This is a genomic window from Bacillus cereus group sp. BceL220, assembly GCF_051776965.1.
Classification (GTDB): domain Bacteria; phylum Bacillota; class Bacilli; order Bacillales; family Bacillaceae_G; genus Bacillus_A; species Bacillus_A cereus.
In genome coordinates, this window is record NZ_JBPWBC010000002.1 from 747,180 (window position 1) to 804,850 (window position 57,671).

Sequence of the window (57,671 nt, forward strand, 5' to 3'; positions counted from 1 at the left end):
CAGGTGACAGGTATTGTAAAACAAGTTGGAGGCTTCTTTGGTAAGTAATGTTGAAGGGTTGTCTATGAAAGTATTGTATATGAAATAAAGGACTAGACAAATTTCCTTGTAATAAATGGGTATATATAACAATCGGCTTTCTCTCTTTTCTCATACTGTAAAGTGTAATCAGATTTTTTTAACGAGAGAGGAGAGAAAAAACTATGCATCATTGTCATCCTTGTTTTGGAGGGCATAAGCCTGTAGGACCTATTTGTACAACTGCTCCTGTCGTTCATCCGACGAAACAATGCGTAACACACTCTTTTTCAACAACGGTGGTGCCACACATTTTCCCAACACATACAACACATGTACATCATCAACAAATTAAAAACCAAAACTTCTTCCCACAAACAAATTCAAATGTAAATGTTGTGGACCCAATCGACCCAGGATTCGGCGGTGGATGTGGACCGTGTGGTCATGGACATCATGGACATCATGGACATCACGTATCTCCATTTGGTCCAGGACCAAATGTATCTCCGTTTGGACCAAACGTATCACCATTCGGACCGAATATTGGACCAAACGTATCACCATTCGGTCCAAATATTGGACCAAACGTTGGTGGAATGTTTAAAAAGTAAATGATATGTTAGAACTAGCGAAATGCTAGTTCTTTTTTTGTAATTGGAGTGTTGATATGAAAGTTATTGCAGTAACAGGATATAAGCCATTTGAACTTGGAATATTTAAAAATGATCATCCAGGGGTGGAGTGTATAAAAAAGGCATTATATCGTAAATTAACCACTTTTGTAGAAGATGGTTTAGAGTGGGTTATAATAAGCGGCCAGTTAGGTGTAGAATTATGGGCTGCTGAAGTTGTTTTTGAAATTCAAGTAGAATATCCAGATTTAAAATTAGCGGTATTCACTCCGTTTTTAGAACAAGAAGAAAATTGGAAAGAAGATAATCGTGAATATTACGAATTTATTCTTTCTCAAGCAGACCATGTTGATAGTATCACGAAAAGGAAGTATGAAAGCCCAGAACAATTTAAATTAAAAAATCAATTTTTTATTGAAAAAAGTGATGCGCTTTTAGCGGTATATGATGAAGAAAAACCAGGAAGTCCCAAATATATTGTAGAAGCAGCAAAGAAAAAAGGGGAAATAGAAAATTATCACAGTTATTTCATTCTTTTTTCTGATTTACAAGATATAATAGAAGAGGAACAGTGGAATAATGCAGAGTAATATGTAATATAGTACTCGTATATATGATTGACAAAAAGCATTGTTTCTGAAAAAATTTAGTTAATGAAAGTTTTGGTAAAAATTTGAGGTGAAGAAAATGATTTCGGATAAAATTAAATTAACAGCGAAAGATATTTTAGAAAAAGAATTTAAAACAGGTATGAGAGGTTATCAGCAAGAAGAAGTAGACAAGTTTCTTGATATGATCATTAAAGACTATGAAGCTTTCCACAAAGAGTTTGAGCAATTAAAGCAACAAAATGCTCGTTTAAAGCGTGAATTAGAGGAACAAAAACTAGCAGTAACGCAAGTTCCACAACAACCTGTACAAACACCAGTTGCACAACCGGTTTATAACAACACGAATACGGATATTTTAAAACGCTTATCTAACTTAGAAAAAGCTGTATTTGGAAGTAAGTTATACGAATGATGTAAGGTGGGAAAAGGTTTAAGCGTTTTACATAGAAAAAAACGTTGCAAAATCTTTTTGTTTCCACTATACTAATGGATGTCATAACGTTTGGGTAATCGCTGCAACGCCAACGTTGTAGAGGAAAGTCCATGCTCGCACGGCCTGAGATGGCTGTAGTGTTCGTGCCTAGCCAATTCATAAGCTAGGGTATTCTGGCTGTAAGGCTGGTTTAACGGCAGGGAAAAAACCTAAGTCCTTTCGGATATGGTTTGACTACCTTTAAAGTGCCACAGTGACGAAGTCCTTGAAGAAATGATAGGAGTGGAACGAGGTAAACCCCACGAGCGAGAAACCCAAATAATGGTAGGGGAATCTTTTCCAAGGAAATGAACGACGGGAAAGGACAGGTTTTATAACCTGTAGATAGATGATTGCCACCGGAGTACGAGGCGTGGGCCGTTTGTAGTACAAAGGAACAGAACATGGCTTACAGAACGTTATGAACCAACTATGAAATAACTCAGCTCTCCTTTGTTAGAGGAGGGCTTTTTATTTGTATGAAGTTATAAAGTATGAGTTAAAATGGTAATGAGAAAATTTTTCGTAAAATGTAATGATTAATAGGACCAATTGCTATTAATTATTGTTTGAATATACATAAGAGGTGAATGCAAATGGGAAAAGTTACTTTAATTGCAACAGCGGCAATGGGTATTGAAGCGTTAGTTGCCCGAGAAGTTCGCGATCTTGGTTATGAATGTCAAGTAGAAAACAGCAAAGTAACATTTGAAGCAGATGAAAAGGCGATTTGTCGTACGAATTTATGGTTGCGTACTGCGGACCGTGTAAAAATTAAAGTTGGCGAATTTAAAGCAACAACATTTGATGAGCTATTTGAAAAAACGAAAGCATTAAACTGGGGAGATTATATTCCAGAGAATGGCGAATTCCCTGTTATCGGTAAATCTTTAAAATCTGAATTATTCAGTGTTTCGGATTGCCAACGTATCGTTAAAAAAGCTGTCGTTGAAAAATTAAAAACAACATATAAACGTACAACTTGGTTTGAAGAAGATGGTCCGTTATTCCGTATCGAGATTGCAATGCTCAAGGATATTGCAACATTAACAATTGATGCGAGTGGTGTTGGACTTCATAAACGTGGATACCGTATGGATCAAGGGGAAGCTCCGTTAAAAGAAACATTAGCTGCGTCTTTAATTAAATTAACAAACTGGAAGCCAGATCGTCCATTTGTTGATCCATTCTGTGGATCAGGTACAATTCCGATTGAAGCAGCATTAATTGGACAAAACATTGCACCAGGATTTAACCGTGGTTTCGCATCTGACGAGTGGGGCTGGGTAGGTAAACAAAACTGGCGTGAAGCTCGTCAAGAAGCTGAAGATTTAGCGAACTATGATCAACGCTTACAAATCATTGGATCAGATATTGATCATCGTATGATTCGAGTTGCTCAAGATAACGCAGAAGAAGTAGGCTTAAGCGATTTAATTACATTTAAACAAATGCAAGTAAAAGATTTCACAACAAAAGAGGATTATGGCTACGTTGTAACGAATCCTCCATACGGAGAACGTTTAAGTGAAAAAGCACTCGTTGAACAACTGTATAAAGAAATGGGACAAGTATTCCGCCCGTTAGATACATGGTCAGCGTATGTATTAACAAGCTACGAAGCATTTGAGAAGTGTTACGGAAAAGATGCGTCGAAGAAGCGTAAACTATTTAACGGATTTATCCGTACAGATTACTACCAATACTTCGGAAAACGTCCACCGCGTAATTCATAGTATAAAACTCCTCCAGCGCGCATATACTGGCTATTATGTAATGCGTAAAGGAGGAAGTGATATGGATAATTTCCAATTATCAATGATTCAAAAAGCTATTCACCGTACGTATGATGAGCTCGGAAAAGAAGTGGATAGTCAAGGTGCGATTGTAGATGAAATACAAAAAGCACAAGAAGAATATTTGTCAGCTCTTTCACATGAAACAGCGATTGATAAACGGTATTTAAAGTCATTAATATAGAAGAAAATTTTCCTTTTTCGAAAGGAAAATTTTTTTTCGTGAATTTCTATGTATTGCAACAGGGGAAAGCAAATGCATACATATGCGTAGCAGTTGCTATTATCTTTTTATAGAAAAACTTTTTGGTTGGAGGCTAAGGATGTTTACTGAGAAGAGATTACCATTTGAAGTAGGAAAACAAGATAATTTTTATGATAAGTTGAATGAGTGGATTGGAGATGTGTTTTACGACATCCTTCCGGAAAAAGGCTTTGAAGAGCGTGATGAACAAATTTTTATGGCGTTTCAGTTAGAACGCGCTTTCCAAGAAAAGAAAGTTATGTTCGCAGAAGCTGGTGTAGGAACAGGGAAAACAATTGTATATCTTCTATATGCAATTTGTTACGCGCGTTATACTGGGAAACCAGCTATTATTGCTTGTGCAGATGAAACGTTAATTGAGCAGCTTGTAAAAGAAGAAGGGGACATCGCTAAGTTATCTGAAGCATTAGGGCTATCTGTTGATGTAAGGCTTGCAAAATCAATGGATAATTATTTATGCTTACGTAAACTTGAAGATGTTATGAGTGGACGAGCTCCAGAAGTAATTGAAGACGTATATTACGAGTTACCACAGTTTGTATTCGATCATGGTACGATGCAAAACTTTACTCACTATGGTGACAGAAAAGAATTTCCACTTTTAAATGACGAAGAATGGTCAAAAGTAAATTGGGATTACTTCCAAGATTGCTTTACTTGTGATTCTCGTCATCGTTGTGGACAAACTCTTTCTCGTGAACATTATCGTAAAGCAGCAGATTTAATTATTTGTTCTCAAGATTTCTATATGGATCATATTTGGACGTACGATGCTCGTAAGCGTGAAGGACAAATTCCATTATTACCAGAAAGTAGCTGCGTTGTATTCGATGAAGGACATCTTGTAGAATATGCAGCTCAAAAAGCTTTAACATACCGTTTAAAGCAAACTATGATGGAGCAACTTTTAACGAGATTGCTACAAAACGATATTCGTGAGGAGTTTGCACATTTAGTAGAAGAAACAATTTGGCAAACAGAGCGATTCTTTGATGTGTTACAAGAAAACAAAAAAGAAATTGCCGGTTCTGATCGTTTAGAAATTACTGTGACAGAAAAAGTAACAGCTGAAGCGAAACGACTTTATGCAAAAATCGGTGAAGTTGGAGATGCATTAGTATTCGAAAGTGAAATGCATACAGTAAACACGTATGATTTAAATATTGTTGATGAGCATTTAGATGTATTAGAACATTCACTTCGTCTGTTCATGCACGAGAAAAATGTAATTACTTGGGGTGAAGAAGGTGATGGTGCCTTCACGTTAGTTATTATGCCGCGTGCAGTTGAAGAAGTATTACAAGAGAAAGTGTTCTCGAAGAAAATACCGTATATTTTCTCTTCTGCGACATTATCGAACAACGATTCATTCGCTTTCACAGCTAATAGCCTAGGGGTAAAAGATTACTTGTCATTCTCAGTTGCTTCACCGTTTGATTATGAAGAGCAAATGACAGTAAACTTACTATCGCATACGAAAGAAAATGAATGGGAAAGAAAGTGTCAATATACACTTGAAAATATTCAAAAAACAAATGGACGTACGCTTGTATTGTTCCGTACAACGCAAGAGCTTGCAGCGTTCAAAGAGTATGTAAGTAAAGAGCAAATGTCGGTTCCGTTCTTATATGAAGGCGATCAGGAAATTAGTCAGCTCGTTTCTCGTTTCCAAAATGAAGAAGAGACTGTACTTTGTGCGGTTCATTTATGGGAAGGTTTAGATATTCCTGGTTCATCATTATCGCACGTTATTATTTGGTCTTTACCATTCCCTCCAAACGATCCTGTGTTTGAAGCGAAACGTAAGCACGTAAATGATCCATTCTGGGATGTAGATGTACCATATATGATTTTACGACTTCGTCAAGGAATTGGGCGTTTAATTCGTACAAGTGAAGATAAAGGTGCTATATCAATCTTCTTATCTGATTCAGAAGATGAGAAAGTAGTTGCAGCTGTGAAAAATGTACTGCCAGTAGAAGGTAAAGAATTATAAGGAGAAAGCTTGGCGCTTGCCAAGCTTTTTTCTATTATAAAAGGAATTTATGTTTCCGTGTCGAATTAAGTTTGAGGTAGAAAAAGGAGGCTTTTATACGATGACAGTTGCTACATATGAAGTAGAAAAACAATTTTTAACATACGTGAAGAAGATACAAAATTACGGAGAAGCATTAAGTTTAATGTTTTGGGATTTAAGAACAGGTGCACCAAAAAAAGGTGTAGATCAGCGTTCAGAAGTAATTGGTATGCTTTCGTCAGAAGTGTTTGCTATGTCGACTTCAGATGAGATGGGAAACTATTTAACAGAACTTGAAGCTTTAATACGTGAAGATAAACTTTCTGAAACGACAAAGAAAATGGTTGAAGAGTGTCGGAAAGAATATGATAGAAATAAAAAAATTCCACAAGCTGAATATGAGGCTTATGTGAAATTAGAAGCGAAAGCAGAGAGTGTGTGGGAAGAAGCTCGCGAAAAATCTGATTTCGAAATGTTCCGCCCGTACTTAGAAAAAATTGTTGAATTTAAAAAGAAATTTATTACATATTGGGGTTATGAAACATATAAATACAATACATTATTAGACATGTATGAGCCAGGTATTACAGTAGAAGTTTTAGATCACGTATTTGGTCAACTTCGTGAGCGTATCGTGCCGCTTGTAAAAGAAATCTCTGAGTCTAAAAAAGGATTAAAAACAAGTGCTTTATCGGAACAGTTTTCAAAAGAAAAACAAAAGAACTTTACATTAGAACTATTAAAGCAATTGAATTATGACTTTGAAGCAGGTCGTCTTGATGAAACAGTACATCCTTTCGAAATTACATTAAATAGAGGGGATGTTCGTATTACGACACGCTATGATGAAAAAGATTTCCGTATGGCTGTATTTGGAACAATTCATGAATGTGGTCATGCAGTATATGAACAAAACATTGCAGAACAATTTGAAGGTACACCACTTTGCAGTGGTACATCTATGGGTATTCACGAATCACAATCATTATTCTTTGAGAACTTTATCGGCCGTAATAAATCATTCTGGAAGAAAAATTATGATTTATTAAAAGAGTATAGCGATGGTCAATTTGATGATATGTCAGTCGATGAGTTTTATGATGCAATTAACGAATCGAAGCCGTCATTCATTCGTATAGAAGCAGATGAGCTTACATACCCGCTTCATGTTATGGTGCGTTATGAATTAGAGAAAGAATTATTTGATGGTACATTACAAGTGAAGGACTTACCAGCAGCTTGGAATGATAAGATGGAAGCATATTTAGGAATTCGTCCGGAAAATGATGCGCAAGGTGTATTGCAAGATGTTCACTGGGCTGGTGGCTCATTTGGATACTTCCCATCTTATGCGCTTGGTTACATGTATGCAGCGCAATTTAAGCAAAGAATGTTAAAAGACATTCCGAACTTTGATGCATTATTAGAAGAAGGAAACGTAACACCGATTCGTGAATGGTTAACAGAACATATTCACCAATATGGTAAAACGAAAAAGCCGCTTGAAATTTTAGAAGATGTAACAGGTGAAGGCTTAAATGCAAACTACTTAGCCGATTATTTAGAAGCGAAATATAGAGCGATTTATGAGTTGTAAAAAAAGAGCTGCTTAATTGCAGCTCTTTTTATTAAAGGGGATGATAAAATGGGTTATACATATACAGTAATGAAGCAAGAAGAAGCGGAGGAAATTGCGTATAACTGGCATTATGAAGGGAAATATTCTTTTTATGATATAGAGGCAGATGAAGAAGATTTAGCTGAATTTTTACATGGTGAGAGTAGAGGAGATCATACATTTTCTGTGAAGCAAAATGGTATTCTCATTGGTTTTTTTACTGTTTGTAAAATGAATGATGGAACGGTTGATATAGGACTTGGAATGAGACCTGATATAACTGGCAATGGATTTGGTTTACAGTTCGTGAATGCTGGATTAGCTTTTAGCAAAGAAAAATACGGATGCAAATATATAACACTATCAGTAGCGACATTTAATGAGAGAGCGATAAAAGTGTATAAAAGGGCGGGATTTGAAGTGGTTGGAACGTTTATACAGAAAACAAATGGTAGTTGTTTTGAGTTTTTGAAAATGAACTACATATGTAAACGTGATTAAAAAACAGAGGGATCTTCTGTTTTTTTATTTTGATTTAGAAATATATGATACATATTTTTTTACTTGTTGTAATTGAGGGTTTTGAAATTTTGGTAAAGGATGTGTATGATAGAAGTTTAGTAGCGAATAGTAGGTTTAGCAAGGAAAGGTAGAGGTAGTATGATTACAATTAAAACAAAAAATGAAATAGATTTGATGCATGAATCTGGAAAATTACTTGCTTCATGTCATAAAGAAATTGCGAAAATGATAAAGCCAGGTATAACGACGCAAGAGATTAATACGTTTGTTGAAATGTATTTAAAAAAGCATGGTGCCACATCTGAACAGAAAGATTACAATGGTTATCCATATGCGATATGTGCATCTGTAAACGATGAAATGTGTCATGCGTTTCCGGCCGATGTTCCTTTAACTGAGGGTGATATTGTAACAATTGACATGGTAGTAAACTTAAATGGGGGTCTTTCAGATTCTGCTTGGACGTATAGAGTTGGAAAAGTTTCTGATGAAGCAGAAAAGTTGTTGCTAGTAGCTGAGAATGCTTTATATAAAGGGGGTGATCAGGCGGTAATCGGTAATCATGTAGGAGACATTGGCTATGCAATTGAAAGTTATGTAACAAATGAAGGTTTTTCTGTCGCAAGAGACTTTACGGGACATGGAATCGGTAAAGAGATTCATGAAGAACCAGCAATTTTTCATTTTGGGAAACAAGGACAAGGGCCTCAGTTACAAGAAGGAATGGTGATTACGATTGAGCCGATTGTCAATGTAGGTATGCGATATTCGAAAGTAGATTTAAATGGGTGGACTGCACGAACGATGGATGGGAAATTATCAGCTCAATATGAGCATACACTTGCGATTACAAAAGATGGGCCAATCATTTTAACGAAGTTGTAATTGGAAATGAAAGAGTTTACAAAACTCGAACGAAAATAGTAGTTTTTAAAAATTCGTACGTGTTTTTTCGATAAATGCTTTTCAAAGTATAAAAAGTGCGTTATAATCCTTCTATAAAATAAATAGTTAGCTACACTCATATAATCGCGGGGATATGGCCTGCAAGTTTCTACCGAAGTACCGTAAATACTTTGACTATGAGTGAGGACGAATATAATTGCTTGTTTGGCATTCTTTTTTGCGAAACTCCAAAAGCGCGTCTCTCACTTGTAACGAGTGGTGGCGGCTTTTGGAGTTTTTTTATTGCATAAGAGGGGGAACAAACATGAAAGTATTACAAGAAAAGATTTTGAATGAAGGAAAGGTTTTATCTGGTGACGTATTAAAGGTGGATGCATTTTTAAATCACCAAATTGATCCAGTACTTATGCAAGAAATCGGAAAAGAATTTGCTAAACGTTTTAAAGAAGAGAACATTACAAAAATCGTGACGATTGAATCTTCAGGCATTGCACCATCTGTTATGGCTGCATTAGAGCTTGGTGTAAAAGTAATCTTTGCAAGAAAACGTAAATCGTTAACGTTACAAGATAATATGTACGTTGCAAACGTATATTCATTTACAAAACAAGAAACAAATGAAATTTCATTATCTCGAAATCATATTGATGAAAATGATCGCGTGCTAATCATCGATGACTTTTTAGCAAACGGTCAGGCTGCTTTAGGTTTAATGAGTTTGGTAGAGCAAGCAGGAGCAAGTATTGCAGGAATTGGAATTGTTATTGAAAAAGCATTTCAAGATGGAGGAAAGAAGCTTCGTGAACAAGGCGTTCGTGTTGAATCACTAGCAGAAATTGCATCACTTGATAACGGCACAGTTACATTTGTACAGCAAGAAACTGTGGAGGTGAAATAAACGATGAAGCAGCATCCATTTAAAATTGCATCGCTTGGTATGCAACATATGCTTGCAATGTATGCTGGAGCAATTATCGTTCCGCTTATTGTGGGCGGTGGACTTGGTTTAAATCAAAAAGAATTAACATATTTAGTCTCAATTGATTTATTAATGTGCGGCGTTGCAACAATTTTACAAGCATTATCAAATCGCTTTTTCGGTATTGGACTTCCCGTTGTACTCGGTTGTACATTTACAGCCGTTGGACCGATGATTGCGATTGGAAAACAATACGGTGTGTCTTCTATTTATGGAGCAATTATTGCTGCTGGGTTATTCGTTGTTATTTTTGCGAAATTATTTGGAAAGCTTGTAAAACTATTTCCACCTGTTGTAACAGGATCTGTTGTTACTGTAATTGGAGTTACACTTGTTCCAGCAGCAATTAATGATATGGCTGGAGGAGTAGGAAGTAAGGATTTCGGTAGTCTTGAAAATTTAGCATTAGCATTTGGTGTGTTACTATTTATCATCATTATGTATCGTTTCTTTGATGGATTTATTCGTTCAATCTCTATTTTACTAGGTCTATTGTTCGGTACAATCGTTGCAGCGTTTATGGGGAAAGTAAGCTTGCAAGCGGTTGGAGAGGCTGATTGGTTCCATGGTATTCAACCATTTTACTTCGGTACACCAACATTTGAATTAACACCAGTTATTACGATGATTCTCGTCGCTTGTGTAGGGATTGTAGAAGCAACGGGTGTATACTTTGCATTATCTGATATTTGCAATAAAAAAATCGGTGAAAAAGAATTAACAAAGGGCTATCGAGCAGAAGGATTAGCGATGGTGTTAGGTGGTATTTTCAACGCGTTCCCATATACAACTTACTCTCAAAACGTAGGACTTGTTCAATTAACTGGAGTAAGAAATCGCGTTATTATTTATACTTGCGGTGGTATGTTAATCGTTCTTGGATTCATTCCTAAAATCGCAGCTATTACAACAATCATTCCGAAATCAGTACTTGGCGGTGCTATGCTCGCAATGTTCGGCATGGTAATGGCATATGGTATTAAAATGTTAAGTAGCGTTGATTTTGGCAAACAAGAAAACTTATTAATTGTTGCATGTTCTGTCGGAATTGGGCTTGGGGTTACAGTTGTTCCTACATTATTCTCACAACTTCCTGAAAACATTCGTATTTTAACAGATAACGGAATTGTACTTGGAAGTGCGTCAGCAGTACTTTTAAATATCGTATTTAATATGGTGCCGCAGCGTAAAGTGAAAGTAAAAGAAGAGCCGGTGTCTATGCAAAGTGCAGTAAGAGAAGCGTAAAAAAGCAAGGTCTCGTTATGAGACCTTGCTTTTCTTTTTAAGTGGCATCATTTTCCCGTAAGTACCAAGACGCCAAATGTACTCAAGTGGTCCGTATTGGTAATGTGAAAGCCACCAGCGGCTAATAAAGATTTGTAACGTGTAGAAACTAATGCAGAATAGTGGTCCAACCCATAGTGGAGCCAGATAATCATTTTTAAACAATAGCCCGAATACAAGTAATGTAACAATTGTATGCGAGATGTAATTTGTTAATGCCATTCGTCCAACGTATTGGAATGGACGTAATAACGTTTGCCATTTTTCTTTTTGTAATAAACGCATTAACGTGACAATGTAGAAGATGAACAATGTCTTTCCGCTTATCATCGTAATGCCCATAAGTGAAAATGGTGTGTATGGTTGATTGTTCATAAAGAAGTAAACCATAATAAACCACATCGGTAATGTTAAAATGAACATAATGATTTGCCATTTTTTAAGTTTTGGATCTAATTCCTTAGCACGGCGGAAAATGTCTTTTTTACCGGCATATAATCCGAGTAAAAACAATCCTAGTGTTTCAGGAAGCATAATAAGACTGTTACTTATTGCTTCAGAATAGAATGAATAGAATCTGTCTGTAATTTGTAAGCCCCAGTTTTCTAACGGCATAATGGCTATGGAAAGGCCTAGTTCATCTACCGGCACTAATAACATGACAAGAGAACCTAATAATGTGAACAATTGCATGAAACTTAATAGTACAATTGACCATATTAAAATAGTACGTGTCTTTCTTTTGTAAAATAAAAATAAGAAAAACCCGGTAATTGCATAAGTATGTAAAATGTCACCGTCCCATAAAAGAACGTAATGTAAGAACCCGAATAATAATAAGATAAGTAAGCGACGAACAAATAAAGTTTTTGGACGATCTGTCTTCGCTTCAGCACGAGTCATAAAAATATAAAAGCCTAGGCCAAATAAAAACGAAAAGATAGTATAAAACTTTGTTTGAATAAACATATCGTAGAATAGACGGATATAGCTGTCTAGCCCCTCATAAACTCCTGAAAGATCACGTGAGTCAACCCCGGCGATAACAGGCCAATTTACAAGAAAAATACCTAGTACAGCTATTCCTCTAATAATATCAATGGAGTGTATCCTCTCGCCTTGTGTGAGATTTTGTGTCATTTTTTTCCTCCTTGTTAAGTAATTCCCTTTTATTATACAAAATGTAAGATGGAGGGGATAGGGGATATTTCCATTTTTTTAAACTGTTAAGTTATGTAGGATGAGATATAATAAGAGTGCACAACAAGTTTTAACCTTTTTCAAAACAGGCAGTAAAGCTCCTTCTTATAAGGAGCTTTCTTTATGAAAAGTGTTGATAATGATTCTCTTTAATGATAAAATGTATTCAAAAGTGATAATCATTATCAAAAAAGGTTGGTGCATGAGTATGGTATATGCATTAGTAGCAGGTACAGTTGCTGTATATGCAGTTATTGCAAAGTATGTTTTAAATGGAGTAGGAACAGCAAAATGAGTGATATGACATAAAATCCCTTTCATTTGTAAAAAGAATGAAGGGGATTTTTTATTTTTAATGAGAATATGCTGAAAATTTAGTATGATAGTAAAGTGAAACTGTAATCAATGGGTAGGTGTAACTCTCACTGGTTATGAGCTCGCAATTAGCGGGGAAAAGTATATACATCTTGGATAAAGGGGAACAAGGGGATGACAAACATAGTACAGACAAACGGTATGAAAAAACTTGTTTGTTTTTATGAAGAGTGGCAAAAACACGGCGATGCAGAGAATAGCTTAAAGTTGTTTGAAGTAATTCAAAAATATAAACGAGAGCAGCTTATGATAGCGTTCTGCGGTCACTTCTCAGCAGGGAAATCAACGATGATGAATCATCTATATAAAGCGCAGTTGTTACCAACAAGTCCAATTCCGACAAGCGCTAACGTCGTTAAAATTGAAAAGGGATTTGATCGTGTTGTTGTAACGATTAAATCTGGAGAACAGTACGAATATGACGGTGCATATTCAGCAGAAGAATTAAAGCAAATTTGTAAAGATGGCGATGAGGTAATTGGTGTTCATATTTATCGGAATGATGCACCAATTCCTGAGGGTGTTATGTTAGTTGATACACCAGGGATTGACTCAACAGATGATGCCCATCAACTAGCGACAGAATCAACGCTACATCTAGCAGACGTAATTTTTTATATGATGGATTATAATCACGTCCAATCGGAAGTGAATTTGCAATTTGTTAAAGAATTGAAACAACGTAATAAAACGGTTTATCTCGTTGTAAATCAAATAGATAAACATAAAGAAAATGAATTATCATTTGAGGATTATAAAGATAGTGTGAAACAATCGTTCTCTAACTGGGATATTGAAGTAGATGGAGTTTATTATACGTCATTACGAATGATGAACCATCCACATAATGAAATTGGAAGTTTAGAAACATTAATTACTTCTATTATGAAAGAAAAAGAGCAGTATGCAAGAGAGGGAATGGAGCGAGAAACAGAATATTTAATGGGAGAACATTTCTCGTTTATTGTTTCTGAAAATGAAAAAGCTCTTTTGACATATGAGGAAGAGTTAGCATCACCGCTTTCGATTTCAGAAATAGTTGAAAAGAAAGAAGAGCTAACGGAAACTAAACATCGCGAGGCTAGTAAAGAATCTCATGTGAGAAACGAATTTATAAAAGGTTTACAAGCTATATTAGATAACGCGTATTTAATGCCATTTGAAATGAGAGAATTGGCAAATGCATATTTAGAAACGAAATTAACAAAGTTTAAAGTTGGTTTGCTATTTGCGAAAGGAAAGACGGAGCAAGAAAAACAAAGACGTGTAGAGGCGTTTTATTCTGCCCTTCAAAAGACTGTTGAAACGCAACTTGATTTTCATGTGAAAGAATTTATTGTAGCCTTCTTAAAAGAAGAAGGATTGTTCACGGAGGAAATTGGGAAAGACATATATGCTTTAGAAATTGCTTTTGGACCAGAAATGTTAGCTGAAGTCATGAAACAAGGTGCAGGTTTCACAGGTGATTACTTACTTCTTTATACAGCGGATGTAGCGAATGAACTGAAGAAACGTTATTTTACAAAAGCACAGCAAATTTTTGATAAAAGTGCAGTCGTTTTAAAGCAAAAAGTGAAGGAAGCAGTTGCTCGTATGGAAGAAGAGATTGAAAAATATACGATGTTGCAAACGGCAAAAGAGACGGAATTACAATACAGCAACAATTTAGAGACATATGAAAGTTATTTACAAAATGTTTGGCACGAGCGTGTTGCTACACCAGAAGGATTGCAAATAGAGGAGATATTGCAACGTGAAAAACAAATTGTTAGTGAGAAATTCACACTACAAGAGCAGGAAATGGTAAATGATAACGTAGCGGCTCATGAAGAAGAGATAAAAGGAACGGCAGCTTTAAATATTCAGCGTATATTAGAGAAAGTGAAGAAAGCTGAAATGATATTAGAGCCATTGCCAGCACTGAAACATGTACAGCAAGAGGTGATAGAAAAAAGGCGTCGTGTGGAAACGAAACAATTTACAGTAGCGTTATTCGGAGCTTTTAGTGCTGGGAAATCATCATTTGCCAATGCCTTACTTGGTGAGAAGGTACTTCCTGTATCACCAAATCCGACGACGGCAACGATTAATCAAATTTTGCCGGTTACAGAGGAAAAACCACACGGAACAGTAATGGTTCAATTTAAATCAAAGCAAGCTCTATTAGAAGATATGAAAGCTGTTTATAAGCTGTTTCATTATGAGATTACTACGTTAGATGAGGCGTTAGCACAAATTGATAAAGTTATGAAATATCCTTCACCGACTGGGAAGCAAAAAACAACATTTAGCTTTTTACGAGCGGTACAAAAAGGGTATGATGCAGTTTCTACTTATTTAGGAGAACAAGTACAAGTCACATTAGAAGAGTTCTCTGATTATGTAGCGAATGAAGAAAAATCATGCTTCGTTGAGTATATGGAGCTTTATTATGATTGTGCTTTAACAAGGCAGGGAGTAGCGCTTGTAGACACACCTGGAGCGGATTCTATTAATGCTCGCCATACGGATGTTGCATTCCAGTATATTAAAAATGCAGATGCTATTTTATTTGTAACATATTATAACCATGTATTCTCTCGTGCTGATCGTGAATTTTTAATTCAGCTTGGTCGTGTAAAGGATACTTTTGCCCTTGATAAAATGTTCTTCTTAATTAATGCGGCCGATTTAGCAGAGTCTGAAGAAGAACTTGAAATGGTAAAAGGTTATATCGCAGATCAGCTACTGCAATACGGTATTAGAAATCCGCGTTTATTTGCAATTTCAAGTTTATGTGCGCTTGAAGAGAAACAAGGAAAGAATGTTGAAAAAGAGAAGTATGGTATTTTACAAAACTCTGGAATTACTAAGTTTGAGGAATCATTTACGTCCTTTATGATGAGAGATTTAATGCTTGTTTCTGTGCATGCTCTATATGGTGCGTTGCAAGGGGCAGATCAGCTTTTAGTAAACATGATAAATGGTGCAAAGCAGGGAAATGAAGAGAAAGAGAAGCAAACGAAAAAATATGAAGCAGAGCGTGATCAACTACTTCATATTATTTCATCATATAGTGTACTTGCTGAAGAACAGGCGATGCAAAATGAAGTGAAAGAGTTGCTTTATTACGTGCAACAGCGTCTATTCCTACGCTATAACGATGTGTTTACTGAATTTATTAATCCGGCGTCACTTCGAACGGATGGAAATGTGAAAACACAATTGCAACAGTGTGTTATGGAATTAGTAGCATTTATTCAGCATGATTTATTACAAGAAATGCGTGCGACATCATTACGTCTTGAAAAATGGATAGACGAAGCGATGAAGCGTGCAAAGGACGAAATTGTAGTGAACTGTAAAGTAGAAAATCAATCAATTTCTATGAATGGAACAGTTGAGTATGAATATAAAGATATTACACATAAAGAACCGTTCCCTTCAGTTGAAATAAAAGATTTCAAAAAAGCACTGGCACATTTTAAAAATGAGAAAAGCTTTTTTGAAAAGAATGACAAAGCTTTTATGCAAGAAGACGCTAAATCTGTATTAGAACCGCTTGTATCAAACTATGTAGCCGATGAAAAAGATTTATTTGTCCATCATTATAAGCAAGAATGGGATATGAAGTGGAACTTATTCCAAAAAGTGATGCAACAAGATGTGATGAACTATTATGAAAGTATATTGTTTGCATTGGCTGAAACGATCGATGTATCTCTATATGAACAAAGTAAAGAACAATTGCACAATCAGTTAGTAGAGATTGAAAAAGAAATTTATGTTATATAGTCGTTATGAGAAAAAGATTCGTTCAATTTTCTTTTGCAGTACAGTATCTAAAGATTTGACAAATCCAGCAAATTCATCGGTAGAAATCATATGAGTAAGAACGAGTCGTCTGCCATCTGGTGTTTCACCGCATAAGACGAATGAAGAAAATTCGTATGTTTTATTTTCAACTACTAATTTTGGATAGGAATACGTGTCGCTTTTCTTCTTCTTTCCATCAATAGAGATGACGTTGCATTTTTTCTCATTGTTGTCCATGGTGAATCCCTCCTTTCTATTATTTATGGTAGACAAGGAGGGTTTAGAACAATAGAGATGGGGGGATTTTTTATGTCTTTTGTAATAGAACGTATTTTAAAAGAGGCTATACCGAAGTCTTTATTGCTACTTGCTGATCCAAGTGAACGGCAAATAGCTATATATGTACAAAGAGGGTTAACATACGTAGCAAAGCAAGGGGGCAGCATCATCGGTGTGTATGTTCTTTTGGAAACAAGGCCGAAGACGATGGAAATCATGAATATTGCGGTTGCAGAGCATTTGCAAGGAAAAGGGATTGGGAAGAAGCTATTAAGGCATGCCGTAGAAACTGCTAAAGGATATGGTATGTCAAAACTTGAAATTGGTACAGGCAATTCTAGTGTTTCACAACTTGCTTTATATCAAAAATGTGGATTTCGTATTTTTTCTATTGATTTTGATTACTTTTCGAAGCATTATGAAGAAGAGATTATTGAAAATGGCATTGTATGCCGTGATATGATTCGGCTTGCAATGGAATTGAATTAGAACGTATAACTTATTTAGGGGGAAGAGAAGATGGAAGTACATAAAGCAATTACAGCACATTCTCGTAAACAAAATGAAAGTGTAAAAGCATGTTTACAATTAGATGCGCAGCGTGAAGCAGCTATTGAAGCAGCCGTATCTCTTGCGTCAAATGGGAAAGAATTTTCGGTTGATGTCATTAATGTTGTAACAAAGCAAATTAATGATCTTGCAAAAAATGGTGTTACCTTGCAGCGTAAATATGTTACAGAAGAAATGGTTATGGAGTATGTAAGTCGTTTACAAGAGAAAGAAGGTCGTTAAAGATGATAGTTACAGTCGAATGGTTACGTGAGCATATAGAAGATGAGAACGTCCGTGTAATCGATTGTCGTTTTGATTTAGCGAATCCTAATTGGGGTAGAGAAAAGTATGAAGAAGAACATATTCCTCATGCGTTATATTTTGATTTGAATTTAGATTTATCAAGTCCTATAGCAGAACATGGTGGCCGCCATCCGTTGCCAAGCATTGAAGAGTTTGCGGACAAGCTTTCGGAGGTTGGTATTGATGAACATACGACAGTAATTGCGTATGACAGTCAAGCTGGTGCAAATGCTGCTCGTTTATGGTGGTTATGTAACTATATAGGACATGAGAAAGTATATATATTAGATGGTGGTTTCCCGGTTTGGAAAGAGAATGGACTACCGACAACAACGGAAATTCCTGTTGTTATACGAAAAACATTTAAAACAAACATACAAGATCATATGCTTGTATCGATGGAAACAGTAAGAGAGAATATCCAGGCAGGTGCAGATGTTACGTTAATTGATTCAAGAGAGCCAAAACGTTATGCTGGTGTAGAGGAACTTGTCGATCATAAAGCAGGACATATTCCGACAGCAGCAAACTATTTTTGGAAGGATGGAATGTTGCAATCAGGACAATTTAAGAATGAAGCTGAGCAACAAGAACGATTCCAAAATCTGTCGAAAGATAAGGAAACCATTGTATATTGTGGTTCTGGTGTTACGGCATGTCCAAATATCATTGCTTTAAAATTGGCTGGATTCCAAAATGTTAAATTGTATGCAGGTAGCTGGAGTGATTGGATTTCTTATCCAGAAAATCAAATTGCAAAAGAAGAAGATTAATCACTTGCATGCAAAAATAATTTGTATTAAAATAAGGTCACAAGCAAGAGATTGCTCGAAAAACTTTGTATTTTACACATTGGAAACAATGTGATAATATAACGACAAGTAAATAATACATCCTGCGGTGTACGTAACTTATTTATGTCTAAAACCGATGTTAGTTATACGGAAGCTCAATATTTAGCGACCATCATCAAGCCTTCCTTGTGGAGGAAGATGTACGGTAACTGTGAGGGCATCCACCTGCGAGTAGCGGGTTTTTGGACATTTACGAGGAGCGGCACGTGCGGGGGTCTTATTTCAACTAACCTTATATAAAATTCCTACGGTGTACGTAGCTTATGCATGTCTTAAACCAATAAGTTTAATATGGAAGTTCAATATTTAAATGTAGCTAACATGCCATCTTTTTAAGAAGGAAGTTACAAACATTTGTGAGAGCATCCACCTGTGAGAGCAGGTTTATGGACATCTAGAGAAAACGGCATATGTGGGGCTATATAAAAACCTTACGTTTTATACGTAAGGTTTTTTTGTTGCATAGATATATCAATATTATCTTGATTCACCTGTGAAGTTTCCGTAATAAATGTAGCACTTTCTGTCTTCATCAATCTCTCTTGAATCCAAGGAGAATTCCATAGACATGCCGTCTCGCTGAATATATATAATATCTGAATGAAGAGATGGTAAAATTTCTTCGTAGTTCCATACATCTTGACTATCTACTAAGCTTGAACTCGTTTCACTTAGTTCTCTAATTTCAAAACCGATGTGGGAGTATGTAGGGTCTGAAGGGTCATTGGCGAAAACTTCTTTTTGAATATAAATAACTGCTGTTCCGTCTGGATCAACCGAAGTTGCAGTAACAACATAAGTATTTTTCTCTTTAATAAAATATTCACAAGTCATGCGTGCGATAATTTCAGAATTAGAAATATTGGCGTAGTTCCATAAAGCAGGATACCCTTTCGTTTCATCATTAAGTCGATATTCTAAGCGCATTTAATCCCTCTTCTTCCTTTTTCTTCTACTTTATCATGCCATCCTATATAATAGGAATAGAATTTAAAAAGGGGAGTGCGAAGGTGACAAAAACGAAATGGCTAGTAGGTGGTGTCGTAACGTCTTTAATGACTGGCACTTTATTTGGTTGCGCACAAGATCTTCCCCCAAAACCGAATGATAATAGTTGTTCTGATTGGGATTGGGATGATGAACTTGGGGTATGGCAGTGTGATGATAGTAGTTCAGGTTATCGTGGGCATTATTTCTATGGTGGGCAATACTATCAAAATAAATCCACTTTTAAAAATTCATCGGCGTTTAAATCGTATCAATCGTCTGCTGAATTTAAAGGTGGAATTGGAAGCGGTTCAAAGGGAGGATTTGGGGGCTAAAATATGTCGCAATACATAAGGGATCGAAAAGAATTTTATTTAAAATATCCGAATTTTTGGTCGGATTTATATGAATGTGAGTATAGTTTGTTTCATGTTTTTTCTATAACAAATCAGACTTTGGACCAATTACACTTAGCGACTGAACGAATGGGGAAAATATTTTTTAAGACTGCTAGACTGCTGCGTAATTTAAGTGACGAACAGCTTCTAGATCTTGGCTTTCCATCCGCGAGTTTATCATTCATTAGAATGAAAGGGCTTTATCCTGAATCTGTAATTTCGCGATTTGATTTTGCTGTAACAGAGGATAATAAAATCAAAATGCTTGAGTTTAATAGTGATACACCAACTTTTATTGTGGAATGTTTTCAAATGAATGGGAAAGTATGTGAAAATCTAGGCTATGATAATCCAAACTCGGATCAAGAACGATTGCTATCTTCTGGTGTAACGAAAGCAGTAATGGAGGTGACAAAGGGATTAGATAATCCAAATGTTGTTTTTACAGCACATCATGAACATATCGAGGATTGGAATACCACTATGTATTTAAGTCAGCTATGCCATGTTGAAAATAAAGTAGTGCCAATGTCAGAACTTAGAATTACAAAGGATGCTCTAGTCGATAAAGATGGGGCGAAGATTGATGTTTTATATCGCCAAACATATCCGATAGAAGATTTAATTGAGGATCAAGATCCTGAAACAGGAGATTTGGTAGGTGTGGAACTGTTACAACTTGTAAAAGCCGGAAAGCTTTTTATAATAAATCCTTTGTCAGCATTTTTACTTCAGCCAAAATCAATTCAGTGTCTTATTTGGGGGTTAGCAGAAGAAGAGGTCTTTTATACAAATGAGGAACAACAGTGGATTAAAGAATATATGTTACCTACATATTTAGAACCAGATTTATTTTTAGGAAAAGGTTCTTTCGTTCAAAAACCTTCATTTGGGAGAGAAGGAGATACAATTACGATTCGCGATAAAGACGAAAATATTATGCTTCAAAATGCACAGGAAACGTATAAAGCGTCACTGCCGATATTTCAAAAGTATACCGAACTGCCAGTCGTATCCTTGGAAACAGAAAAAGGGATCGAGAAACTGTCATATGTGTTTGGTTCGTTTTTAATTGCTGGAAAAGCGAGTAGTATCGGTATTCGTGCGGGAGAAAAGATTACAGGAAATGAATCGTACTATTTACCGGTAGGTATAAAAAGGAGGGGAAAAAATGATTAATTTTTTATTATATTTAGCAGTAACACTCGGCCTTTTATGTATAGGTCTGTTCTTGATGGAAGTGACAACGAAAGTAAAGGAATTTAAGTTAATGGCTCAAGGAAATAAGGCGGTAAGCTATGTGCTTGGAGGACGATTACTTGGGTTAGCTGTTGTTTTATATTCGACAGCAGCTAATTCAATTTCACTTCTTGATATGATTTCGTGGGGAGCAGTTGGGATTTTGGCTCAAATTATCGTCTTTTATTTAGCTGAGTGGCTTACACCACGCTTTAATATAAACAAAAGTCTCGAAGAAGATAATCAAGCAGTCGGTCTTTTTCTTATGTTTTTATCGCTTTCGATTGGGATTGTAATCGCTGGTTGTATAACTTATTAAAAACTTTACGTTTAAACGTAAAGTTTTTTATTTTATCCCGCTATTTGCCGGGCAGCCCGATTGGTGAGGGCTAATAATCAGTGGGGGATGAACAAAACCCCCACTGATTAAAGTTTCACTTTATATACGTTAGTTTGCCATACCTTTTGAAAAAATTGTAGGCTACTGTTGACATCTATTTTAAATAAGAGTAACATTTTCAATGTAATGAAAATAAGTCTCTGTTAGGTGAGGCTCCTGTATAGAGAAATGCTACTGCCCAAAAATGTCGAGAGACGCCAATGGGTCAACAGGAATGATCGAATTAAGGTTTTTCTTAACGTAGCTGGTAATGTACCTATGCTATACAGTGCTAAAACTCGGTGAGGGAGAGGTCCGTAGATTTCTAATTATATTAGAAATCGTTTATTTGTGTATGTAATGGCCACTACTCTCTTAAGGGTAGGGGTCTTTTTTGTTACCAAGCTATGAGTAATTTCATAGTATAAACTATAAAATTAAACGAGGAGGTGAGGAGCATGTCAAATTCTGACTCGGTTCCGTTACCCATATACTTCAAATCAAAAATATATGATGTAGGCAGGAAACGATTTGTTCCTCCCTCTATATTTATCACAATGTAGCGTTTATAAAGCGCTAGACACTTTCACAGTAAAGTGGATAAATTGAGAAACAAAGCGTTTCTTCCTATGTTGTAAAGGAGGAGACGATAATATGTTATATGCAAACAAAACTGTGGGTAACACGTCATATAAACTAAATAAAAAATCAATAAAAGAACAAACAATGCTCCAAAAAAATAAAGATTTATTAATTGAAATTGCAACAAGAGATGTAAAATCTGTATTTGCATATTTTAAAACAACAAGAGACGGACTATCAATGAAAGAGGCGCAAAAACGTATTCAAGTATATGGCCGAAATGAACTAACTTCAAAAAGAGCAATTCTTGCAGAAGTAATGATGAAGCTTGGTGGCATGATTCCAGGTTTTTCAAAACAACGTGTGTGTGATGAATTACAACGTGAAACGATTACTGTATCTAGAGTAGAATGTTCTAGTAGTACAGGGCTAAATAGTGAACTGAAAATGATGGAGATACCAGTGCAAGAACTTGTACCTGGAGATATGATTTTTCTTTCGGCTGGAGATGCTGTGCCAGCTGATGTACGTATTATTTATGCAGATGATTTATTAGTGAATGAGTCTGTGTTAACGGGAAACGAAGCGAGTATAGAGAAGTTTGAAAGCTGCTATCACCTTGAACGTAAACGATTTATTCCATTAAAACGGATGAAAGATTATAATCCACTTGAGCTTGAAAATGTATGTTTTAAAGGTTCACATATCGTTAGTGGAAGTGCAAAGGCTGTCGTTGTTTCTACTGGAAAAAATACGTATTCAGGCATATTGCATACTTGTTGTAGTAGAACGTCTTAATGTGTTAATGGTGCTAAATATACAAAAACAATGTATAATAGACAAAGTTGAGCAAAAACGTAGAATGGTAATCTATTTATATAACCTTACGTGATAACGTGAGGTTATTATTTTTTTAATAGGAGAGGAATTATGAAAAAAGTATTATTAGTTGATGGTATGGCACTATTATTTCGTGCTTTTTACGCAACAAGTGTCTACGGACAATTTATGAAACGACAAGATGGAACCCCTACGAATGGGATTCATGGTTATATGAAACACTTGTTAACAGCTACGCAAGCGATCGAACCAACACATATCGTTACATGCTGGGATATGGGAAGTACGACATTTAGAACAGAATCGTTCTCGAATTATAAAGCAAATCGTGCAGCGCCACCAGAAGAATTAATTCCTCAATTTGATTTAGTGCAAGAAATGACTGCGAAATTATCCGTTCCAGTTATCGGTATGAAAGGCTACGAAGCGGACGATTGTATCGGTACGCTTGCAAAACAATACTGCAATGAAGCTGAAGTTTATATTTTAACTGGTGATACAGATTTACTTCAACTTGTTGATAAGAACGTTACAGTTATGCTTCTGCGTAAAGGAATTGGAAATTACGAATATTACACACCGGAGAAAATCATGGAAGAAAAAGGTGTAGAGCCGTGGCAAATCGTCCATGCAAAAGCTTTCATGGGAGATACAAGTGATAATTATCCAGGTGTAAAAGGTATCGGTGAAAAAACAGCGTATAAGCTTATTCAAGAGCACGGAACAGTATCCGCTGTACTAGAAAATGTAGAATCATTAACAAAAGCGCAGCGTACGAAGATTGAAAGTGATTTAGAGAACTTAAATATTTCGTTGCAATTAGCACAAATTCACTGTGAAGTTCCAATTTCATGTTTACTAGAAGAGGGATTACACACAATGGATGAAGAAAAACTTAGATTTGTTTGTGAAGAAATGAATTGGGGAAGACCTGAAATATTAATAAATATGCTATAAATAGTTTGGAAAGAGGGATGTTGCATAAGTCGAACTTTGACTTGGTGACACCTTCTTTTTGTTTTTGTAAACAGTATTATAGTAAATAAAATTATGTCGAACTCAATTTTAAATATATAAATGTTTCGACAAGATATAATGATAAAAGTTGATGGAAATAGTAATTTTTATAATGAAGTGAATTAATTTCAACATAGTTTTAGAGAGTCTTTTTTTCGTGTTCACAAAGTTGTCAGAAAATAAACGGAATTTTCATATGAAGTTCAAATAGAATTCACAACAATCAATTATTATAAGGACACACAGATAATTCTTTATCTTTTATATAAACCATCCCCCAAGGAGGACAATGAAAATGAGAAAAAAAGTGAGAAAATCTTTTAAACAATTATTAATTGAAAATAAACAATCACTATTAAATAATAAAGAAAATATGAAAGAAATTGAAGAGAGAATTGAGAAACGACATGTAGCATATAGTGGTGCCAGTAATTAAATAAAATAAAAAAAGATAGCCTATATAGGCTATCTTTTTTATTTTATATTGAAAAAACGCTATTCATCTCTTTAATTTTGTAAATATGCAAGATATTTTTATAGTGTTTTTCTATCAATATTACTCATTTTTCGAGGTTGAAATTGGTATATACCAATTTTTGGGATTTACTATTCATAATATTACAAAAAATGTTACAATACACTCAAATTTATACTATAAAATCATTTTAATATGAAAAATTGGAATGAAAAGAAAGGAGAGGAATATGAATAAAGATGTCGCTTTGAAATGATTAGTATCATTTCATTAGGAGTTGATGTAAAAAGATGAAGAGATACGAAGAATTGGACTCTATAAGAGGGATTTCTTCATTAGTAGTAATGATTGGTCATCATTTAATGATTTTTTCAGCATTTCAAAATTACAGTTATGAAGATAATAAACCATTTGTTGTGTATCTATTAAAAGAAACGCCTGCTCGTCTAATTTTTAGTAGTGGTAACGAATCAGTTATTATCTTTTTTGTTTTGAGCGGATTTGTTTTGTATGAATCTATTCAAAAAAACTATAGTAGCTATGGGTCATACCTTTTAAAACGTATATGCAGAATATATATTCCTTATATTGTGGCAATAATTATAGCAATTATATGCCAGACTACAATTAGTGAATATGGTATTTCTTATTTAAGTGAATGGTTTAATCGCTCATGGACGATTGAAAGTTCTTCAAGCTTAATCGCACAACATATTTTATTGGTTGGGAAATATAATACAGATGCATATAACGGTGTGATTTGGTCGCTTGTCCATGAAATGCGAATATCAATAATTTTCCCGTTAATTTTGATGATTTGCTTACGAAAAACGTTAAGGGGTTCATTACTATTATTGTTTAGTTTTAGTATATGTTCTGTCATCATATTATTTTTGTTTCGTTCGGGCTTAACATTAACAAGCTATGCATTAACTTTGCATTATACGGTGCTATTTTTACTAGGAGCACTAGTTGCGAAGTATAAAAATAATTTAATAGTTTTTTATAGTAATTGTACTAAAAACACGAAAATTGCATGGTTTTTATTTGCGATTTTACTTTTTATGTATGAAGGGCTTATTGGAGAAATGAAAGTGCTCAATAATTTTATATTTCGAGACTACGTAGTGGCGATAAGTGCATGTCTATTTGTCATATTAAGCTTGTCAATATCAACTTTGTCGTCCTTGCTATGTAATAAATACTTGTTATATTTGGGGAAGATTTCTTACAGTCTTTATTTATACCATATTATATCGTTGTTTTCCCTTATATACATGCTCCATGAAATATTACCGTTGCCTATTATTTTAATTTTTTCACTTATTTTTTCGTTTATACTTGCAATACTTTCGTATATACATATAGAAAAATTTGCATTCAGAGTCGGAAACTATGTAACAAAACAAGTGGATAGAAAGAAGAGAGGGTTATCTGTAAAGAGTGACTTGCAGGATATTATTCAGAAAAGGGCGGTGAAATAATTGAAGCAAGAAATGAGCATAAAAGATTTTCAACAATTATTGAAAAGAAGATTCGTAACGATTATTTTAACGATGTGTTGTTTAACCGCTTCTTTAGTTCTTATCTCTATGTATGTTTTAAAGCCGTCATATCAATATTCAACGCAAATTCTTGTTGGGAATTTAGATGAGTTTAATAAGGAAAATTCAACAAATAAAACACAAGAAAATAAGCAACTAGTAACATCATATGTTGATATTTTAAAAAGCCCATTAATTATTTCAACAGTCAAAAAAACTTTGAAATTAGAGCAATCAAGTTATGAATTAGCACAAAAAATCTCGGTGGTGAATATGGACAACTCACAAATTGTAACTGTTACAGTAAAAGACTCCAATCCGAAAGTCGTGAAAGACATTGTAAAGACATTGGCAGAGCAATCACAACAAAGTTTTCAACAGTACACAAATGTACAAGGTGTGAAAGTGTTGACGGATCCTGAGTTACAGGAACAGGCTGAAAAATTGTTTCCGAAATTTCAACTGATCATTCCTATTTCTTTAATTGTTAGTTTTTTTGTTGGGATAGGTTTAGCTGTATTTCGAGATTATTTTGATGAACGTATATACACGGAACAAGATTTAGAGAAAATAACAACAGTCTCTGTTATTGGTCACATAAATGTGAAACCGAATAGAAAACAGAAATCTACAGAGATTGATAAACAATCATCTATATATCGAGGTGAACATGTCGATGTTTAGGACAAAGAAACAGCTGCCATTCGATTTGCATGATGATCTGATGAAAGAGCAGTTTTATACGGTGTATCACGAGCTGAGAAAATCTGGAAAACAACTATTCACAGTTAGTTCAACGAAGGACAGAGGGGTTGTTGCCTCACTTATAGTAAATATGGGTCTAGTGTTTGCAGAAATGAAGAAAAAGGTGTTACTTATTGATGTGAATTTTTCTGACCCTAAATTACATGTATTATTACAAAGTGATCACATGATAACCGTAAACGATATAATAAGCTCTTTCCCCTGCAATTATGAATCTTTTTCTAGTAATTTGTCTAAATACTTATATTGTATTCCTGCAAAAAAAACAGTACACACAGGGACGCCCTTAGTTGCTATGGATGAATTTGATAATGCGATTGCTAAGTGGAAAGAAGATTTTGATTACATTTTCTTTTATTCTTCTGAAGTATTTGATCTTCCTGCTACGCACATTATTGCAGAGAAATGCGATGGAATGGTCTTAGCAGTTAAAAAGCGAAAAGATTCACTACGTACAGTGCAAAAAGTAATAGCGGATATAAATAGGAAAGAATGTGAATTAATAGGTATAATTTTATATTCTTGAATGTGGGGGTAACGATCCATGATTCGTGAAACAAATCAAGCCAAGTTGTATACGATTCCGGCTCAAGAAAAGCCTAGCATATTGAATCGAAGTGTAAAACGCTTGTTTGATATTATATTTTCAATCATATTGTTACTATTAACGATACCAATTATGTTGTTCTTTTGTATTATGATTACTTTAGAAACATCAGGGGCTCCAATTTACTTTCAAGAACGTTTAGGTATAAACGGGAAGAAGTTTAATGTATTTAAATTAAGATCAATGGTAAAGGATGCTGAAATAAATGGCCCACAATGGGCAAAAGAACATGATTCAAGAATTACAAAAGTTGGATTGTTTATAAGAAAAACGAGAATTGATGAATTACCACAACTATTAAATATTTTAAGAGGAGATATGTCTTTTGTAGGCCCTAGACCAGAGAGAGAGTTTTTTTATAATGAGTTTGATACGTTTATTCCAGAATTTAAGGATCGTTTAATGGTAAAACCAGGATTAACAGGATGGGCACAAATAAATGGAGGATATAATCTTGATCCAAAGGAAAAGTTGAGGCTGGACATGGAGTATATTGAAATGAAAACATTTCGGCTGGACATCCGTATTTTATGTAAAACCGTTTTAATTGTATTGAACGGTAATGGTGCAAGATAAATATATATGTAAACAAACAACATATGTAAGTAGGTTACTTGCAAAGGAGAACTTGTATGGGTAGATCTATTCTAAACAATATTATCCATCTATTTTATAGTACGATTTTAGCTAACCTTCTTCAGGCCGTCAGTTTAATTGTTTTAGCAAACTTTTTTAACGCACAACATTATGGGATGTTTAGTGTTGCCATAGCAGTGACGTTTGTTATGTTATTTTTTACAGACTTAGGACTTAGTAATACGTTTCTTCGAGAAGGGGCAAAGGATGGAGCAGATTTAGAGAAGATTTTATCATCGTATATAAAAATAAGGATGATTCTACTTATTCTTATTTCTATAATCGGTTATATTGTTATTCATTATATGTATGCGGATAAAAATTTAATTTATATGATGATAAACGTAATGTTTTTCATGTTAATAGGATTAACTTGGCAAAACATAGGAATTGCCTATTTTCAACTGACGGAACGTATGAAGTATATAGCGCTCATTAAAGTTGTATCAGCATCGGTTGTCATTATAATTACATGTTTTTGTATTTTCGGAGAGTTACCGGTGTATGTAACGGCTCGCTTATATGCTTTTGGGTATATGATCGGTGGTTTATTCAGTATATATATCATGAGAAGAAAGACGAAAATGAATATGAAAGTCGTAATTCATAAAGCTTTATTTTGGCAATTAACTCCCTTTATTATTAGCGGTTTTTTAATAATGAGTACGCCACAATTAGCACCTATCTTGCTTAACTATACATTGCCATTAAGTATGGTAGGTGTTTTTGCAGTGGCGTACCGGATGCCGGCAGCTTTATATCAAGTACCAGGGGTAATTGCAGGTGCATTTTTTCCAGTGCTCTTTAAGCATTATAACCAGAATAATATAGAAGAGCATACGAAATTAAATTTGCTTCAAATTAAATCAATGGCGATTGTAGGAATATGTATGACGATCGGTTTATATCATTTAGCACCATACTTTATTTCTATATTTTTTCATGAAGAATGGAGCAATGCAGTAGAGCCACTCCAAATATTATCATTTCTTATTGTGCTACAAAGTTTAAATATTGCTATTGCTGACGGTTTAACGACGAGTGGATGTCAAAATAAGAGAACTGTTGTGCAGTGTGTAGCATTGGTGATAGGTGGGGTTATGCTTTATAGCTTTAGTAGTCTTGGTGGAGTGATAGGATCGGCATACGCTATGGTTTTATTTGAAATAGTCGCTTTAGTGGGATATATAGCGGTAAGTGTAGTGAAGAAAAAAATTGTATTCCAAATTGTAATACCGTATACAATTTATTTTGGTGTAACCTTTATTGGAGTTCAATATATATTGCATACATATCATTTAATTGCGCTTGTTCTTAATATACTAATTGTAGTAGCTGTCATATTCCTATATGATTATGAGCTAAAAAAACTTCTTCTTTCTTTTATAAGAAAAATACGCAAAAAGGATTATATTACGAAACAGGGGATATAGCCTATGGAAAATAATATGAAAGTATCGATGGGATGGATTATTCTTCTAATATTATTTGTTATGTTAAGTAAATACAATTTATATATTGGATTTTCATTGAAAATATATATGATTTTTTTAGTCATATATTTTTGTTTAACAATTAAAGACTTTCATATTCAAAAGTTATATTTTCATGAAGTTATATTTTTACTGTTTTATTTCATTTATTGTTTGAGTGGAATTCTTTCTATGTATTTAAATGCTAGTATTCGTATGATTTTTGGCGTGCTACTTGTTTTAGGATGCTATTTTATAATGAGGAATTTATTGGGAAATACTGAAATAGTGGTACTTGAATCATCTATTGCTTATGTAGGAGTAGTATTTAATGTAGTAAGTCTAATACTCTATATAATCGGTTTACAATACTTTAGTTTATACGGTGGAGAAGAGAGAGAAATTTTTGCCGGGTTATTAGTTGATAGAGGATATCCACGGTTAATTGGATTGCTAGATGATCCTAACATTTTTATTTTCTATAATACAATATTTTTTATGTACTATATGACGAATTTACAAAATATTACTAACATCCTAGGGTTAATTTTATGTGTTACGACGAGTTTATTAACCTTTTCAAGAGGGGGGATATTAGCGCTTGTGCTTGTCGTTTTTGTATATATATGTATGTCTAGTTTCGCTAAAAAAATAAAAATAATTATGAGTTTAGTATTGTTTAGTGTAGTTATTTTTAGTTTATCGAATAGTGTAATGGGGGGCCAATTAGATGACATATTAAATAAACGAATTTCTGATTTTTCCCATGATAATGGAAGTGGTAGATTTACATTATGGGAAGCTGCTTTTAAATATTATTTATCCAATCCATATATCGGAATCGGTGCTTTTAACTTTTCGAATTATTATGAGTATCAATTTAATGAAAAATTATATGTACACAATACATTTTTAGAAATTTTGTCTGAATCGGGTACAATTGGTTTTCTTCTATATAGCGCGTTTTTATTCATATTAATGTTCAAGCTAGCGCAGCATACTTTGTTTCGTGAAAAACCATATCTTCTATTGACTATGATTGCATTTTTATTTCAGATGATGTCATTGTCACTCATTATTAACGAAGCGTTCTTTTTATTTTTAGCAGTTGTTGTGAAGTATATTTCAATATATGAAGGAAGGGGAAAGATAGATGGTAAAATGTCTATCAGCACATAACGAGCCGCCTTATGTTTCTGTAATAACACCTTCTTATAATAGTATACGATTTATAGGTGAGACAATTTTATCTGTACAGAATCAATCGTATGAAAACTGGGAAATGATTATCATTGATGACGGTTCAACCGACCAATCTGCCACAAAAATTAAAGATATAATAGAAGGAGACTCACGTATTAGGTTATTATCATTAAAACAAAATGTTGGTGCTGCTAAAGCTCGGAATTTAGCGATCCAAGAGGCAAGAGGAAGGTACATTGCCTTTTTAGATAGTGATGATATATGGTTGCCGCATAAATTGAAGACACAATTGTTATTTATGGAAGAAATGAATATTGCTTTTTCATATGCGTCGTATAGTTTAATTGATGAAAATGGTAATGAATTAAATCGTGAAGTGAGTGCACCAAAATCTGTTGACTATCATTATTTAGTAGGAAATACAATTATCGGTTGTTTAACAGTGATGATTGATCGTGAAAAAATTCCATATGTCGAAATGCCTAGTATACAGCCGGAAGATACAGCGTTATGGCTGAACTTATTACATGAAGGGTATGAAGCAAAAGGGATACAGCAAGTGTTAGCAAAATATAGAATTGTTACAAATTCTGTTTCTAGAAATAAAATTAGAGCAGCTTTTCGGTATTGGAAATTGTTAAGGGAACAAGAACGACTGAATTCGGTGCAAATTTTTTACTATTTTAGTAAGTATGCTTATCATGCTTATAAAAAAAATAAAATCAATGTAGTTGGGAAGACGCAATTATGAATATACTGTTGATGACAGATAAATTGATAACTGGCGGAGCCGAGAGCTATTTCTGTAAATTGGAAAGTAATTTGCATTATGATGATTTTAAGATTTATACAGCTGCAGGTGATGGAGAACTATATGAATCTCTTACTAGAAAAGAAAATTTTATATTACTTAGTCGATGGAATCATTTGAGAAATCTTTATTATTTACGAAACGAAATTTGTAAACGAAAGATAGAACTTATTCATGCAAATAGTTTGCGAATGGTATTATATGCTTTTCTAATTCAAAAGTTTATTAAAAAAAAGATGAAAATTGTTTATACGAAACATAATGTAACGATATTAGAAAAGAAAATGCCAACGCTTTTTCGTTATTTCATGAATAAATATGTAAACAATATTATTACAGTAAGTGAGTTTGAAAAGAATAATTTAATTTCAATTCATGTAGCAGAAGAAAAAATAAATACAATTTATAACGGTGTCGATATTGAAAAGTTTTTATTCCAGCAGAAGAAGAAAGAATCTACATATAAAATAGGGATATTAGCTAGATTATCCAAAGAGAAAAACCATCAACTATTTGTCAAAATTGCAAATGTGTTGAAAAAGAGAAATGATTTTATGTTTTATATTGCTGGTGATGGACCAGAGAAAGAATCGATTATGAAAGAAATAGAAAAATATGGATTGCAGCAAAGGGTGAAGATGCTAGGGAATATTTCAGAGCCGCATGAGTTTATAGGGAATATGGATGCCTTACTTTTATTATCTTTTCGTGAAGTGTTTCCAATGGTAGTAATTGAAGCGATGGCTACAGGGACACCAATTGTTTCAATAGATGTTGGCGGAATACATGAAGCGGTAATAGATGGAGAATCAGGTATTTTGATATCTGAATATTGCGAATCTGAATTCGCAAGTGCACTTGAAGAACTACAAGGGAATGAAGAAAGGGTAAATGATATTAGATTGAAAGCACGAGAGAAAGCAGTGAGGTATTTCTCGTTAACTAAAATGATAGAAGAAACGAAAAATATATATGAGTTAAACAAATGACCGGGTAGGTCGTTTGTTTTTTTTATTATAGAAACTTTTAAGAGAGAACTCACATATTATATGAAAAAAGGTAATATGAGGAGTGAATTTATTTTGTCAGAATATATTTCTTCCCAAGAAGATTGTGCGCCAGAAAGTAGCGTTCACATTGATTGTTTTGGCGCAGTTCCAAACTCGGGAAATGATAGCTCATTAGCAATTCAGCAAGCTATTGATTATTGTGTAGCGAATCGAATTTCGACGGTTAGAATTACAGGGGTAAATACGTACAAAATTGTAAAGCCGATTGTTATTAAATCAAACGTAAGATTAGAGTTAGATCCTACCATAACGCTGCAAATTGATGGGGATTTTAATGCATTTGAGCTACAAAGTAACGCTTCGGTAGTTGGTGGTACTATTCAAGTTATAAATTCATTGTTTCAATCTGCTGTTATTTATGTTTCTGGTTCACAACAAATCGAAGTACCTAATCAATCTGTTATATCAAATATAAATATAATAAATACAACTCCATCGTATAAAGGAAAAGCTATACATTTTTATTGTCAAAAGGCATGGGATTATATTAGTTTCTTTCAAATTAAATTTATTCAAATTAAAAACTTTCAAACTGCAATATATTTGAAAACAGAGTATATAGATGATATCAATACACCTTGCTGGATTAACGCCAATGTATTTCAATCAATATTTATTGATGGATGTGTGTATGGGATTGAAGTAGATGGAAATAGTGATTTGCCAAATGAAAGTTCAGGAAATACGTTTCATGATATTCAAGTGCAATGTAGACAACAAACGAAAAAAGCAATTCGTTGCTCAGGTGCGTATAATACATTTGATTGTATGATTTGGGATACGTACCGGATGAGTAGTGAACAGATTGTCATTGAATTTTCTTCTAATTCGCATCGTAACTACCTTTTTTCAAATTTACTTTCTACAACTATTGTAGATAAAGGACAATACAATGTTTGTAAGTCTACCTATGAAGAATCTCTTCGAATTCAGTTACCGATTACGTTAAATAAACCACATTTAATAGGGAATCAAGATGATATTTTAGTAAATGCTCAGCAGAAGTATACGATTAAGCAAGTAAGTGGGAAAGTGCCTTACGGGGGGAATCTCGCAAATTGCTTTAATTTAATAGATGAACAAAGTGTAAACTATATTGACGTTCCAGATAGTAATCCAGTTGTAATTGAACTGGATTTTACGAAAAAACCAATACAAATGTTAAATTGTTTTGGAATGTATTTTGGGTGGGGAGAGAGCGCAAAGAAAATTAAAATTGAATATGCATTAAGCGCAACTGGAAGTTGGGTTATCGCGTTGGATGTTCCATTAAATGTTGGCGATACAATTATATCGAATATGAAGGCGAGTCAGTTATATAAAGTTAGAATTACATTAAGTGGTTATTCTCAAGATCATAAGCGTTTTCGAATTAATCGTATTTTTGCAAGGTCTTCTATGGAAAACGGGAACGCTTGGTTAGCGACAACTGGTGGAAGAATGTTTGGAGATATTGAAATAGAGGCAAGTAAAGGTATAATCATGAAGACTGCTAGTGGAGTGAAATGGAAAGTTACTATTAATGAAGCTGGCCAACTTATTACGACTAAGATAACTTGAGATGTTGTTTAATTGTATATCCTTGGACGAGTTACAGCGTAGTGGGATATAGGTAATGAAAAAGAGATTGTAATTTGGTTTCAACCAAACTACAATCTCTTTTTTGTTTCAATTACTTCCACCAAATCCAAGTCCAAAGGTAATTTCGTACATTTCGAGGAGTAATGCGAATGAAGCGTTCACCGTCAAAGAAGCAATTTAAATTTGGAAGTGTTTCATCTGGATTTTCTGGAACAAAAGTGACGATGTTTTCGTTACTTGTAACGGTTACTGTAATTGGTGGGTCGGTAGGCGAGACTTGAAGTTGTAACGAAATATTGGCCGTATTTTTAAATTCATTATTAACAGGTGGACTTATTACTTGTACTGTGAATAATACGATAATTGTTTCGTTTGGTTCCAAATTAGTGGCAACTAGGAAACCGATATTCGGATTCGCTAGTGGAGAGCGTTCACCGTTAATAAAGACAGTGCCGTTTATAAATTGTAAACCTGCTGGAATGGTATCTTGTAAAGAAATATTTGAGAGTGAAATTTTGGAAGTATTTGTAATGCGTACCGTGTAATCAAAATATTGATTTAAATAAGCTGAGCTGACGGAAGCATTTTTCGTGACTGTTACAGTTATAAATTGAATTGGTATACGAACGATATTTGAATTAACAATGAAAGTAATAATTGGATCCTGTGGTGTCAATTGAAAGGCAGCGGTAACTGTTGCAGAATTTATAATTGTACTGTTTGAAGGAATAGAAGTTACGAGAACTTGAAATGTTATAGTTGCTACTGAATCTGCAGGTAAAGAGCCGATATTAATACCAGTGTCTGGACGAACATTTGGAACGGGAGTACCGTTAATTGTTACGCTGTTTTCTATAAATGTTGTACCAGCTGGAATTGTGTCTATAACAGAAGTACTGATTGTCGGAATTGGGGAGTGATTAAATACCGCTAATGTGAATGTAATGATATCTCCTATAACGACAATAGATTTGTCAGCTGTTTTTTTAATGTCAACCATCGGATCAACGACTGTCGTTGTAACGGTATTTGTTTGCTTTGTAACTGTATTTATTTGCTTTGTAATCGTAATAGGTGGTTGGATTGGACCGACAATAGGCGTATAGGAAATAGTAGCATCGTTATTGATTGTAGATTGAAGAGTAGAAGAAGAAATTGTCACTTGGAATGTAATAATAACAGATTCATTTGGAGCAAGATTTCCTAACGTAATACCATTTTCCGGATTCGCATTAGGTTGATTGATTCCATTAATCGTAACACTACCAATAACAAATGTCGTATCTGCTGGTGCTGTGTCTACTAAAAGAAGGTCTTCGATAATGATATTACCATTATTAGTAATCGTGATGGTATACGTTAAAGTTTGACCGGGTAAGGCACTTGTGAAATCAACAGCTTTTATCGCAATGACATTATCATTTTGGACAGTAGTTGTGACGGTGTTTGTTGTAGTCGTATTTGTAACAGGTACGTTATTTGGGTTGACTATATAGTTAAAAGTAGTAATTGCGTTGTTGTTTAGTTCATTTGGTGTTGGAATAGAAGTCACAGTTACTTGGAATGAAACGATAGCGTCTCCACCTACAATTATAGTACCAATTGGTATGCCGCTTACTGGATTCACTCCTGGAAGAGTTTCTCCGTTTACAATGACGCTATTTTCTATAAACGTAGTACCTTGAGGAATAATATCTTGAATGATTACATCATTTACTGCAACATTACCGGTTTGATTTAGTGTAATCGTATACGTTAACGTATCACCAACCGTTGCAAATGCAAGGTCAACAGCTTTATTACTATTCAAATTTGCGTGATTAATTTCTGTTGCGGCAGCTGATGAAATAATAGTTTCGGTAATAGGTGGTCGATCTGGTACCGTGTATTCATATTCAATTGTACTCGTGTTAGTGATTGGATTTGTTTGTGGAATCGAAGTAACCCGTACTTGGAATAGAATGGTTGCTGTCGTATTAGGTGGAATGGTATCAATTTGTATACCGTTAAGAGGGTTGTCATTTGGCCGAGCGTTGCCGTTCACGATAACACTATTCTCTATAAAGCTCGTATTTGCCGGGATAATATCTGTAACAATAATGTTTTCGACTTGTATATTTCCGTTATTTATGATGGAAATTGTATAAGGGATGATAGTTTGTAAGTCAGCATATTGGATAGGTGTTGTTTTTGTCGCAATTACATTAGCGGAAATAACTTCAGTGAAGGTAATATTGCTAGTCGATATTTGTTCTTCCACGTTTATTGTATAACGAGAAGTTGATTGATTTTGAACATGACCGCTAGCAGGAAGAGCTACGACGGTAACAGAAAATGTGACTGGGATAGAAATGTTAGGAGCAATCGTTCCCACAAGTATACCTACACTTGGGTTGGCGTTAAGCTGAGGAATGTTATTTACTAAAACGCTACCGCCAATAAAGGTTGTTCCATCAGGTATATTGTCTGTAAATACAACAGCAGTGGCATCCGTATTCCCTGTATTCGTTAAAGTTGTTGTATAAGTTAAAATGTCACCAATCGTTACAGAGGTTAAATCAACAGTTTTAAGTGAAACGATATCAGCATCATTAATTTGAACGAAAGTAGTATTGGAAGTAGTAGATTTTTGAATTGGTGCAAAGTCAGGATTGAAAATAAAGTCGTAGGCGATGTTTGCAGTATTAGGTGTTGGATTTACAGTAGGTAAATTCGTAACGGAAACTTGGAATGTTATTGTAGCCATTTGACCTGCTGCGACATTAGGAATGGAAAAGCCGATATTCGGATCTGCTGCAGGAAGTACAGTATTATTAACTATTACACTTCCTGGAATAAATACTGTTCCATCTGCTATAGTATCTGTAAAAAAGATGGAGTTAGTTGTAGCCGATCCATTATTTTGAATGAATACTGTATATTCAATGGTTTCATCAATAGTAGCTAATACAGTATTAGCAGATTTTGTAGCAATAAGAATAGCATCAATAAATTGTATGTTTGTAGCATTGGAAGAGGTCGTTTCTGAAATTGGTGGTGTGCTTGGGTCTGGTCGATACTCATAGTGAATGACGGCGATATTATTAATGTTATTTTGTGGCGGTATAGAAACTACGCTTACTTGGAACGTAACAATAATCGTATTATTTGGAAGAATTATATCAAGATTGATACCGGTAATTGGATTTTCGTTAGGTCTTGGTACGCCATCTACAAGAATGCTATTTGGAACGAATGTGGTGCCAGAAGCAATTGCGTCAAGTAGGAGAGTATTTGTAATAGGTATTGTACCGGCGTTTGTAACTGCGACTGTATATGTGATGATTTGACCGATACGTGTAATGGATCTGTTAGCGGATTTAATTGCACTAACATTTGCCGTTCGCACTTCAGTATTTACTGCATTTGATAACGATCTACGCTGAATAATTGGAGAACTAGGTTCAATTTGGTATTCGTACGAAGTGTCTGAAATATTAATGACTGTATTGCCCTCTGGTATATTTGTAAGTTGTACTTGGAATGAAATAGTGACTGTTTCATTTGGTTGTATCGTGCCGAGAGTTACTCCGTTTTCAGGATTCACGCCAGGCTGAATTACATTATTTATTGCTAAGCTATCTTCAATGAATATAATACCCTCTGGAATGTTATCAATGAACACGATATTGTTAGCCGGAACGGTTCCTATATTTTGTAGTGTATTTGTGTAGGTAATCATTTGCCCGATTGATACGAAATTTACATCCGCACTTTTAACAGAAATAATATTTGCATTTTGAAGTGATGTTGTAACAATGTTAGAATTTGCAGAGCGATTTACTGGTGGGGCTGTAGGAATACTTACATATTGGTAAGTTGCTAAAGATTGATTTACAATTTCAGTTTCATTCGGTGGATTATTTGTTTGCACTTGAAATAGTATCGTTTTGGAACTGTTTGCTGGAATTGTTCCAATCGGTATACCGTTTTCAGGATTTACATCTGGCTGAAGGACACCGTTAATTGTGACACTATCGGGAACGAATGTAGTCCCAGCTGGGATAGAATCTGTGAAATTAATATTTATTGCGTCAACATTACCGATATTTTTCACTTCAGAAATATAAAGTATAGTTCCACCGATATCTACAGTTGTTGGATTGGATGTTTTTGTAATTGTCAATTGTGCTTGCACGAAATTTGTAATGACGATATTACTAGTAGATGTTTCAGTAATAGGTGGTTGCCCTGGGTCTGGTTGGATTGTATATGTTGTATTGGATTGATTTGTAATCGATTCTTGCGAGAATGAATCGTTAATAAGAATTTGGAACGAAATAAGGTGAGTAGCGTTTGCTGCTAAGGTAGGTAAAGTAACACCTACATTTGGATTGGCATCAAGTATAGTTGTTCCGTTAAGTGTAAAACTATTTTCTACGAATGTAGTATCTTGGGGGATCGTATCTGAAAATATGAGATTCGTAGCTGGAATATTTCCGGTATTTTCTAGTGTTATTGTGTAAGTCAAAATATCACCTGTTGTTGCTTGCGGTGCATTGACTGCTTTTAAAGAAAGGATAGTCGCATCCGAAATTTGTGTGAAAGCAGGATTAGACGTAATTGTTCGAGAGACGATAGGAGCAGTTGGATCGGTGATAAAAGTATAGTCAATACGGGCTGTATTAGAAATTGGATTGACGTTTGGAATGAATTGAACGATAACTTGGAATGTTACAGTGACGTTTTCTGACGGTGCGATGGAGTTTAATGGTATCCCTACGTTAGGATCAGCATCTGGAACGGAAACGCTATTAATAGTTACGCTATTCGGAATAAAGGTAGTTCCTTCTGGGACCAAATCTGTTAAAGTAACTGTATTTGCAGTAGTATTTCCGTTATTTTGAACGACTACTGTGTAAGTGATTGTACCGTCAGTAGATTGTACGAGAGAATCTGTACTTTTAATTACGGATAACGATGCATCAACAACAGCTGTATTAACCGTATTAGACGAGGATGTTGCTGTAACAGGAGGTTGACTTGGATCGACAATATACGTGTAACTTGTAAGTGCTTGATTTATAATTGCTCCTTGTGGTGGAATAGAACTTGCAAGAAATTGGAACGTAATAGTAGCGGAATCACCTGGTGCGATAATACCAACGGGAATACCGAGAGTTGGACTTGCATCTGGAAGTGAAATCCCGTTGAGCGTAACACTATTTGGAACAAATAATGCTCCTTCAGGAACTCCGTTAATGAGTAATACAGAGTTTGCAGGGAAGTTTCCAGTATTCGTTAATGTTGCTGTATACGTAATTACATCCCCGATAGACACAATTGAACGATTTGCTTGTAAAACAGTTGTAACAGTCGCGTTATTAATTTGTGTTGAAGCGCTATTAGAATTTATCGTGCCTGTAACAGGAGGAGAGGCCGGATCAACGATGAATGTGTATTGAATAGATGCTACGTTTGTAATCGGATTTGAAGGTGGAGTTGATGTAACTATGACTTGGAAAGTAACGGTTAAGGAACTATCCGAGCTAATTGTTCCGATATTCACTCCGTTATTTGGATTTGCACCTGGAATGGTACTTCCATTTACAGCAAAACTATTTTCAACAAAGGTTGTTCCTGCTGGAACTGGGTCTGAGAAATTTACATTCGTAGCGTTTGTATTGCCGCTATTTTGAATCAAAACTGTATAAGTGATCGTATCTCCAATATTTGCAAAGGCTGTATTAGCAGTTTTTACAGCTGAAAGTATTGCTGTATTAATAGAAGTAACGAAGACATTCGTTTCCACATTGCCAGGCTGAGCCAGTAATGCATTGCCTACGTTATATTGGAAGTTAACAAATCCTAAGTTTTGGAGTTCAGGTGTGAACGTTGTTGGATTACTTACGATTTGTACTTGGAATATGATTGTAACAGTTTGATTTGGATTGATTGTATTTATGCCAACACCGTTAATAATCGAAGCGGATGGTAATGGAGTGCCATCAACAATAACTGATCCTGCAACAAATTGTGTCCACGATGGTAAAGGGTCTGAGAATATAGCGTTGTTAGCAGGAATATTGCCTGTGTTCGTAATAGTCGTTGCATACGTAATCGTATCACCAATCGTTGCAAAAGTTTTATCTCCTATTTTAATAGTATTTAAAATAGCACTTTCAATTTTTGTTGTAACGTTGTTAGAAATAATATTTTTTGAAACTGGAGGATTAGCTGGATTAACGATATGTTGAAAGCTAACGCTAGCTTGATTAGTAATTGGATTTATAGGCGGAATTTCATTGGCGATAATGTTAAATGCTACGATGACAGATTCGTTTGGCGCGATATCACCGATTGGAACGCCTGTAATGATATCTGCATTTGGGATGCTAGTTCCGTTCAGTGTAAAGCTATTCGGTTCAAAGGAAGTTCCGTCTGGAATAAGGTCGGTAAAAATAACATTCGTTGCACTCACATTTCCGCTATTTGTAATTGTAACGTTGTAGGTAATATCCTGCCCGATATCTACCGTAGATACATTTGAATTTTTTTGTGCAGTAAGGATAGCGCTATTAATTTGTGTTGTCGTTGTATTAGATTGATTGGAAGTTGTAATAAGTGGCTGGCTAGGATCAACGACATAATGATATGTGGTAGAAGCAGAGTTAGAAATGGGATTAAGTGTTGGAAGTGTAATAACAGTTGCTTGGAATGTAACGATTGCCGTATTACCACCATTAATGGAACCAATATTTACACCAGTTGATAAATCGGCGTTTGGAATGGTTTGCCCATTAGCTGTGAAACTATTTGGAACGAAACTTAAATTGCTATCAAGAATATCGATAATAGTTACATCAGTTGCGGTCACATTTCCGGTATTAGGAAGGTTAAGTGTAAATGTTATTGTATTACCAACATCCGCAAAAGTAAGGTTTGCTGTTTTGGTACTAATAATAGTTGCGTTGTTTATTTGAAGGAGTGTAGTGTTGGAAGTAGTTGCACTTGAAACGGGAGGATTAACAGGATCAACAGTAAATTCATACGTCGTTGATGCTGTGTTTGGTGCTGGGTTATTAGGGGGAATATTGTTTACTGTAACTTGAAAGACGATACTATATATTTCATTTGGTGGAAGTGTTGCAAGTAATACACCTGTATTTGGATCCGCGTTAGGTTGTAAAACGCCATCGACAGTTAATGTGTTAGGAACAAATGTGAGTCCACTTGGTAATGTATCTGTGAATACAATATTAGTTGCATCGGTATTGCCTACATTGGTAATAGAAGTAGTATAAAAAGCAGTTTGCCCGATATCTGCAAAGGATACACTTTCATTTTTCGTCATAGACAATATTGCTTCGTTAATTTGGGTTGAAACAGGATTACTAATTGAAGTTTCTGCATCAGGTGGTGAGACTAATTGATACGATGTTGATGAGACATTTACAATTGGGTTTTGGTTTGGTAATGATGTTACAGTAACTTGGAACGAAACTGTTACTGTAGTCCCGGCTGTTATTGTCCCAATATTCACACCGTTCGATGGATCCGCCCCACTTTGAGGAACTCCATTAATAGAAAATGTGTTTGCAATAAATGTAGTGACGCTTGGCACTGTATCTGTAAATATAACATTTTGTGCAGATGAGTTTCCATTGTTTGTTAAAACGACAGTATAAGTGAGTGTGTCTCCAATACGACTAAAGGATTTATCGACTTGTTTTAATGAAAGAATGTTAGCTGTATTAATCGTAGTAAACACTGTGTTTGAAGTAACGTTTCTTGAAACAATCGGTGCATTTGGATCAGCGATAAATGTGTAAGAAGCAGTAGCGGAATTGGCTACAGGATTTTGGTTTGGTGTAGAAGTAGCAGTAACTTGGAATGCGATAGATATTGAGTTGTTAGGAGCAATTGATCCGATTGTTATACCTGTATTAGGATCGAGTCCGATGTGTGTACTGCCATTGATTGTGACACTATTCGGAATGAAAGTTGTGCCGTCTGGAATAAGATCAGTGAAAGTAATATTCGTTGCATTTGTATTGCCATTATTCGTTAAAATGGTTGTATAGGTAATATTATCACCTAGTGTAACAATTGTTTGATCGACCGATTTTACCATCGTTATCATAGCATCTAGTACCGGGTTTGTAACGATATTCGTTGAAGTAGAAGTTGTAATAGGAGCGGCACTTGGATCAACAGTATAAGAGTATAAAATTGTATCGTTATCCATAATTGAACTTGAAGGAGGCACAGAAATAACATTTACTTGGAAAGTAACGGTTACTGTTTTACCAGGAGCGATATTTGGTATAGTTACTCCGAGCGCTGGCCGTGCACCAAATTGCGGTATACCATTGATTGTGAAAGAATTTGGTATAAATGTAGTGTTAGCTGGAATAGCGCTTGTGAATGTAATATTCGTTGCTGTTGTATTTCCTGTATTTGTAATAGTAGATGTATACGTAATCGTATCGCCAACAGAAATAATGGATTTATCAGCATTTTTTGTGGTAGTTAATATTGCGCTATTTATTGTCGTAGTAACGGTATTCGATGAAGCAGTTTGAGTTATAACTGGTTGATTTGGATCGACAATATGCTGAAATTGTACAGAACTAAAATTAGAAATTGGGTTTATACTTGGAATGTTTGTAACAAGTACATTGAGAGTAATAATGGCCGTTCCACTCGGATTTATATTTCCAATCTGAATCCCGTTAGTTGGATTTCCGATTTGCTGTGTACCAGAATCGTTTGTAAGAGTGCCAGATATGAATGTTGTTCCATCAGGTAAAGTATCCGTAAAAATTATATTTTGTGAAGTGACATTTCCAGGGTTACTTAATGTAATCGTATAAGAAATTGTATCGCCAATTGTAGCGAAAGTTTTATCTACAGATTTGATTGCCACGATTTCCCCAGAGTTTATTTGTGTCGAAACCGGATTGGACGTCGTACTTCTTGAAACGAGTGGCAAGTTTGGGCCTGTCATAAATTGATAATTAATGGAAGCACCGTTTACAACCGGTGAGTTTGGTCCGCCTGGTCCAATTGTGAAAATTGGATTTGGAATGCTAACTACTTGCACACGGAAGGTAACATTTATAAAATCTCCTGCAATAATATCTCCAATTGGTATCCCGTTCGCTGGATTTACTCCAGGTAATAAAACTCCGCCTACTCGAACGCTATCTTCTATAAATACTGCGTTATTTGGAATCGGATCTGTAAAAATGATATTCGTAGCAGTTGTGTTTCCTACATTTTCTAATAAAACTGTATACGTTAAAAATGAATTTCCAGGTGCTATGTCAGAAAATAGCCGATTCACACTTTTCGTTGCTTGAATAATCGCTTCGTTAATTTGAACTAAAGTTGGATTACTTGTAGCTGTTTCTGTCACCGGCGGCTGGGTAGGATCAACAATGATCGAGTATGTCGTGCTAGACTGGTTCAAAGTTGGATTTGTAACTGGTATTGAGCCAACGATAGCTTGAAAGCTAATTGTTGTCGTTCCTCCAACTGGAATTGAGTCTAAAGAAATCCCGCTATCTGGTCTAAATCCAAGTTGTGGGATGGTATTAATTTGTACGCTATCAGGAACGAATGAAAGTTCAGGTGGTAATATATCGATAAAAACAGGTGTGTTTGCGGTAGTATTTCCGCTATTGGTGAGGGTAGTTGTATACGTAATTGTATCTCCAACAGCAGCAAAAGCACTGCTTGCAGTTTTTGTTGCGATAACAGAAGCAGTATTTACTTGTGTAAAGGTTTTATTAGATTGAACTGTTCGTGAAACTGGCGGTTCATTTATATCTACAATAAAGCTATATTGAAGCGATGATTTATTCGGGATTGGATTAGGGTTTGGAAGTGTTGTAATGTTTACTTGAAAACTGAGTGTAGCAGATGCATTTGAATTCAAGTTACCAATATTGATACCGTTTTGTGGATTTGCATTCGGAACGGTTACACCATTTATCTTAAAGCTATTTGGGATAAAGGTAGTACCGTTTGGAATTGTATCAGTAAAAATAATGTTGTTCGCAATAGTATTTCCGTTGTTTGTAACAGCTGAAGTGAATGTAATTGTATCACCAATTGTAGCGAAAGTTGTACTAGCGCTTTTATTTATTACTAAAGTAGCGTCAATAATTGGTGTAACTGTTGTATTTGTTACGGTGCTACCAACAGCAGGAGATTGGTTTGGATTTACGGTATATTCATAATTTACAAGAGCATTATTTGTTAATGTGCCACTAGGTGGTATCGCTAAAATTTGTGCTTGAAAAGTAATGAATACAGTATCTCCTGGCGAAATATCTGCCAAGTGAACACCAAGTGATGGATCTAATCCTGGTTGTGGAACATTATTGATAGTTACGGAGTTCTGGATAAATGAAGCTCCTGCGCCAAGCCCATCTGTTAAAACAGTTGCACTAGCAGGGATATTACCCGTATTTGTTACTGCAATCGTATAGGTAACAATATCACCAATTGCAGCTGTCGGTGTATTCACAGACTTAGTAGCGACAATAGTAGCGTTATTAATTTGAGTTGTTATTACGTTACTTAACGTATTGGCGGATGCTGGAGGTAAGTTAGGATCTACGACATACTGGTACGTTGTATTACTTTGGTTCGGGATTGGATTTGGATTTGGGATAGAATTTACTTGTACTTGGAATGAGATGATTGTATTTGCATTCGGATTTATTGGGTCGATTGCAATTCCGCTTGCTGGATTGACATTAGGCAGTGTATTCCCATTTACAGTAACACTATTAGGAATAAACGATGTCCCGTTTGGAATTACATCTGTAAATATTACATTTGATGCAAGTGTGTTCCCATTATTCGTTAAAGTAGTCGTGTACGTAATAATATCATTTACGTTAGCAAACTGTTTATCTGCAGATTTAGTAGCGGCAATTGAGGCGTTATTAATAGTTGTCTGTACAGTGTTAGAAGCAACCATCTGCATCACAGCAGGTTTGGATGGATCATACGTATATTGGAATGTTGTGCCTGATTGATTTGTAATTGGGTTTACAGCAGGGATAGTTGGTACAAAAACTTGAAATGCAACGGTGCGTGATGAATTCGCTCCTATCGTACCAATTGAAATGCCGGTGGCAGGATTTGCGTTAGCTACAGGGACATTATTAATCGTTACAGTATTAGGAATGAAGAGGGTACCCGCTGGAATGATATCTGTAAACGTTACATTAGCAGCAGGGATATTCCCGTTATTTGTTAAAATAGTTGCATATAGTATGACATCACCAACATCAGCGAAGTTTGTGCTTGTGAGTTTTGTAGCAACGATATTAGCAGTATTAATTTGTGTAGTTACTATATTGCTAGCAGCGTTTCTAACGAGAGCAGGTAAGTTTGGATCAGCGATAAAGCTATATTGAAGTGAAGCGCTGTTTTGAATTGGGTTTGGTGAAGGTAGCTCATTTGCACTTATTTGAAAAACAATCGTTGTAAAACCACCTGAAGGAATGGAGCCGACTTGAAGACCGGTACTAGGGTCTTCACCTTGTTGTAAAGTACCACCTATAAAAATACTATTTGGTACGATAGTGGAGCCATTAGGGATTATATCGGTAACAATAACATTATTTGCTGTAGCATTGCCAAGATTAGCTAAAGAAATTGTATATGTGATTGGTTGCCCGACGTCGGTGATAGTTAAATCTACTTCTTTGACAATAACAACATTTGCTAAATTAATTTGTGTACTTACAGTGTTACTTACAGATGTTTCTATAGTTGGTGGATCGCCCGGATTTAGAATAAAGCTATACTGTGTACTAGATGAATTTAATGTTGGATTTTGTGTTGGTAAAGAGGTGACGGTTACTTGATAAGAGACGGTAAGTGAACCGTTAGCAGCAATGGAAGGTAGTGGAACACCTATATTTGGATCTGCGTTATTTTGGAGTACACCATTAATAAGAAAAGTGTTTGGAATAAAGGTAGTACCGTCTGGATTCGTATCTACGAAAGTAGGACTATCAGCAGAAACACTTCCTGCATTCGTCAAAGTAACAGTATAAGTTAATGTATCCCCTACGGTAGCGAACGCTCGATCCACTGTTTTGGCTGAAATGACATTTGCATCGTTTACTTGAGTAAATGTAGTGGTTGAAGTAGTGTTCTTACTTACAGGTGAAGTGTTTGGATCAACGATAAAGTTATAGGAGATGGAAGCGCTATTTGAAATAGGGTTTGGATTTGGAATGCTAGTTATTACTACTTGGAATGAAGCTGTAATTGTAGTATTAGCATTGATGCTACCAATATTGATGCTAGCTGGTGTAACGCCTGGCTGAGTAACACTGTTAACTATAACGCTGTTTGGGACAAAGGCGGTTCCATTCGCAATTGAATCAGATAGTAATACATTGTTCGCTGCAACATTTCCATCGTTAGTAAGAGCAAAGGTGTAAGTTAATACATCGCCAACTTCCGCAAACGTTTTATCTACAGATTTATTAACGTGGAGATTTGCTAGTCTAATTGTTGATGTAACAGAATTAGAATTTGCTGTTTTTGAAGTCGGTGGCAAACTTGGATTTACAGTGTAAATATAAGAGGCGAAAGCATTATTAATAATAGGGTTTTGGGCAGTAATGTTAATGACTGTTACTTGAAAGGATAAGGTAAAAGTAGCTCCACCAGTAATTGTGCCGATAGGTAAAGCAACGAGAGAATCTACATTCTGCAAAACTCCGTTTAGTGTTACAGTACCAAGAGTCAATATCGTTCCGTTTGGAAGTGGATCTGTTAGTTGAACGTTATTAGCGGCTGCATTTCCACTGTTTGTAATAAGGATTGTATAACTTATCGTTTCGCCAATTGTGGCAAATTGTTTGTTAGTTGATTTTGTTAATGTTACATTCGCATTGTTAATTTGAGTGGAAACGAGATTAGAAGAAATGTTTTTTGTAACGGGAGATTGGCTAGGGTTGATGGTATATTGATAAGAAGCGCTTGATCCGTTAGATACGACATTTGACGCGGGTATTGTATTTACAACTACTTGAAATACAACATTTTTTGTTGTGCCGCTTGGGATGGATCCAATGTTCACGCCGGTAGCGGGATTTGCGCCCACTTGTGTCGTGCCATCTATTGTTAAACTGTTTAGAACAAAAGTTGTTCCAGTAGGAATGATATCTGTAAAAACAACATTGTTCGCATTTGTATTACCTGTATCTGTAAAGGAAACGGTGTACGTTAGTGTATCACCAATATCTGCAAAATTTTTATCTACTGCTTTTGCCATAGTTACAGTAGCGTTATTCACTTGAGTAGATACGATATTGGTCGTATCAGTTCCGCTTACTGCAGGTTGATTTGGTACAGGAATGTATTGATATGTTGTTGTACCACTATTTAATATTGGATTTGTTTGGGGGATAGAAGGAACGAATACTTGAAATGAAATAGTAGTAGTAGAATTTGCGGCAATTGATCCAATTGATATACCATTAGCGGGATTTGCTCCTGCTTGAGTCACTCCGTTCACAGTTACACTCCCTGGAATGAAAGTAGTCCCGCTAGGAATCGGATCCGTATATATAACATTTGTTGCAGCAATATTTCCTATATTAGCTAGGGCAATACTGTAAGTTAATGTTTCACCAATATCTGTGAAAAGTTTGTTAACTGATTTTGTTCCATTAATATCTGCGAGGTTAATTTGTGTTCCAGCAGAGTTGCTTGTTGCAAGACCGTTAAAGGTTGTTCCTCCAGCGATCGGTGTATATTGAAATGTAATATTAGCAGTGTTAGAGATAGGATTTTGACTTGGAAGAGAAACGACAGTAGCTTGGAAAGTTACTGTGCGAGAAGTACCATTATTAATTGTTCCAAGAGATATACCAGCTGCAGGATTTGCATTTGTTTGTGGTACGTTATCTACTGTTACAGTGCCGGGTATAAAAGAAGTACCGTTAGGGAGGCTATCTATAAAAATAGCGTTATTGGCAGGAAGAAGCCCGGTGTTAGGGATAGTAACTGTATAAGTGAGAATATCTCCAATTGCAGCAACACTTTTATTTACGCTTTTCGTTGCTTGTATATTTGGGGAGTTTATATTAATTTGTAAGCCGACTGTATTTAACATATATGCATCTCCGTTAGTAGTTAAACGGATTGCGGCGGATACTTGTGAGTTTGTTAAATAAGGAGAAATATCAATAGAAGTAATATCCCAGCCCTGTCTTCCTGCGGAGATGTTTGTACTTGTAGAAGCACTTTGATTTCGCGTTCCAAATGTCCCTGTTGTATCTAAGTTTCCTGCAGCATTATTAACTTGAGAACCAAAGAAATTATTTATAGCATTGTTTGGTCCAGATAAAGCATTTAATGAACTGAAATTTGGTCCAAATAAAGCTTGATCCCCGGTTAAATCTGCATCTCCTTCGGTAGAACTTAAAAATAATCTCCCGCTTACTGGTCCTCCTGAAGGTGTTAAAAATCCAGAAACAGATACATCGGCACTACCAGTTTCTGCAGAAACACGGTTACCAGCTACATAAATGGTTAAGTTTCTTGCTGGCAATGTCCCGTTTTGATAAGCGACGATAAGCGTCCATCCAGCCGAATTAATTGTTCCATTAGAAGCATCTATAGGATCTACAAGTCCAGGAACCGCTCCTGTAGTATAGGAACCAGCACCTCCCGCTTGAATAAGAGTTGTTACGTCTGCTGAACGAGTGTAAAAGCCAAATGTAATAGAGTTTGAAACGAAAGTTTGATTTGAAGCCGTAACAGCTGAAGGAGTAATCGAGTATGTTGAAACAGGTGTTGTAAAAGAAACTGGGTTCCCTAATACACTCGTAATGTTTTGATCACGAGATAAATAGTTTCCCCCCCAAACGAGTTCTGCGTAAAGAATAGTACTACCAGCAGGGATATTTAAAATAGCGGTAGAACTATTTTGTGCATAGTTTAATGTTGTACCAGCAGGAAAAGTAGGTACTTGTAAAGCAGTATTCGTAGTTGCGAATGCACCAATTGCCCCGATTGTACCAGCACGGTTTTGATTGCTGATTTTACTTAAGCCTAAAGTATTACCTGTAATAGCGAGTGCGCCGTTAGTGGTGGTAGAAAATCGATTCGTAATGGGCATGTTGTCACCTCATTTACAATATAGTCTTGGTCAAAATAACATATGTGTGTGACAAATAAAGGGAAACATGTACAAGTTGATTTAGTAATAATGATTTAAATGTCTAGATAAGGGGATGGAGTATGAGTGAATTAGAAATTAGGTTGGAGCGTCTTAGGGAAGAACAAATAGGCGATATTGTATCATTATCTTCTTATATTGGTTGGGATTATAACAGGGAAGAAGTTGAAACAATTTTTAACTCAGGTATTGTATACGGCGTATGGAATGAGAGAAAGGAACTTATTGCTAGCGCAGCAATAATATTATACGGGGAGGCGTTGGCATCTATCGGAATGGTAATTGTACATCCAGACTATAAGGGAAGAGGAATAGGAAGGGTGATAACGAATTCATGCATGAATAGCGTATCAGCTCAAACTCCAATTATGCTTATTGCTACGGATGAAGGGAAGCCCTTATATGAAAAATTAGGATTTAGGGTAGTAAGCTATGTTTCTAAATATATTTGTAACTCGTACAATGCCAATCATAAATGTGCAGAAAATGAAGAATATATGATGGTTTATAGAGAGAGTGATTTAGAAGGAATAATAAAAATAGATGAAGGCGCATTTGGGACAAGCCGAAACGGGTTTTTAAAACAAAGAATTATGCAAAGTGAGCGGTGTGTCGTTGTAAAGGATACGAAAGAAGATGTAGTAGGATACGGTATAAGTATACAAACGTCGGAAAATAAAATAATAGGACCAGTCGTTGCTAAAAATAATGCGATGGCAATGAGAATAGTACATGATTTAGCAAGAGGGCATAATGGAAAATTAAGAATGGATGTACCAGAAGGAAAAAACGGTTTCATGAAAGAATTAGAGATTGCTGGTTTTAAAAAGGTGAATACACCGCCAATTATGATGAAAAATAGTAATCGGTTATTAAAAAGAAATGGTGAACTATATAGTATTGCAGCACAAATTTTTGGATAAAAAAAGAATCCTTTTAAATGAAGGATTCTTTTTTTATCCCGCTATTTGCCGGGCAGTAAGACTCCCACCCAAAAAATTCAGCGGAAGCAAAGAAGTTAGGTGGGGGATCAACAAACCACCACTGATTAAAGTTTCACTTTATCCAATTTAATCACGATATTGGTCATGAGTTGGCTGAAAGAGGTCTTCCTCGATATCTCTCACCATAGAAAAATTATCAACGTTATAATGACCGTGTAAAGTTTTATTGTGATGACCAATAATTTGTTCTGCAGACAATACGTTAGAATCAGTTGTTGAATGCCCGTTTTTAATTAATGTAACGTCAAATCCTTGTACAGTTGCTGTCCTAACCGCAGTGTCAATGCAATGTTCGGTTTTACATCCGCCTATAACAATATGATTAATGTTTTCTTCTTTTAAAAGTTCAAGTAAAGAAGTGCCGTAGAATGAATTGGTTGCTGCTTTATTAATAAGGATTGCAGACTGGGGTACTTGAATTTGATTATGTACTTCAAATCCTTCGCCACTACCAGAAGCAACATCGATATCTCTTACGAAAACAATAAGAGCATTTGAATCTATTGCTTTCTGCAGTGCTATATTTAGTGTAGATAATAGCTCGGTTTTACGAAAAACTGCATTTTCTTGCTCATTTCCATCAATTAATTCTTGTTGAGCGTCGATAATTAATAGTGCTTGTTTCATCGTGTCTCCCCTTTAATATGAAATAAGTTCCACTTTACATATTCCTTCAGATTGTTAGAAAATCCTCCATTGTAAGCGAAGTAGAAGATTGATTTACAAAGTTGTCAAAGAAATTTCATTCTCATAGCGTGTAAAAACATGTATGATAGGAGATGGAGAATTTTTGAGTAGGTGGGAATAACATGCAAACAGTAGAAGATTATCTTTCATTCTTACATACGAAAGGATTTAAATTATCAGAGGAAGCGCAAGGGTTTATTATGTTCGGACAAGGATATACTGGTGCGTCTGATGGGATTGTGAACGTAGCAATAGAAGCGACAATTAAACATCAATTGCAGTTTGATGGTAGTTATTTCGTTGCGTTATTAGAACGATTGAAAGAAGAAGAAATTACAGATAAAAAAAGCGCTAAGGCTTTTATGCGGAAGTTACAAGCGTAACTTCACGCAGCCTGCGCTTCTTTTTTTGTTTTGGAAGGTAATTCAACAAAAATCATGCCTAGGAAAATACATAGACATCCGATAATAGCAGAAATAGAAAGTTGTTCATTTGCAACGAGAACGCCTGTTAAGGCAGCAAAAACGGGCTCCATTGCGAAAATAATTGCTACTCTCGTTGGAGAAGTGTGTTTTTGTGCCGAGGTTTGAATGAAAAAAGCAATAGATGTTGCAAACAGGGCAGTTAGAAAGAGTGCGAATAAAAAGGATTGATTCGTCCATAGTGATACTGAAAATAACTTTTCCCAATCTTCAAACAAGAAAGCGCAAATAGAAGAAAATATACCAACAGCTAATACTTGAGATGTGCTTAATAATAAAGGTGATATTTTTTTAGAAAAGAAGCCGTTAATAAGAATATGGGCAGCGAAAGCGACTGCACAACCGAGAACAAGTATATCTCCTATATTTAATTGGAAAGAATCAGCAGCTGTTAATAAGTACAAACCTGTTGTAGCTACAGCAATACCAAGTACGATGAAAATGGTAGCTTTTTGTTTTAAAAAGATAAATGATAAGATTGGGACCATAACAATGCTTAGCCCAGTTAAGAAACCTGCTTTTGAAGATGTTGTATAGAGTAAGCCAAATGTTTGCAATAAATAACCGACAAATAAGAAAAACCCAACGATTATCCCTGCCGTGCAACTATGTTTTATATCTTGTTTTGAAGTTTTTTGTGAGAAAATAATTTGAACGAATAATAAAATAATTCCAGCGAATAAAAAGCGAATACCATTAAACGTAAATGGACCAACGAAAGACATAGCGTTTTGAACGACAACAAACGTAGCTCCCCAAATAAAAGAGACAAATAATAAAGCAAGAGGAGCAATCCACTCTTTTTTCACACTCATACCCCCGTTAATTTTGTAAGATAGCTTTTCTAGCTAATTCATCAGCTACTTTATTTTGACTACTTGGAATCCACTTAATAAAAAAGAGATCGAAGTTTTTTATGTACTGCAGCGCTTCATCTAAAAGAGGTGCAAATATTTTATTTTTTGCGTATTCCTTTTCAACAGCCCGTTCGACAAGCTGGGAATCTGTACGAAAAGAGACAGTGCTATAATTATGCTCGATGCAATATTTTAATGCTAGAAGTAAAGCGCGGTATTCTGCTTCATGATTGGACATTGTTCCAAGTGGTAATGATAATTGTACAGGTGGCTGAACGCCTTTAATAAACACTCCTGCACCAGAAGGACCAGGATTTCCTTTTGATGCACCATCAATATATACTTCAATCAAAATGAGAAACCTCCAAATTATAAGATTATCCCCTACTTAAATGCTTTTTGAAGTAGGGGATAGAGTAGTTATCCGATTGTGATGCTATAACGACATGTAAATGTTTCATTCGCTTGTAAAGATTGAATTCCCTTTTTGTCCTTGAAATCTTTTGCTGGATTTATTTCATCAGCGATTCCATACCAAGGTTCAATACATAAGAAAGGTGCGTTATCCCCTGGTGTCCATACGCCGACAAATGGGAAGCCATCAAATTCTACTTTTACAAATTTATTATGTTTATGAGAACGAATCGAAATTTCATTCGTATTCATATTTTCAAAAATAAGCGCATCATTTTTGAATAAATCATATGTAAGTGGCAATTCAGTTGTATTTTCAGCGATTAATTGCTTTTTGTTTGAAAGATAAGGTCCTTCTAATACGCTTGTTTCTAAGCGTTCCGAACCATTAAACGATAAATGATAATCTGTAAATGATTCACCGTCCAATAAAGGGAAGTTGAAGCCAGGATGTGCTCCGATTGAGAAGAATATCTCTTTAGAAGTAGGATTGTTTACTTCATATGTTATATGAACGCTTTGTCCATCTAGCTCATAAGAAACGAGTAATTCGAATTCGTATGGGTATTTTTTTAATGTTTCTTCATTACTAGTAACGATATAAGTGATTTTTGTTTCGCTTTGTTCTTTCACAGAGAAAGTAAGATCACGAGCGAAACCGTGTTGTGTTAATGAATATGGTTTACCGTCTACGTAGTATGTATTATCTACTAATCGGCCGACAATTGGGAACAAAATTGGTGCACGGCGTCCCCAATAAGTAGAATCACCTTGCCATAAATATTCTGTGTTGTCTTCTTTTAAGCGAACGCTCTGTAATTCTGCACCTTTGTCAGAAATGGAAACGATTACTTTTTCATTTTGAATTGTTGCTGTCATGAAGTGAAACCTCCTAAATCTTTCATATGTTTCATTATACGTTGTCTAAAAGGAAAAAGGTAGTTTATGATAGGAATCTATTGACGAAAGAGGGGCTACCACGTAAAATATAATCTTGTTGCTTAAAAAACGAATAACGTGGTTCGAAACCATCCCACGTAAAAAAACTAAGGAGATTTTGTCATGAATATTAGAACTTTAGTCGGTAATGGTATTTTAGCGGCATTATATATTGCTGTTTCTATGCTTATTCAGCCATTTGGCTTTACGAATGTACAATTTCGTATTTCAGAGATGTTTAATCATCTCGTTGTATTTAACAAGAAAGCAATTTACGGAATTGTATTAGGTGTATTTTTAACGAATCTCTTTTTCTCACCTATGATCGCTTACGATTTAGTATTTGGAGTAGGGCAATCTATTCTTGCGTTAGTTGCAACGATTATTTCTATGCGATTTATTAAAGGTGTTTGGGCTCGTATGATTTTTAATACAGTTATCTTTACAATTACAATGTTTATGATTGCAATTGAACTTCATCTTGCATTGGGTTTACCATTTATGTTGTCTTGGTTAACTTGTGCAATTGGTGAATTTGTTGTCATGGCGATTGGTATGCCTGTAATGTACTGGATTAATAAGCGAGTACAATTTGAAAGATTTATGTAATAGATGAAAGAGCTATTCCTATAGGGATAGCTCTTTTTGTATGTAATCATATTGAATATAATGCTGTGACTCTAGATAAAATATAATAAAATAAAGTGAGGCTTCAATTAGCCGGATATATATAAGAAGTCTTACATAAGGGGAATGTAGTATGAAATATAAAATTCATTGGTTGTATAAAACGAAGCGTGGATTGCAGACGGAATTAACAACAGAGTATATGAACATAGAAGAAGTACTTCAATTTGCAGAGGATTTTGAGAAAACAGGAAGAGCTAAGGAACTTTTATTTTACGATGAAATGGACGCAGAATGGTCATTAAAAGAGATGAAAAAGTTAAGTAAGCAAGTAGAGGAAGAGCCCCAAGAAATACTAGTTTATTTTGATGGGGGGTATGATGTGCAAACGAAAGAAGCTGGCGTTGGTATATGTGTGTATTATAAAAAAGGAAATACAAACTACCGCATTCGCCGCAATGCATATATAGAAGGTATATATGATAATAATGAAGCGGAATATGCATCATTATTATACGGTATGAATATACTCGAGGAACTAGGGATTAAGTATGAAGCAGTTACACTTCACGGAGACTCACAAGTGGTACTGCAGCAATTAGCCGGAGAATGGCCTTGTTATGATGAGCATTTAAACCATTATTTAGATCAAATTGAACAAAAGGCGAAGCAAATGAAATTAAAACTTGTATGTGAACCGATATCTAGAAAACAAAATAAAGAAGCACATCAATTAGCAACGCAAGCATTAGAAGGGACAGTCATTGATAGTCATAAAGAAATAACCGAATAGAGAGGTGCAAAGGTGGATAAAAAGCAACTCATTACAGAGGTAAATGACTTATTAGAAACATATTGTGAAGGATGTTTCTTGCGAGAACATAATCGAAAGACAAATAGTAAATATTATGCTCATTCATTTTGTATAAGACAATGTACAGTTGGAGAAACATTGAAAAAGTATGGAGAACAGTTGTCATAAAAAAACATCCAGAGAAAATTCTCTGGATGTTTTTTAGTGCTTTGCTTCGTTTAATTGCTGCTCGCATTTGCTTAGTTTCTTTTCCTCGTTCATTAAAAATGGTTCATCTAAATCTACTGCAACAGATTTCATAATTTCAAGCTGTGAGCGAGCTGCTTCTACTGCAGTAGTAGCATGCTCTAATGTATCTGGATCCATTGAAATTGTTGCTGATCCTACCATTTTTTGTGCTGTTTCTACACGGAATTTTACTTCTTCAAAATCATTTACTTCTGATCCCATTGTTACTGCCTCCTTTGTATATTGCGCATTTCACATAGTTTTTGCTCTGTAAAACGGAAATATACAAAGGAATAATAAAGGAGGTTACCAAGTAAGGTAACCTCCTGTTATATGTTGGATTAAAGTTTTACTACGTTAGCAGCTTGAGGTCCGCGATTACCTTCAGTAATGTCGAAAGATACTTCTTGACCTTCTTCTAAAGCTTTGTAGCCGTCTCCTTGAATAGCAGAGAAATGTACGAATACATCGTCAGCGCCTTCCATTTCGATAAATCCAAAACCTTTTTCGTTGTTAAACCATTTTACTTTTCCTTGCATGTTATAATTCCTCCTAAAAGCGTTTACTATTTTCATTTAGTGAAATTCATTTAAAAAATAATATAAACTAAAAATGCTATATTCTTGAATATTCTGCTAAATGATTAATTTAAATATACACGAATTGGGAGAATTTAGTCAAGTAAGCGATTTTATTTTTTGTATTTTTAAATAATTTTTCAGTCAAATTTTTAAATAGGTATAGGACAGGCCGAGTATGTAATATTCTTAATTGAATGCTATACATAATGAGGTGAAAGAATGAATAAGTCTTATTTATTAGATAATGAAGGAATAAGAACGAGAACCGACATACCGGATTGGGTTGCAAAAGAATTTGAGATTTTTTCAAGTGTCGTGTTAGAACCAACTTTTCCATGTTATTTCGGTTTAACAGCTTTGAAAAAGAATGAACTTCGTTATTCATTTCTTTCTCATAATGATTGGAGTCATTTGCCGCATACAATGTTATCTTTTTTAGAGTTAATGAAAGAGAGGCCGATTGTAAGAAGGGGCTTTTTCCTTTTTATAGAACCGGAATGTGAAGAACAATCACTCGAATATTACCGCGATTATTTTTGGAAAGTGCTACAGTATTTGCATGAAAACGATGATCAAGCATGGCCAAAGCAAATTCCTGAAGAGCCAGACCATTATTTATGGGAATTTTCATTTGGTGGTGAGCCAATATTCGCATTTGGAAATGCGCCAGCTTATAAACAACGAAAAACTAGACATTTAGGGAATGCTCTCGTTATTGGGTTTCAGCCACGCACTATTTTTGATGGATTAGAGGGAGATCGTCCTAAAGGAGCATATTCAAGACAAATGGTCCGTGAGCGAGTTGAAAAGTGGGATCAATTGCCGAAACATCCTAACATTAGTCATTATGGTGACCCAGAGCATCGTGAATGGAAACAATATTTCATAGGAGACGATGTAGAACCAATAAAAGGGAAATGCCCGTTTCTTCATAAGATAAAAAAGTAAGAGCCATCACCTAGATGGCTCTTTTGTATATTTTGGATAAAAAAGGGTATTTTATTATGAAAGCTAGTCTATTTTTTTAAATTATATCATTAACTAGTAATAAAGAGAGTAGAAAGGATAGAGCGATGTTTGGAGCAATTATACAGCAAATCGTATTAGGTATTTCATTAGCTGCACCAGTAGGGCCGATTAATATTGAAATGTTAAAACGAGGAATTGAACGTGGGTTTTGGCATGCTTGGGTTGTTGGAATTGGTGGAATGACTGCAGATGTTTTATTTATGTTACTCATTTATTTCGGTTTATCTTCTGTGTTTATGTATACATATGTACAAGCCTTCATGTATTGCACGGGTTTTTTCTTGTTATTTTATTTAGGATTTCAAAGTGTAAAACAAGGAATTTTCCACTCGAATATGGAATATAAAAAAGAAGAGGTAGGTGGCCTTAAACAATCGTTTATGGCAGGATTTTTAATTGCGATATCCAATCCATTAAATCTTGTTTTTTGGTTTGGTATATACGGAAGTACACTTAGCTCATTACTTACGAAGGTAACGAAACAAGAAGCTTTTTTGTACAGTCTTTGCATTATTGCTGGCATTATTTTATGGAATTTAAATATTGCTTTTTCTGTACATTTTGGAAGAACTTTATTAAAACCAAAAGCACTTGGCTACATAACAGCTGGAGCAGGTATTATTTTAGTAGGTTACTCTATACATTTTGCATACAAAGCTTTACAGTTGTTCACATAAGATTGAAGGGGAGATTTTTATGTATCGAACCACTATTGAC

At 35.1% G+C, this 57,671-nt stretch carries 49 protein-coding genes, 3 other RNA genes and 3 riboswitches (2 of these 55 cut by a window edge); of the genes, 42 read left to right on the forward strand and 10 right to left on the reverse strand.

Annotated features, from left to right (window positions below; genetic code table 11):
- From ACS2FK_RS08810 to pbuX, 13 genes are all read left to right on the forward strand, one after another.
- On the forward strand, positions 1-48 hold the final stretch of the coding sequence (locus tag ACS2FK_RS08810) for a YppG family protein (RefSeq protein WP_000487718.1). Its footprint begins 510 nt before the window's first position; the window shows 48 of its 558 coding nt (coding positions 511-558); its start codon lies beyond the left edge, outside the window; it ends in the stop codon at positions 46-48.
- A gap of 155 nt (positions 49-203) precedes the next feature.
- Positions 204-632: a CotD family spore coat protein gene (locus ACS2FK_RS08815; RefSeq protein WP_000546290.1), complete on the forward strand. Its 429-nt coding sequence runs from the start codon at positions 204-206 to the stop codon at positions 630-632.
- Positions 633-688: 56 nt separating this feature from the next.
- Positions 689-1,243 (forward strand): DUF1273 domain-containing protein, encoded by a 555-nt coding sequence (locus tag ACS2FK_RS08820; protein WP_000862925.1) that lies wholly within the window; start codon positions 689-691, stop codon positions 1,241-1,243.
- Positions 1,244-1,340: 97 nt separating this feature from the next.
- The gene (gene gpsB, locus ACS2FK_RS08825; protein ID WP_000622431.1) at positions 1,341-1,676 is read left to right on the forward strand and encodes a cell division regulator GpsB; all 336 of its coding nucleotides are present in this window, start codon (positions 1,341-1,343) and stop codon (positions 1,674-1,676) included.
- An 86-nt stretch (positions 1,677-1,762) separates the two neighbouring features.
- Positions 1,763-2,153: RNase P RNA component class B (rnpB, locus tag ACS2FK_RS08830), an RNA gene on the forward strand.
- A 179-nt stretch (positions 2,154-2,332) separates the two neighbouring features.
- Complete coding sequence (locus ACS2FK_RS08835; RefSeq protein WP_000521227.1) at positions 2,333-3,472, forward strand: THUMP domain-containing class I SAM-dependent RNA methyltransferase; 1,140 nt, start codon at positions 2,333-2,335, stop codon at positions 3,470-3,472.
- Between the two features lie 61 nt (positions 3,473-3,533).
- Positions 3,534-3,716, forward strand: a complete 183-nt coding sequence (locus tag ACS2FK_RS08840) for a DUF3921 domain-containing protein (RefSeq protein ID WP_000368570.1) — start codon at positions 3,534-3,536, stop codon at positions 3,714-3,716.
- 139 nt (positions 3,717-3,855) lie between these two features.
- Positions 3,856-5,793 (forward strand): ATP-dependent DNA helicase, encoded by a 1,938-nt coding sequence (locus tag ACS2FK_RS08845; RefSeq protein WP_000493709.1) that lies wholly within the window; start codon positions 3,856-3,858, stop codon positions 5,791-5,793.
- Positions 5,794-5,893: 100 nt separating this feature from the next.
- On the forward strand, positions 5,894-7,411 hold the full coding sequence (ypwA, locus tag ACS2FK_RS08850) for a carboxypeptidase (protein ID WP_023521517.1): 1,518 nt from the start codon (positions 5,894-5,896) through the stop codon (positions 7,409-7,411).
- 48 nt (positions 7,412-7,459) lie between these two features.
- Complete coding sequence (locus ACS2FK_RS08855) at positions 7,460-7,933, forward strand: GNAT family N-acetyltransferase (RefSeq protein ID WP_053564873.1); 474 nt, start codon at positions 7,460-7,462, stop codon at positions 7,931-7,933.
- 159 nt (positions 7,934-8,092) lie between these two features.
- Positions 8,093-8,839 (forward strand): type I methionyl aminopeptidase, encoded by a 747-nt coding sequence (locus tag ACS2FK_RS08860; RefSeq protein WP_063546938.1) that lies wholly within the window; start codon positions 8,093-8,095, stop codon positions 8,837-8,839.
- A gap of 116 nt (positions 8,840-8,955) precedes the next feature.
- A riboswitch (purine riboswitch) is annotated at positions 8,956-9,057 on the forward strand.
- Positions 9,058-9,164: 107 nt separating this feature from the next.
- The gene (locus ACS2FK_RS08865) at positions 9,165-9,758 is read left to right on the forward strand and encodes a xanthine phosphoribosyltransferase (protein ID WP_063546939.1); all 594 of its coding nucleotides are present in this window, start codon (positions 9,165-9,167) and stop codon (positions 9,756-9,758) included.
- Positions 9,759-9,761: 3 nt separating this feature from the next.
- Positions 9,762-11,084 (forward strand): xanthine permease PbuX, encoded by a 1,323-nt coding sequence (pbuX, locus tag ACS2FK_RS08870; RefSeq protein ID WP_000809230.1) that lies wholly within the window; start codon positions 9,762-9,764, stop codon positions 11,082-11,084.
- A 15-nt stretch (positions 11,085-11,099) separates the two neighbouring features.
- Here the strand turns inward: pbuX and ACS2FK_RS08875 are convergent, their stop codons facing one another.
- The gene (locus ACS2FK_RS08875) at positions 11,100-12,263 is read right to left on the reverse strand and encodes a DUF418 domain-containing protein (protein ID WP_063546940.1); all 1,164 of its coding nucleotides are present in this window, start codon (positions 12,261-12,263) and stop codon (positions 11,100-11,102) included.
- A 549-nt stretch (positions 12,264-12,812) separates the two neighbouring features.
- Here ACS2FK_RS08875 and ACS2FK_RS08880 point away from each other — a divergent pair.
- On the forward strand, positions 12,813-16,472 hold the full coding sequence (locus tag ACS2FK_RS08880; protein ID WP_063546941.1) for a dynamin family protein: 3,660 nt from the start codon (positions 12,813-12,815) through the stop codon (positions 16,470-16,472).
- Positions 16,473-16,475: 3 nt separating this feature from the next.
- On the opposite strand, the gene ACS2FK_RS08885 is transcribed toward ACS2FK_RS08880, so the two are convergent.
- Positions 16,476-16,730: a DUF3931 domain-containing protein gene (locus ACS2FK_RS08885; RefSeq protein ID WP_000369740.1), complete on the reverse strand. Its 255-nt coding sequence runs from the start codon at positions 16,728-16,730 to the stop codon at positions 16,476-16,478.
- A gap of 72 nt (positions 16,731-16,802) precedes the next feature.
- On the opposite strand from ACS2FK_RS08885, the gene ACS2FK_RS08890 reads away from it, so the two are divergent.
- From ACS2FK_RS08890 to ssrS (ACS2FK_RS08910), 5 genes are all read left to right on the forward strand, one after another.
- The gene (locus ACS2FK_RS08890; RefSeq protein WP_000011410.1) at positions 16,803-17,261 is read left to right on the forward strand and encodes a GNAT family N-acetyltransferase; all 459 of its coding nucleotides are present in this window, start codon (positions 16,803-16,805) and stop codon (positions 17,259-17,261) included.
- 30 nt (positions 17,262-17,291) lie between these two features.
- Entirely contained in the window at positions 17,292-17,564 is a 273-nt protein-coding gene (locus ACS2FK_RS08895) for a YpbS family protein (protein WP_000451820.1), read from the forward strand.
- A 2-nt stretch (positions 17,565-17,566) separates the two neighbouring features.
- Entirely contained in the window at positions 17,567-18,400 is an 834-nt protein-coding gene (locus ACS2FK_RS08900) for a sulfurtransferase (RefSeq protein ID WP_063546942.1), read from the forward strand.
- Positions 18,401-18,516: 116 nt separating this feature from the next.
- Positions 18,517-18,699: non-coding RNA, 6S RNA (gene ssrS, locus ACS2FK_RS08905), on the forward strand.
- Positions 18,700-18,720: 21 nt separating this feature from the next.
- Positions 18,721-18,904, forward strand: a non-coding RNA gene (ssrS, locus tag ACS2FK_RS08910) — 6S RNA.
- A 54-nt stretch (positions 18,905-18,958) separates the two neighbouring features.
- On the opposite strand, the gene ACS2FK_RS08915 is transcribed toward ssrS (ACS2FK_RS08910), so the two are convergent.
- A complete protein-coding gene (locus ACS2FK_RS08915; RefSeq protein ID WP_001235522.1) occupies positions 18,959-19,408 on the reverse strand; it encodes a hypothetical protein in 450 nt (149 codons plus the stop codon).
- A gap of 83 nt (positions 19,409-19,491) precedes the next feature.
- Between ACS2FK_RS08915 and ACS2FK_RS08920 the strand changes: the two genes are divergently transcribed.
- From ACS2FK_RS08920 to ACS2FK_RS08990, 15 genes are all read left to right on the forward strand, one after another.
- Positions 19,492-19,803, forward strand: a complete 312-nt coding sequence (locus tag ACS2FK_RS08920) for a hypothetical protein (protein WP_063546943.1) — start codon at positions 19,492-19,494, stop codon at positions 19,801-19,803.
- Between the two features lie 3 nt (positions 19,804-19,806).
- Positions 19,807-21,045, forward strand: coding sequence for a glutathionylspermidine synthase family protein (locus tag ACS2FK_RS08925; RefSeq protein ID WP_063546944.1), 1,239 nt, complete (start codon positions 19,807-19,809; stop codon positions 21,043-21,045).
- Entirely contained in the window at positions 21,038-21,424 is a 387-nt protein-coding gene (locus ACS2FK_RS08930) for a DUF350 domain-containing protein (RefSeq protein WP_000606862.1), read from the forward strand. Before ACS2FK_RS08925 ends, ACS2FK_RS08930 begins: the two co-directional genes overlap by 8 nt.
- Before the next feature lie 213 nt (positions 21,425-21,637).
- Positions 21,638-21,803: riboswitch (M-box (ykoK) riboswitch) on the forward strand.
- Positions 21,804-22,138: 335 nt separating this feature from the next.
- Positions 22,139-22,864 (forward strand): P-type ATPase, encoded by a 726-nt coding sequence (locus ACS2FK_RS08935; protein WP_000964944.1) that lies wholly within the window; start codon positions 22,139-22,141, stop codon positions 22,862-22,864.
- 132 nt (positions 22,865-22,996) lie between these two features.
- Positions 22,997-23,863: a 5'-3' exonuclease gene (locus tag ACS2FK_RS08940; protein WP_063546945.1), complete on the forward strand. Its 867-nt coding sequence runs from the start codon at positions 22,997-22,999 to the stop codon at positions 23,861-23,863.
- Positions 23,864-24,218: 355 nt separating this feature from the next.
- Positions 24,219-24,359 carry an FbpB family small basic protein gene (locus ACS2FK_RS08945; protein WP_001228048.1) on the forward strand — a complete coding sequence of 47 codons (141 nt, stop codon included), beginning with the start codon at positions 24,219-24,221 and terminating at the stop codon, positions 24,357-24,359.
- A gap of 329 nt (positions 24,360-24,688) precedes the next feature.
- Positions 24,689-25,882 (forward strand): acyltransferase family protein, encoded by a 1,194-nt coding sequence (locus ACS2FK_RS08950; RefSeq protein WP_063546946.1) that lies wholly within the window; start codon positions 24,689-24,691, stop codon positions 25,880-25,882.
- Positions 25,883-26,626: a YveK family protein gene (locus tag ACS2FK_RS08955; RefSeq protein WP_063546947.1), complete on the forward strand. Its 744-nt coding sequence runs from the start codon at positions 25,883-25,885 to the stop codon at positions 26,624-26,626.
- Positions 26,613-27,233, forward strand: coding sequence for a CpsD/CapB family tyrosine-protein kinase (locus ACS2FK_RS08960; protein ID WP_049108365.1), 621 nt, complete (start codon positions 26,613-26,615; stop codon positions 27,231-27,233). Before ACS2FK_RS08955 ends, ACS2FK_RS08960 begins: the two co-directional genes overlap by 14 nt.
- 18 nt (positions 27,234-27,251) lie before the next feature.
- Positions 27,252-27,890, forward strand: coding sequence for a sugar transferase (locus ACS2FK_RS08965; protein ID WP_000617645.1), 639 nt, complete (start codon positions 27,252-27,254; stop codon positions 27,888-27,890).
- Positions 27,891-27,946: 56 nt separating this feature from the next.
- Positions 27,947-29,383: an oligosaccharide flippase family protein gene (locus ACS2FK_RS08970; RefSeq protein ID WP_063546948.1), complete on the forward strand. Its 1,437-nt coding sequence runs from the start codon at positions 27,947-27,949 to the stop codon at positions 29,381-29,383.
- A gap of 3 nt (positions 29,384-29,386) precedes the next feature.
- Complete coding sequence (locus ACS2FK_RS08975; protein WP_063546949.1) at positions 29,387-30,601, forward strand: O-antigen ligase family protein; 1,215 nt, start codon at positions 29,387-29,389, stop codon at positions 30,599-30,601.
- Positions 30,576-31,376, forward strand: coding sequence for a glycosyltransferase family 2 protein (locus tag ACS2FK_RS08980; protein WP_053564865.1), 801 nt, complete (start codon positions 30,576-30,578; stop codon positions 31,374-31,376). The genes ACS2FK_RS08975 and ACS2FK_RS08980 overlap by 26 nt, the downstream gene beginning before the upstream one ends.
- Positions 31,373-32,425: a glycosyltransferase family 4 protein gene (locus tag ACS2FK_RS08985; protein ID WP_063546950.1), complete on the forward strand. Its 1,053-nt coding sequence runs from the start codon at positions 31,373-31,375 to the stop codon at positions 32,423-32,425. Before ACS2FK_RS08980 ends, ACS2FK_RS08985 begins: the two co-directional genes overlap by 4 nt.
- A gap of 93 nt (positions 32,426-32,518) precedes the next feature.
- Positions 32,519-34,066 carry a hypothetical protein gene (locus tag ACS2FK_RS08990; protein WP_063546951.1) on the forward strand — a complete coding sequence of 516 codons (1,548 nt, stop codon included), beginning with the start codon at positions 32,519-32,521 and terminating at the stop codon, positions 34,064-34,066.
- Between the two features lie 112 nt (positions 34,067-34,178).
- Here ACS2FK_RS08990 and ACS2FK_RS08995 read toward each other — a convergent pair whose 3' ends face one another.
- The gene (locus tag ACS2FK_RS08995; RefSeq protein ID WP_063546952.1) at positions 34,179-49,232 is read right to left on the reverse strand and encodes a DUF7507 domain-containing protein; all 15,054 of its coding nucleotides are present in this window, start codon (positions 49,230-49,232) and stop codon (positions 34,179-34,181) included.
- A gap of 122 nt (positions 49,233-49,354) precedes the next feature.
- On the opposite strand from ACS2FK_RS08995, the gene ACS2FK_RS09000 reads away from it, so the two are divergent.
- Positions 49,355-50,215 (forward strand): GNAT family N-acetyltransferase, encoded by an 861-nt coding sequence (locus ACS2FK_RS09000; protein WP_063546953.1) that lies wholly within the window; start codon positions 49,355-49,357, stop codon positions 50,213-50,215.
- Between the two features lie 147 nt (positions 50,216-50,362).
- On the opposite strand, the gene ACS2FK_RS09005 is transcribed toward ACS2FK_RS09000, so the two are convergent.
- Positions 50,363-50,923 (reverse strand): cysteine hydrolase family protein, encoded by a 561-nt coding sequence (locus ACS2FK_RS09005; RefSeq protein WP_000806310.1) that lies wholly within the window; start codon positions 50,921-50,923, stop codon positions 50,363-50,365.
- 182 nt (positions 50,924-51,105) lie between these two features.
- Here ACS2FK_RS09005 and ACS2FK_RS09010 point away from each other — a divergent pair, with 182 nt between their 5' ends.
- The gene (locus ACS2FK_RS09010; protein ID WP_001195213.1) at positions 51,106-51,366 is read left to right on the forward strand and encodes a DUF6123 family protein; all 261 of its coding nucleotides are present in this window, start codon (positions 51,106-51,108) and stop codon (positions 51,364-51,366) included.
- Between the two features lie 2 nt (positions 51,367-51,368).
- Here ACS2FK_RS09010 and ACS2FK_RS09015 read toward each other — a convergent pair whose 3' ends face one another.
- The 3 genes from ACS2FK_RS09015 to ACS2FK_RS09025 all read right to left on the reverse strand — a co-directional run bounded on the left by ACS2FK_RS09015 (position 51,369) and on the right by ACS2FK_RS09025 (position 53,615).
- Entirely contained in the window at positions 51,369-52,274 is a 906-nt protein-coding gene (locus tag ACS2FK_RS09015) for a DMT family transporter (protein WP_063546954.1), read from the reverse strand.
- A 13-nt stretch (positions 52,275-52,287) separates the two neighbouring features.
- The gene (locus tag ACS2FK_RS09020; RefSeq protein WP_000573877.1) at positions 52,288-52,674 is read right to left on the reverse strand and encodes a reverse transcriptase-like protein; all 387 of its coding nucleotides are present in this window, start codon (positions 52,672-52,674) and stop codon (positions 52,288-52,290) included.
- A gap of 68 nt (positions 52,675-52,742) precedes the next feature.
- Positions 52,743-53,615, reverse strand: a complete 873-nt coding sequence (locus tag ACS2FK_RS09025; RefSeq protein ID WP_063546955.1) for an aldose 1-epimerase family protein — start codon at positions 53,613-53,615, stop codon at positions 52,743-52,745.
- 132 nt (positions 53,616-53,747) lie between these two features.
- Positions 53,748-53,792, forward strand: a riboswitch (PreQ1 riboswitch).
- A gap of 6 nt (positions 53,793-53,798) precedes the next feature.
- Here ACS2FK_RS09025 and ACS2FK_RS09030 point away from each other — a divergent pair.
- From ACS2FK_RS09030 to ACS2FK_RS09040, 3 genes are all read left to right on the forward strand, one after another.
- Positions 53,799-54,284: a QueT transporter family protein gene (locus ACS2FK_RS09030; protein WP_001026474.1), complete on the forward strand. Its 486-nt coding sequence runs from the start codon at positions 53,799-53,801 to the stop codon at positions 54,282-54,284.
- A 151-nt stretch (positions 54,285-54,435) separates the two neighbouring features.
- The gene (locus ACS2FK_RS09035) at positions 54,436-55,095 is read left to right on the forward strand and encodes a ribonuclease H family protein (RefSeq protein WP_000875546.1); all 660 of its coding nucleotides are present in this window, start codon (positions 54,436-54,438) and stop codon (positions 55,093-55,095) included.
- A gap of 12 nt (positions 55,096-55,107) precedes the next feature.
- Positions 55,108-55,284: a zinc-finger domain-containing protein gene (locus ACS2FK_RS09040; RefSeq protein ID WP_000358801.1), complete on the forward strand. Its 177-nt coding sequence runs from the start codon at positions 55,108-55,110 to the stop codon at positions 55,282-55,284.
- A gap of 33 nt (positions 55,285-55,317) precedes the next feature.
- Here the strand turns inward: ACS2FK_RS09040 and ACS2FK_RS09045 are convergent, their stop codons facing one another.
- Together ACS2FK_RS09045 and cspB are read right to left on the reverse strand one after the other, a co-directional pair.
- Entirely contained in the window at positions 55,318-55,566 is a 249-nt protein-coding gene (locus ACS2FK_RS09045) for a DUF2564 family protein (protein ID WP_000534400.1), read from the reverse strand.
- Positions 55,567-55,685: 119 nt separating this feature from the next.
- Complete coding sequence (cspB, locus tag ACS2FK_RS09050) at positions 55,686-55,883, reverse strand: cold shock-like protein CspB (protein ID WP_001161731.1); 198 nt, start codon at positions 55,881-55,883, stop codon at positions 55,686-55,688.
- Between the two features lie 261 nt (positions 55,884-56,144).
- Between cspB and ACS2FK_RS09055 the strand changes: the two genes are divergently transcribed.
- The 3 genes from ACS2FK_RS09055 to ACS2FK_RS09065 form a co-directional block, all read left to right on the forward strand.
- Positions 56,145-56,873: a YqcI/YcgG family protein gene (locus tag ACS2FK_RS09055; protein WP_063546956.1), complete on the forward strand. Its 729-nt coding sequence runs from the start codon at positions 56,145-56,147 to the stop codon at positions 56,871-56,873.
- A gap of 125 nt (positions 56,874-56,998) precedes the next feature.
- Complete coding sequence (locus tag ACS2FK_RS09060) at positions 56,999-57,631, forward strand: LysE family transporter (protein WP_023521586.1); 633 nt, start codon at positions 56,999-57,001, stop codon at positions 57,629-57,631.
- A 19-nt stretch (positions 57,632-57,650) separates the two neighbouring features.
- Positions 57,651-57,671: the beginning of a hypothetical protein gene (locus tag ACS2FK_RS09065; protein ID WP_000286361.1), read on the forward strand. It continues 273 nt past the right edge of the window; the window shows 21 of its 294 coding nt (coding positions 1-21); the start codon lies at positions 57,651-57,653; its stop codon lies beyond the right edge, outside the window.

Bases quoted from the DNA above. Each gene is read 5' to 3' on its own strand.
- ACS2FK_RS08815 (WP_000546290.1), top strand. From the start codon at position 204: ATGCATCATTGTCATCCTTGTTTTGGAGGGCATAAGCCTGTAGGACCT.
- ACS2FK_RS08820 (WP_000862925.1), top strand. From the start codon at position 689: ATGAAAGTTATTGCAGTAACAGGATATAAGCCATTTGAACTTGGAATA.
- gpsB (WP_000622431.1), top strand. From the start codon at position 1,341: ATGATTTCGGATAAAATTAAATTAACAGCGAAAGATATTTTAGAAAAA.
- ACS2FK_RS08835 (WP_000521227.1), top strand. From the start codon at position 2,333: ATGGGAAAAGTTACTTTAATTGCAACAGCGGCAATGGGTATTGAAGCG.
- ACS2FK_RS08840 (WP_000368570.1), top strand. From the start codon at position 3,534: ATGGATAATTTCCAATTATCAATGATTCAAAAAGCTATTCACCGTACG.
- ACS2FK_RS08845 (WP_000493709.1), top strand. From the start codon at position 3,856: ATGTTTACTGAGAAGAGATTACCATTTGAAGTAGGAAAACAAGATAAT.
- ypwA (WP_023521517.1), top strand. From the start codon at position 5,894: ATGACAGTTGCTACATATGAAGTAGAAAAACAATTTTTAACATACGTG.
- ACS2FK_RS08855 (WP_053564873.1), top strand. From the start codon at position 7,460: ATGGGTTATACATATACAGTAATGAAGCAAGAAGAAGCGGAGGAAATT.
- ACS2FK_RS08860 (WP_063546938.1), top strand. From the start codon at position 8,093: ATGATTACAATTAAAACAAAAAATGAAATAGATTTGATGCATGAATCT.
- ACS2FK_RS08865 (WP_063546939.1), top strand. From the start codon at position 9,165: ATGAAAGTATTACAAGAAAAGATTTTGAATGAAGGAAAGGTTTTATCT.
- pbuX (WP_000809230.1), top strand. From the start codon at position 9,762: ATGAAGCAGCATCCATTTAAAATTGCATCGCTTGGTATGCAACATATG.
- ACS2FK_RS08875 (WP_063546940.1), bottom strand. From the start codon at position 12,263: ATGACACAAAATCTCACACAAGGCGAGAGGATACACTCCATTGATATT.
- ACS2FK_RS08880 (WP_063546941.1), top strand. From the start codon at position 12,813: ATGACAAACATAGTACAGACAAACGGTATGAAAAAACTTGTTTGTTTT.
- ACS2FK_RS08885 (WP_000369740.1), bottom strand. From the start codon at position 16,730: ATGGACAACAATGAGAAAAAATGCAACGTCATCTCTATTGATGGAAAG.
- ACS2FK_RS08890 (WP_000011410.1), top strand. From the start codon at position 16,803: ATGTCTTTTGTAATAGAACGTATTTTAAAAGAGGCTATACCGAAGTCT.
- ACS2FK_RS08895 (WP_000451820.1), top strand. From the start codon at position 17,292: ATGGAAGTACATAAAGCAATTACAGCACATTCTCGTAAACAAAATGAA.
- ACS2FK_RS08900 (WP_063546942.1), top strand. From the start codon at position 17,567: ATGATAGTTACAGTCGAATGGTTACGTGAGCATATAGAAGATGAGAAC.
- ACS2FK_RS08915 (WP_001235522.1), bottom strand. From the start codon at position 19,408: ATGCGCTTAGAATATCGACTTAATGATGAAACGAAAGGGTATCCTGCT.
- ACS2FK_RS08925 (WP_063546944.1), top strand. From the start codon at position 19,807: ATGTCGCAATACATAAGGGATCGAAAAGAATTTTATTTAAAATATCCG.
- ACS2FK_RS08930 (WP_000606862.1), top strand. From the start codon at position 21,038: ATGATTAATTTTTTATTATATTTAGCAGTAACACTCGGCCTTTTATGT.
- ACS2FK_RS08935 (WP_000964944.1), top strand. From the start codon at position 22,139: ATGTTATATGCAAACAAAACTGTGGGTAACACGTCATATAAACTAAAT.
- ACS2FK_RS08940 (WP_063546945.1), top strand. From the start codon at position 22,997: ATGAAAAAAGTATTATTAGTTGATGGTATGGCACTATTATTTCGTGCT.
- ACS2FK_RS08945 (WP_001228048.1), top strand. From the start codon at position 24,219: ATGAGAAAAAAAGTGAGAAAATCTTTTAAACAATTATTAATTGAAAAT.
- ACS2FK_RS08950 (WP_063546946.1), top strand. From the start codon at position 24,689: ATGAAGAGATACGAAGAATTGGACTCTATAAGAGGGATTTCTTCATTA.
- ACS2FK_RS08960 (WP_049108365.1), top strand. From the start codon at position 26,613: ATGTCGATGTTTAGGACAAAGAAACAGCTGCCATTCGATTTGCATGAT.
- ACS2FK_RS08965 (WP_000617645.1), top strand. From the start codon at position 27,252: ATGATTCGTGAAACAAATCAAGCCAAGTTGTATACGATTCCGGCTCAA.
- ACS2FK_RS08970 (WP_063546948.1), top strand. From the start codon at position 27,947: ATGGGTAGATCTATTCTAAACAATATTATCCATCTATTTTATAGTACG.
- ACS2FK_RS08975 (WP_063546949.1), top strand. From the start codon at position 29,387: ATGGAAAATAATATGAAAGTATCGATGGGATGGATTATTCTTCTAATA.
- ACS2FK_RS08980 (WP_053564865.1), top strand. From the start codon at position 30,576: ATGGTAAAATGTCTATCAGCACATAACGAGCCGCCTTATGTTTCTGTA.
- ACS2FK_RS08985 (WP_063546950.1), top strand. From the start codon at position 31,373: ATGAATATACTGTTGATGACAGATAAATTGATAACTGGCGGAGCCGAG.
- ACS2FK_RS08995 (WP_063546952.1), bottom strand. From the start codon at position 49,232: ATGCCCATTACGAATCGATTTTCTACCACCACTAACGGCGCACTCGCT.
- ACS2FK_RS09000 (WP_063546953.1), top strand. From the start codon at position 49,355: ATGAGTGAATTAGAAATTAGGTTGGAGCGTCTTAGGGAAGAACAAATA.
- ACS2FK_RS09005 (WP_000806310.1), bottom strand. From the start codon at position 50,923: ATGAAACAAGCACTATTAATTATCGACGCTCAACAAGAATTAATTGAT.
- ACS2FK_RS09010 (WP_001195213.1), top strand. From the start codon at position 51,106: ATGCAAACAGTAGAAGATTATCTTTCATTCTTACATACGAAAGGATTT.
- ACS2FK_RS09025 (WP_063546955.1), bottom strand. From the start codon at position 53,615: ATGACAGCAACAATTCAAAATGAAAAAGTAATCGTTTCCATTTCTGAC.
- ACS2FK_RS09030 (WP_001026474.1), top strand. From the start codon at position 53,799: ATGAATATTAGAACTTTAGTCGGTAATGGTATTTTAGCGGCATTATAT.
- ACS2FK_RS09035 (WP_000875546.1), top strand. From the start codon at position 54,436: ATGAAATATAAAATTCATTGGTTGTATAAAACGAAGCGTGGATTGCAG.
- ACS2FK_RS09045 (WP_000534400.1), bottom strand. From the start codon at position 55,566: ATGGGATCAGAAGTAAATGATTTTGAAGAAGTAAAATTCCGTGTAGAA.
- cspB (WP_001161731.1), bottom strand. From the start codon at position 55,883: ATGCAAGGAAAAGTAAAATGGTTTAACAACGAAAAAGGTTTTGGATTT.
- ACS2FK_RS09055 (WP_063546956.1), top strand. From the start codon at position 56,145: ATGAATAAGTCTTATTTATTAGATAATGAAGGAATAAGAACGAGAACC.
- ACS2FK_RS09060 (WP_023521586.1), top strand. From the start codon at position 56,999: ATGTTTGGAGCAATTATACAGCAAATCGTATTAGGTATTTCATTAGCT.